This is a genomic window from Streptomyces sp. NPDC044984, assembly GCF_040646935.1.
GTDB lineage: Bacteria > Actinomycetota > Actinomycetes > Streptomycetales > Streptomycetaceae > Streptomyces.
The window spans coordinates 1-55688 of the sequence record NZ_JBEZBE010000038.1; the positions used below are offsets into that span (position 1 = coordinate 1).

General features: G+C 70.3%; 54 protein-coding genes and 8 pseudogenes (1 of these 62 running past the window's edge). 31 read left to right on the forward strand and 31 right to left on the reverse strand.

Annotation, left to right across the window (positions count from 1 at the left end):
* Positions 1–144, forward strand: a pseudogene (locus AB0A94_RS31645) (IS6 family transposase); the annotation flags it as partial.
* On the opposite strand, the gene AB0A94_RS31650 reads toward AB0A94_RS31645, so the two are convergent.
* Positions 110–586, reverse strand: coding sequence for a hypothetical protein (locus tag AB0A94_RS31650; RefSeq protein WP_361749431.1), 477 nt, complete (start codon positions 584–586; stop codon positions 110–112). The pseudogene AB0A94_RS31645 and the gene AB0A94_RS31650 sit on opposite strands and share 35 nt — an antisense overlap.
* Before the next feature lie 688 nt (positions 587–1274).
* Here AB0A94_RS31650 and AB0A94_RS31655 point away from each other — a divergent pair.
* Together AB0A94_RS31655 and AB0A94_RS31660 are read left to right on the forward strand one after the other, a co-directional pair.
* A complete protein-coding gene (locus AB0A94_RS31655; RefSeq protein WP_361749432.1) occupies positions 1275–2804 on the forward strand; it encodes a carboxylesterase family protein in 1530 nt (509 codons plus the stop codon).
* A 49-nt stretch (positions 2805–2853) separates the two neighbouring features.
* Positions 2854–3453: a GNAT family N-acetyltransferase gene (locus AB0A94_RS31660; RefSeq protein ID WP_361749433.1), complete on the forward strand. Its 600-nt coding sequence runs from the start codon at positions 2854–2856 to the stop codon at positions 3451–3453.
* Positions 3454–3522: 69 nt separating this feature from the next.
* On the opposite strand, the gene AB0A94_RS31665 is transcribed toward AB0A94_RS31660, so the two are convergent.
* Complete coding sequence (locus AB0A94_RS31665; RefSeq protein ID WP_361749434.1) at positions 3523–3978, reverse strand: hypothetical protein; 456 nt, start codon at positions 3976–3978, stop codon at positions 3523–3525.
* Between the two features lie 55 nt (positions 3979–4033).
* Here AB0A94_RS31665 and AB0A94_RS31670 point away from each other — a divergent pair, with 55 nt between their 5' ends.
* Entirely contained in the window at positions 4034–4789 is a 756-nt protein-coding gene (locus tag AB0A94_RS31670; RefSeq protein WP_361749435.1) for an IS6 family transposase, read from the forward strand.
* Positions 4790–4995: 206 nt separating this feature from the next.
* Here AB0A94_RS31670 and AB0A94_RS31675 read toward each other — a convergent pair.
* From AB0A94_RS31675 to AB0A94_RS31685, 3 genes and pseudogenes are all read right to left on the reverse strand, one after another.
* A pseudogene (locus AB0A94_RS31675) lies at positions 4996–5127 on the reverse strand (IS5/IS1182 family transposase); the annotation flags it as partial.
* A 138-nt stretch (positions 5128–5265) separates the two neighbouring features.
* Entirely contained in the window at positions 5266–7113 is a 1848-nt protein-coding gene (locus AB0A94_RS31680) for an AMP-binding protein (RefSeq protein WP_361749437.1), read from the reverse strand.
* Between the two features lie 177 nt (positions 7114–7290).
* Positions 7291–7824, reverse strand: a complete 534-nt coding sequence (locus tag AB0A94_RS31685; protein ID WP_361749438.1) for a hypothetical protein — start codon at positions 7822–7824, stop codon at positions 7291–7293.
* Positions 7825–8198: 374 nt separating this feature from the next.
* Between AB0A94_RS31685 and AB0A94_RS31690 the strand changes: the two genes are divergently transcribed.
* Genes AB0A94_RS31690 through AB0A94_RS31700 form a run of 3 tightly spaced genes read left to right on the forward strand, consistent with a single transcriptional unit; the run spans position 8199 to position 11147 of the window.
* Complete coding sequence (locus tag AB0A94_RS31690; protein ID WP_361749439.1) at positions 8199–8957, forward strand: alpha/beta hydrolase; 759 nt, start codon at positions 8199–8201, stop codon at positions 8955–8957.
* Position 8958: 1 nt separating this feature from the next.
* Entirely contained in the window at positions 8959–10218 is a 1260-nt protein-coding gene (locus AB0A94_RS31695; protein WP_361749441.1) for a hypothetical protein, read from the forward strand.
* A gap of 53 nt (positions 10219–10271) precedes the next feature.
* Positions 10272–11147, forward strand: a complete 876-nt coding sequence (locus AB0A94_RS31700; RefSeq protein ID WP_361749443.1) for a hypothetical protein — start codon at positions 10272–10274, stop codon at positions 11145–11147.
* Positions 11148–11377: 230 nt separating this feature from the next.
* On the opposite strand, the gene AB0A94_RS31705 is transcribed toward AB0A94_RS31700, so the two are convergent.
* Entirely contained in the window at positions 11378–13798 is a 2421-nt protein-coding gene (locus tag AB0A94_RS31705) for an FtsX-like permease family protein (protein WP_361749445.1), read from the reverse strand.
* Positions 13795–14487 carry an ABC transporter ATP-binding protein gene (locus AB0A94_RS31710; RefSeq protein ID WP_361749447.1) on the reverse strand — a complete coding sequence of 231 codons (693 nt, stop codon included), beginning with the start codon at positions 14485–14487 and terminating at the stop codon, positions 13795–13797. Before AB0A94_RS31710 ends, AB0A94_RS31705 begins: the two co-directional genes overlap by 4 nt.
* Positions 14488–14707: 220 nt before the next feature.
* Here AB0A94_RS31710 and AB0A94_RS31715 point away from each other — a divergent pair, with 220 nt between their 5' ends.
* The 3 genes from AB0A94_RS31715 to AB0A94_RS31725 are packed head-to-tail and all read left to right on the forward strand — an operon-like array spanning position 14708 to position 17441.
* Positions 14708–16006 (forward strand): histidine kinase, encoded by a 1299-nt coding sequence (locus AB0A94_RS31715; protein ID WP_361749449.1) that lies wholly within the window; start codon positions 14708–14710, stop codon positions 16004–16006.
* The gene (locus AB0A94_RS31720; RefSeq protein WP_361749451.1) at positions 16003–16698 is read left to right on the forward strand and encodes a response regulator transcription factor; all 696 of its coding nucleotides are present in this window, start codon (positions 16003–16005) and stop codon (positions 16696–16698) included. Before AB0A94_RS31715 ends, AB0A94_RS31720 begins: the two co-directional genes overlap by 4 nt.
* A gap of 44 nt (positions 16699–16742) precedes the next feature.
* Positions 16743–17441 carry a transposase gene (locus AB0A94_RS31725; RefSeq protein WP_361749453.1) on the forward strand — a complete coding sequence of 233 codons (699 nt, stop codon included), beginning with the start codon at positions 16743–16745 and terminating at the stop codon, positions 17439–17441.
* A gap of 638 nt (positions 17442–18079) precedes the next feature.
* Here AB0A94_RS31725 and AB0A94_RS31730 read toward each other — a convergent pair.
* The 4 genes from AB0A94_RS31730 to AB0A94_RS31745 all read right to left on the reverse strand — a co-directional run bounded on the left by AB0A94_RS31730 (position 18080) and on the right by AB0A94_RS31745 (position 21866).
* Positions 18080–18985 carry an NAD-dependent epimerase/dehydratase family protein gene (locus AB0A94_RS31730; protein WP_361749455.1) on the reverse strand — a complete coding sequence of 302 codons (906 nt, stop codon included), beginning with the start codon at positions 18983–18985 and terminating at the stop codon, positions 18080–18082.
* Between the two features lie 43 nt (positions 18986–19028).
* Positions 19029–19412, reverse strand: coding sequence for a hypothetical protein (locus tag AB0A94_RS31735; RefSeq protein WP_361749457.1), 384 nt, complete (start codon positions 19410–19412; stop codon positions 19029–19031).
* Positions 19339–20907, reverse strand: a complete 1569-nt coding sequence (locus tag AB0A94_RS31740) for an FAD-dependent monooxygenase (protein WP_361749459.1) — start codon at positions 20905–20907, stop codon at positions 19339–19341. Before AB0A94_RS31740 ends, AB0A94_RS31735 begins: the two co-directional genes overlap by 74 nt.
* An 80-nt stretch (positions 20908–20987) precedes the next feature.
* Positions 20988–21866, reverse strand: coding sequence for an SDR family oxidoreductase (locus AB0A94_RS31745; protein WP_361749461.1), 879 nt, complete (start codon positions 21864–21866; stop codon positions 20988–20990).
* An 86-nt stretch (positions 21867–21952) separates the two neighbouring features.
* On the opposite strand from AB0A94_RS31745, the gene AB0A94_RS31750 reads away from it, so the two are divergent.
* Both AB0A94_RS31750 and AB0A94_RS31755 read left to right on the forward strand, forming a co-directional pair.
* Positions 21953–22525 carry a helix-turn-helix domain-containing protein gene (locus AB0A94_RS31750; RefSeq protein ID WP_361749463.1) on the forward strand — a complete coding sequence of 191 codons (573 nt, stop codon included), beginning with the start codon at positions 21953–21955 and terminating at the stop codon, positions 22523–22525.
* A gap of 298 nt (positions 22526–22823) precedes the next feature.
* Entirely contained in the window at positions 22824–23111 is a 288-nt protein-coding gene (locus tag AB0A94_RS31755; RefSeq protein WP_361749465.1) for a hypothetical protein, read from the forward strand.
* 128 nt (positions 23112–23239) lie between these two features.
* On the opposite strand, the gene AB0A94_RS31760 is transcribed toward AB0A94_RS31755, so the two are convergent.
* Entirely contained in the window at positions 23240–23380 is a 141-nt protein-coding gene (locus AB0A94_RS31760) for a hypothetical protein (protein ID WP_361749467.1), read from the reverse strand.
* Positions 23381–23663: 283 nt separating this feature from the next.
* Here AB0A94_RS31760 and AB0A94_RS31765 point away from each other — a divergent pair, with 283 nt between their 5' ends.
* The 5 genes and pseudogenes from AB0A94_RS31765 to AB0A94_RS31785 form a co-directional block, all read left to right on the forward strand.
* Entirely contained in the window at positions 23664–24338 is a 675-nt protein-coding gene (locus AB0A94_RS31765; RefSeq protein WP_361749469.1) for a response regulator transcription factor, read from the forward strand.
* A complete protein-coding gene (locus AB0A94_RS31770; RefSeq protein WP_361749471.1) occupies positions 24335–25690 on the forward strand; it encodes a HAMP domain-containing sensor histidine kinase in 1356 nt (451 codons plus the stop codon). The genes AB0A94_RS31765 and AB0A94_RS31770 overlap by 4 nt, the downstream gene beginning before the upstream one ends.
* A gap of 61 nt (positions 25691–25751) precedes the next feature.
* Positions 25752–26612, forward strand: a complete 861-nt coding sequence (locus tag AB0A94_RS31775; protein WP_361749472.1) for an endo alpha-1,4 polygalactosaminidase — start codon at positions 25752–25754, stop codon at positions 26610–26612.
* 396 nt (positions 26613–27008) lie between these two features.
* Positions 27009–27152: a hypothetical protein gene (locus AB0A94_RS31780; RefSeq protein WP_361749473.1), complete on the forward strand. Its 144-nt coding sequence runs from the start codon at positions 27009–27011 to the stop codon at positions 27150–27152.
* 75 nt (positions 27153–27227) lie between these two features.
* Positions 27228–27428: pseudogene (locus tag AB0A94_RS31785) on the forward strand (DUF6531 domain-containing protein); the annotation flags it as partial.
* A gap of 143 nt (positions 27429–27571) precedes the next feature.
* On the opposite strand, the gene AB0A94_RS31790 reads toward AB0A94_RS31785, so the two are convergent.
* Positions 27572–28912 (reverse strand): endonuclease domain-containing protein, encoded by a 1341-nt coding sequence (locus tag AB0A94_RS31790; protein ID WP_361749474.1) that lies wholly within the window; start codon positions 28910–28912, stop codon positions 27572–27574.
* A 288-nt stretch (positions 28913–29200) separates the two neighbouring features.
* Entirely contained in the window at positions 29201–29662 is a 462-nt protein-coding gene (locus tag AB0A94_RS31795) for a GNAT family N-acetyltransferase (RefSeq protein ID WP_361749475.1), read from the reverse strand.
* Between the two features lie 435 nt (positions 29663–30097).
* On the opposite strand from AB0A94_RS31795, the pseudogene AB0A94_RS31800 reads away from it, so the two are divergent.
* A pseudogene (locus AB0A94_RS31800) lies at positions 30098–30875 on the forward strand (IS5 family transposase); the annotation flags it as partial.
* Positions 30876–30984: 109 nt separating this feature from the next.
* On the opposite strand, the gene AB0A94_RS31805 reads toward AB0A94_RS31800, so the two are convergent.
* Positions 30985–31182, reverse strand: a complete 198-nt coding sequence (locus tag AB0A94_RS31805) for a hypothetical protein (protein ID WP_361749476.1) — start codon at positions 31180–31182, stop codon at positions 30985–30987.
* Positions 31183–31611: 429 nt separating this feature from the next.
* Complete coding sequence (locus AB0A94_RS31810; protein WP_361749477.1) at positions 31612–32787, reverse strand: NAD(P)/FAD-dependent oxidoreductase; 1176 nt, start codon at positions 32785–32787, stop codon at positions 31612–31614.
* An 80-nt stretch (positions 32788–32867) separates the two neighbouring features.
* Between AB0A94_RS31810 and AB0A94_RS31815 the strand changes: the two genes are divergently transcribed.
* On the forward strand, positions 32868–33518 hold the full coding sequence (locus AB0A94_RS31815) for a TetR/AcrR family transcriptional regulator (RefSeq protein ID WP_361749478.1): 651 nt from the start codon (positions 32868–32870) through the stop codon (positions 33516–33518).
* A 194-nt stretch (positions 33519–33712) separates the two neighbouring features.
* Here the strand turns inward: AB0A94_RS31815 and AB0A94_RS31820 are convergent, their stop codons facing one another.
* The 3 genes and pseudogenes from AB0A94_RS31820 to AB0A94_RS31830 form a co-directional block, all read right to left on the reverse strand.
* Complete coding sequence (locus tag AB0A94_RS31820) at positions 33713–34084, reverse strand: VOC family protein (protein WP_361749530.1); 372 nt, start codon at positions 34082–34084, stop codon at positions 33713–33715.
* A gap of 1011 nt (positions 34085–35095) precedes the next feature.
* Positions 35096–35320 (reverse strand): annotated as a pseudogene (locus AB0A94_RS31825) (DDE-type integrase/transposase/recombinase); the annotation flags it as partial.
* Positions 35321–35442: 122 nt separating this feature from the next.
* Positions 35443–36927: an alpha/beta hydrolase gene (locus AB0A94_RS31830; RefSeq protein ID WP_361749479.1), complete on the reverse strand. Its 1485-nt coding sequence runs from the start codon at positions 36925–36927 to the stop codon at positions 35443–35445.
* 342 nt (positions 36928–37269) lie between these two features.
* Here AB0A94_RS31830 and AB0A94_RS31835 point away from each other — a divergent pair, with 342 nt between their 5' ends.
* Positions 37270–37500, forward strand: coding sequence for a hypothetical protein (locus AB0A94_RS31835; protein ID WP_361749480.1), 231 nt, complete (start codon positions 37270–37272; stop codon positions 37498–37500).
* 95 nt (positions 37501–37595) lie between these two features.
* On the opposite strand, the gene AB0A94_RS31840 is transcribed toward AB0A94_RS31835, so the two are convergent.
* Together AB0A94_RS31840 and AB0A94_RS31845 are read right to left on the reverse strand one after the other, a co-directional pair.
* Positions 37596–37934 carry a thioredoxin domain-containing protein gene (locus AB0A94_RS31840; RefSeq protein ID WP_361749481.1) on the reverse strand — a complete coding sequence of 113 codons (339 nt, stop codon included), beginning with the start codon at positions 37932–37934 and terminating at the stop codon, positions 37596–37598.
* A 387-nt stretch (positions 37935–38321) separates the two neighbouring features.
* A complete protein-coding gene (locus AB0A94_RS31845) occupies positions 38322–39461 on the reverse strand; it encodes a helix-turn-helix domain-containing protein (protein WP_361749482.1) in 1140 nt (379 codons plus the stop codon).
* A 132-nt stretch (positions 39462–39593) separates the two neighbouring features.
* Here AB0A94_RS31845 and AB0A94_RS31850 point away from each other — a divergent pair, with 132 nt between their 5' ends.
* The 3 genes from AB0A94_RS31850 (at position 39594) to AB0A94_RS31860 (ending at position 42109) form a co-directional block, all read left to right on the forward strand.
* Positions 39594–40604 (forward strand): ferredoxin reductase, encoded by a 1011-nt coding sequence (locus AB0A94_RS31850; RefSeq protein WP_361749532.1) that lies wholly within the window; start codon positions 39594–39596, stop codon positions 40602–40604.
* A gap of 7 nt (positions 40605–40611) precedes the next feature.
* A complete protein-coding gene (locus tag AB0A94_RS31855; protein ID WP_361749483.1) occupies positions 40612–41730 on the forward strand; it encodes an acyl-CoA desaturase in 1119 nt (372 codons plus the stop codon).
* 145 nt (positions 41731–41875) lie between these two features.
* Entirely contained in the window at positions 41876–42109 is a 234-nt protein-coding gene (locus AB0A94_RS31860) for a hypothetical protein (protein WP_361749484.1), read from the forward strand.
* A gap of 8 nt (positions 42110–42117) precedes the next feature.
* Here the strand turns inward: AB0A94_RS31860 and AB0A94_RS31865 are convergent, their stop codons facing one another.
* From AB0A94_RS31865 to AB0A94_RS31880, 4 genes are all read right to left on the reverse strand, one after another.
* Positions 42118–42450: a hypothetical protein gene (locus tag AB0A94_RS31865; RefSeq protein ID WP_361749485.1), complete on the reverse strand. Its 333-nt coding sequence runs from the start codon at positions 42448–42450 to the stop codon at positions 42118–42120.
* A gap of 114 nt (positions 42451–42564) precedes the next feature.
* The gene (locus AB0A94_RS31870; protein WP_361749486.1) at positions 42565–43512 is read right to left on the reverse strand and encodes a BBE domain-containing protein; all 948 of its coding nucleotides are present in this window, start codon (positions 43510–43512) and stop codon (positions 42565–42567) included.
* A 299-nt stretch (positions 43513–43811) separates the two neighbouring features.
* On the reverse strand, positions 43812–43997 hold the full coding sequence (locus AB0A94_RS31875; RefSeq protein WP_361749487.1) for a hypothetical protein: 186 nt from the start codon (positions 43995–43997) through the stop codon (positions 43812–43814).
* Positions 43998–44205: 208 nt separating this feature from the next.
* The gene (locus AB0A94_RS31880) at positions 44206–44397 is read right to left on the reverse strand and encodes a hypothetical protein (protein WP_361749488.1); all 192 of its coding nucleotides are present in this window, start codon (positions 44395–44397) and stop codon (positions 44206–44208) included.
* On the opposite strand from AB0A94_RS31880, the pseudogene AB0A94_RS31885 reads away from it, so the two are divergent.
* Positions 44315–44902, forward strand: a pseudogene (locus AB0A94_RS31885) (IS630 family transposase); the annotation flags it as partial. The gene AB0A94_RS31880 and the pseudogene AB0A94_RS31885 overlap by 83 nt on opposite strands.
* Here AB0A94_RS31885 and AB0A94_RS31890 read toward each other — a convergent pair.
* Entirely contained in the window at positions 44886–45302 is a 417-nt protein-coding gene (locus AB0A94_RS31890; protein ID WP_361749489.1) for a hypothetical protein, read from the reverse strand. The pseudogene AB0A94_RS31885 and the gene AB0A94_RS31890 overlap by 17 nt on opposite strands.
* A gap of 135 nt (positions 45303–45437) precedes the next feature.
* Between AB0A94_RS31890 and AB0A94_RS31895 the strand changes: the two are divergent.
* Positions 45438–45920, forward strand: a pseudogene (locus AB0A94_RS31895) (alcohol dehydrogenase catalytic domain-containing protein); the annotation flags it as partial.
* Positions 45921–46390: 470 nt separating this feature from the next.
* On the opposite strand, the gene AB0A94_RS31900 reads toward AB0A94_RS31895, so the two are convergent.
* The gene (locus tag AB0A94_RS31900) at positions 46391–47419 is read right to left on the reverse strand and encodes a helix-turn-helix domain-containing protein (protein ID WP_361749490.1); all 1029 of its coding nucleotides are present in this window, start codon (positions 47417–47419) and stop codon (positions 46391–46393) included.
* Positions 47420–47537: 118 nt separating this feature from the next.
* On the opposite strand from AB0A94_RS31900, the gene AB0A94_RS31905 reads away from it, so the two are divergent.
* The 5 genes from AB0A94_RS31905 to AB0A94_RS31925 all read left to right on the forward strand — a co-directional run bounded on the left by AB0A94_RS31905 (position 47538) and on the right by AB0A94_RS31925 (position 52007).
* The gene (locus tag AB0A94_RS31905) at positions 47538–48167 is read left to right on the forward strand and encodes an isochorismatase family protein (protein WP_361749491.1); all 630 of its coding nucleotides are present in this window, start codon (positions 47538–47540) and stop codon (positions 48165–48167) included.
* Between the two features lie 578 nt (positions 48168–48745).
* Complete coding sequence (locus AB0A94_RS31910) at positions 48746–50110, forward strand: MBL fold metallo-hydrolase (RefSeq protein ID WP_361749493.1); 1365 nt, start codon at positions 48746–48748, stop codon at positions 50108–50110.
* A gap of 36 nt (positions 50111–50146) precedes the next feature.
* Positions 50147–50512 (forward strand): rhodanese-like domain-containing protein, encoded by a 366-nt coding sequence (locus AB0A94_RS31915; protein WP_361749495.1) that lies wholly within the window; start codon positions 50147–50149, stop codon positions 50510–50512.
* Positions 50509–51252 (forward strand): sulfite exporter TauE/SafE family protein, encoded by a 744-nt coding sequence (locus AB0A94_RS31920; RefSeq protein WP_361749497.1) that lies wholly within the window; start codon positions 50509–50511, stop codon positions 51250–51252. Before AB0A94_RS31915 ends, AB0A94_RS31920 begins: the two co-directional genes overlap by 4 nt.
* A 179-nt stretch (positions 51253–51431) precedes the next feature.
* Entirely contained in the window at positions 51432–52007 is a 576-nt protein-coding gene (locus tag AB0A94_RS31925; protein ID WP_361749499.1) for a rhodanese-like domain-containing protein, read from the forward strand.
* Between the two features lie 770 nt (positions 52008–52777).
* Here AB0A94_RS31925 and AB0A94_RS31930 read toward each other — a convergent pair.
* The gene (locus AB0A94_RS31930; RefSeq protein ID WP_098750301.1) at positions 52778–53059 is read right to left on the reverse strand and encodes a metal-sensitive transcriptional regulator; all 282 of its coding nucleotides are present in this window, start codon (positions 53057–53059) and stop codon (positions 52778–52780) included.
* Between the two features lie 34 nt (positions 53060–53093).
* Between AB0A94_RS31930 and AB0A94_RS31935 the strand changes: the two are divergent.
* Positions 53094–53453 (forward strand): annotated as a pseudogene (locus AB0A94_RS31935) (transposase); the annotation flags it as partial.
* A 24-nt stretch (positions 53454–53477) separates the two neighbouring features.
* On the opposite strand, the gene AB0A94_RS31940 reads toward AB0A94_RS31935, so the two are convergent.
* The 3 genes from AB0A94_RS31940 to AB0A94_RS31950 form a co-directional block, all read right to left on the reverse strand.
* Positions 53478–54074: a GNAT family protein gene (locus AB0A94_RS31940; protein WP_361749500.1), complete on the reverse strand. Its 597-nt coding sequence runs from the start codon at positions 54072–54074 to the stop codon at positions 53478–53480.
* 206 nt (positions 54075–54280) lie between these two features.
* On the reverse strand, positions 54281–54433 hold the full coding sequence (locus AB0A94_RS31945; RefSeq protein ID WP_361749501.1) for a hypothetical protein: 153 nt from the start codon (positions 54431–54433) through the stop codon (positions 54281–54283).
* Between the two features lie 154 nt (positions 54434–54587).
* Positions 54588–55688 carry the 3' portion of an FAD-dependent oxidoreductase gene (locus AB0A94_RS31950; protein WP_361749502.1) on the reverse strand. It continues 894 nt past the right edge of the window, so 1101 of the gene's 1995 nt are visible here — the last part of the coding sequence; its start codon lies beyond the right edge, outside the window; its stop codon occupies positions 54588–54590.

The following is a 55688-nucleotide window of genomic DNA, read 5'->3' on the forward strand; positions in this document are numbered from 1 at the left end:
CTCTCCGTGTTCAGCGGCATCTCACCCCACTTCCGGCCCCGCCGTCATCTGATGACCGCTGCTGCCCACCGAGCCGAGATGACCGTCCGCTTCGCGATCTGGGAGCGGATCACCGGCGTCGCCGGCCTCGCCACCGCGGCCTGAGCACAGCCCGGAACCAGGCCCCACCAGGCCGTGACACACCATCAGAGGCCGCCCGCCCAACAACGTGACAGTGCCCTTCGAGGGGATCAATACGCTTCTTTGTCACCGTGCACAGATGGGCCCAGTCGTCGCCCATGTCGACGACATAGGCGAACTGCTCGCCGGCCTGCAGTCTGCTCAGCTTGGTGGCATGGCCGTCCACGGTGCCGTCCGGGGCCTCACCGTCCCACCACGCCAGAGGGCTGACCCGGGTGCCGTCGGACAACGTGAACAGGTGCAGGTGTGCCAGGTCCCAGCGGCCGAAGGCGGAATCGATGGCCGTGGCGAACTGAGCGAAGGAGTGCGAGCGCGCGGCGGCGAAGACGCGGCCGGGGCGAGGCCACAGGTCCGCACCTCGTCCGGAAACCAACTCGACCCGGATGGACAGCCAGGTACGCGCCACGATCACAACCCCTTCATGCACCAGGTCTCCGAGCCAGCACCGAGGCTACTGAGTACGCCTGCCGGTTGGGAATCGAACCGGCCGTGCGTGGGGAATCTCTACTGGCCACCACGCCGCCGTCATGAGGTATCCCCCGCAGACACAGGAAACCGAACCTGGTCCATTGATCGGTCTCCATCGTCGGGACCATCCCCGCGGGTACCTGGGGCAACGGATCCATGAGCCGGGGCCTTCCCCCGTGGTCGTCACAGCTGCATACCGGCTGATCTATCCGGCCTCTCGGGGCGGCTGGTTCGAGGCATTCTCGCTTTACGGCAACGGTGCTGGTGAGGGGGATGCGGGTGCGCGGGACAAGGCCAGGCGGGTGGGCGGGCGTACTGCGCGGCGCATTATGTGCGGCGGACACGCAGCATCGCGCAGGCCGAAGCCAGCTATTGAGCCGCGCTCGGCGCGGTGAGGGCGGGCGACACCCCCACGCGTCCTCGTCACACTGCGTCCGACCATCCGCTCGCCCTAATGACGCGGTCCCGGACGGGATCGGCAAGGACGGCACCGGGCCACCTGCCGCCTGGGGCACAACAGACCGGGCCAATCCGGTGCGACCTGTCCGACCGGTCCGAAAACGACTTGTCCGTCCCCAGGGCGACCGGAAAGGATGACCGGGCAAGATCATAGATTGCGAGGCTCCATGCACGTCACCGTTCCCACCCTGGCAGGCACGATCCGCGGACAGTGGAAGGGCCAGGTGGCGGCGTTCCTGGGGATCCCCTACGCGGCCCCGCCGTTCGGCCCACGGCGCTTTGTGCCACCCGAGCCGCCGCAGCCGTGGGTCGGGGTGCGTGACGCGCTCGTCCCTGGGCCCGCCGCGCCGCAGCCCGGCTACCACCCGGCGATGGCCGCCCTGCTGGAAGAAGCCGTGAGCACCGGTGAGGACTGTCTGAACCTCAACGTGTGGACGCCGGCCCCGGGCCTCACCGGAGGTCGGCTTCCGGTCATGGTGTGGATCCACGGTGGCGCCTTCCGTAACGGCTCCGCCTCACTGCCCTCCTACGACGGCACGCGGCTCGCCGCGGACGGCGCCGTCTGCGTCACCCTCAACTACCGGCTTGGTGCGGAGGGTTTCCTGCTCTTCCCCGACGGCACCGCGAACCTCGGTCTGCTGGACCAGATCGCCGCGCTGAAATGGGTTCGCGACAACATCGCCCAGTTCGGCGGCGACCCGGACAACGTCACCGTCTTCGGCCAGTCCGCCGGGGCCATCGGCATCACCACGCTCATGGCCATGCCGCAGGCCCGGGGCCTGTTCCGGCGGGCGATCACGCAGAGCGGAGCCGGCCACCACAGCCACCCCGAGGACATCGCCCGCCGCATCACCGAGCGGCTGGCCGCCCTCGCCGGGACGGAGCCGACGCGCGAGGGCCTGGCCGTCGTACCGCCCGAGCGGCTCGTCGCCGCCAACGCCGCCCTGGGCCAGGAGATCGCCCGGGCCACCGATCCCGCCCAGTGGGGCGAGTCGGCGGGCGGCGGCACCACCGTGCTGCCCGTCGTGGACGGAACCACCCTGCCGCAGCGCCCGGTCGACGCGATCGCCGGCGGAGCCGGTCGCGACATCGACCTGCTCACCGGCACCACCAGCGACGAGTTCCGGCTCTTCCTGGTCCCGTTGGGGATGGGACCGAGGATCACGGACGAGGTGCTGACCGGGTTCCTCGCCGGGTTCGGGCTCGCCCCCGAGCGGGCCCGCGCGGTCTACTCCGCAAAGCACCCCGGCGCGACCCCGGGCGACCTGCTGTCCGCGGCCATGAGCGACCACGCCTACCGCGTCCCCGCGCTCCGGGTGGCCGAGTCCCGCGCCGCGCACGGGGCGGACACCTACGTGTACGAGTTCGCCCGCCCCTCCCCCGCGCTCGACGGTGCCCTCGGCGCCTGCCACATGGCCGAGGTCGGATACGTCTTCGGCAACCTGGACTCCCCGCTCACCGGCCCCGGCGCCCCTCCGGAACTGTCCGACCTGATGCGCCGGGCCTGGCTCTCCTTCGCCCGTACGGGAAAGCCCGCGGACACACCCGCTGGAGCCCTGCCGCACTGGCCCGCGTACGGCGGACGCCGTTTCGTCATGCGTCTGGGCGACGGCGCGCCCGCCGTGCTCGACGACCCCGCGCCGGACGAACGCCGGCTCTGGACCGGCCTGCGCGACGCCGTCCCCGCGCCCGCCTGACCGGCCGACGCCCTCCCCGCCCTGGACGATCCCCGAGCTGGAGCAGACTATGTCCGTCACCACCCCGCCCACGCGGCCCATCACGCACGACGACGTGCCCGCGTGCGTGGAGGTACTGACCCGCGCGTTCGCGGACTATCCGTTCACCCGGCACGTCGTCGCCGCCGATGACCACGAGCGGCGCGTCCGCCGTCTTCAGGAGCTGTTCCTGGCGCGCGTCGCGCTGCGCCACGGCCGTTCCTGGGTCACCGACGATCGTCTGGCGGTGGCCGCCTGGACGACTCCCGAGCAGGACCCCTCTCCGGCCTTCGCCGAGATCGGCTCCCTGCTCCCGGAGCTGGCGGGCGACCGCACCGCGGCGTACGAGGCCGCCGAGGAGGCGCTTGCACCCCACCGCCCCACGCACCCGGTGTGGTTCCTCGCCACCGTCGGGGTGGCCCCGGAGGCCCAGGGTCGGGGCCGCGGCGCGGCGGTGCTGCGGCCGGGTCTGGAGGCCGCCGAGGCAGCGGGTTTCCCGGCCTTCCTGGAAACCTCCGACGCGCGCAACGTGCGGTTCTACGAACGTCTCGGCTTCACCGTGACCTCCGAGGTTCCGCTCCCTGACGGCGGCCCGCTCACCTGGGGCATGACCCGGTCGCCGGGGCGCTGAGCGGGCGGGGCCCTGCCGCTCCCCGGCGGGCGCGAACGTCGCCGCCCTGATGCCGGCGGCCGCGCGGGGTCACAGCGCGGTGCCGGTTTCCTCGGCCAGCGCCCTCAGCAGGCGGTCCTGGAACGCCTCGTCGTGGACCGCGCGGTGCGGCTGCTGACGCTGTCGGTGGTACCAGTAGCCGCCGGTGGTCAGGGCCTCCGGTTCGTCGCTCGTCGCGAGCCATTCCTGTGTCCGGTGGCCAAGCTCCAAGTCGTCTGGCGCACTCGGCCCGCCCATCCTGGTCGGCACCCAGCCCGGGTCCACCGCGTTGCTCGGCACCCCGGGGCGCAGCCGGGCCACCGCACAGGCGAGGGCCGTGACGAACAGCTTGCTGTCGGCGTACGAACCCGCGGTGGTGCCCCGCCAGTCGACGCCGGACAAGGACGGATGTCCGCTGAAGTGCGAGCCGCTGCTGAGGTACACGTGCCTGCGCGGGCCGTGCAGAAGTGCCGTGAGCAGGTACGGCGCCACGACGTTAACCGGCATTACGGGACGCCCGCTCCACACGCCAGGGCGCTGTCACGTTGGCTGAGCGGGTGGGATGATCTTCGGGGTGATCGTGGTGGAGGGGGCGTCCGTGAAGGTCACGTCGCCGTCGCACAAGGGGCACCGGTACCCGGTCGAGGTGATCTCCCACTGCGTGTGGCTGCACGTCCGCTTCCCGTTGTCCTACCGCGCGGTCGAGGAACTGATGCTCGAGCGCGGCGTGATCGTCTCGTACGAGACCGTGCGACGGTGGTGTCGGAAGTTCGGGCAGGCCTACGCGAACGGGCTTGGCCGCAGGCGTCCCCGGCCCGGCGGCACATGGCATCTCGACGAGGTCTTCATCAAGGTCAACGGCGAGCAGAAGTATCTGTGGCGGGCTGTGGGCCGGGACGGCGACGTCCTCGACATCCTCGTGCACAACCGCCGCGACAAGGCCGCGGCCGGACGGTTCCTCCGCGGGCCGATGACGAAGACCCGGGCAGTGCCGAGGGTGATCGTCACCGACAAGCTCCGCTCCTACAGCGCCGCCCACCGCGAGGTCATGCCCTCCGTCGAGCACCGCTCGCACAAGGGACTGAACAACCGGGCCGAGAACAGTCACCAGCCGACGAGGCAACGCGAAGGGGTGATGAAGGGCTTCCGCTCCGGGGGCGGGGCGCAGAGGTTCCCGTCCGTGTTCAGTGGCGTCTCACCCCACTTCCGGCCTCGTCGCCACCTGATGCCCGCACCTCACTACCGAGCCGAAATGACCGTCCGCTTCACCGTCTGGGAGCAGATCACCGGCGTCACGGACCGACCTGCCACGGCCTGAGCACCGCCCGGAACCCGGTCCCACCACACCTCGACACACCGTCAGACGCCCACACACCCAACCACGTGACAACGCCGCCGGGACCGACAGCAGCTTCCTCGTCGCCCGGTACACCAGCGAGACGATCACCCACGGCATCGTCCCAGGCGACCCCGAGCGCCACCGGACCTCCACGACCCGCAGCGACACATCTCTGAACGGCGCATGAGCAGAGCCTGCCGGCCGGGGCTCAGACGCCGCCACCGGGTGCGGAGCTCCCGGCGGTGCCGGCGGAGCTTGGCGGACAAGAAGCGCAGGGCAGAGCCGGACGCGTCGTTGCCGGACGGGCAGACAAGCACACGAAGCCTGTGGTGGAGACGGATTTCCTGGTCGAAGACCCACCTACCAGGGCTTCATCTGCCTGCCAGCCCAACTGACGTGCTCATCCGCCAGGTTGGAAAGGGTCCACTCGCGGCACAACGATCACGTGTCCGAGATCACGGGGAAACTTCACGCTCGGCTTCCACCCGGTTCGCGATGTCCTCGCGCAACCGCGTCTTGTCGATCTTGCCCGTTCCGGTCAGCGGCAGTGCCGGCACCCTGACGACGCGCTCGGGCAGTTTGAACAGGGCCAGTCCGCAGTCCTCGAGGAAGCGGCGGATCTCCCGCAGCGTCGCAGATCCCTCCTCGCCGTCGACGACGTACAGACACACCGTTTCGCCCAGGACTCGGTGGGGCATCGGGACGGCTGCGGCGGCGCGCACGCCGGGATGCCTCTGGACCAGAGCTTCCAGTTCGCCCGCCGGGATCTTCTCGCCGCCACGGTTGATCACGTCCTTGACGCGTCCGACGACCACGAAGTTGCCCGAGGGATGGCGGTGGACCAGGTCACCGGTGCGGTAGAAGCCGTCGGAGGTGAACGAAGCGGTGTCCGTGTCGCCGTGGTAGGCCGTGATGACGCCAGGCCCCCGGGCCAGAAGCTCGCCCGTTTCCCCGTCGGCGACGGGGCGGTCCCGGCCGTCCACCACGAGAGTCTCGTCCCCCGGTGAGACGGGTCGCCCTTGGGTGGAGAACACCACCTCCGGGGGGTCGTCGAGCCGGGAGAGGTTCAGCAGTCCCTCGCTCATTCCGTACACCTGCTGGATCCGGCAGCCGAAGGCGTCGCCGAGCTCCCTGGCTGTCTGTTCGTCCAGGCGGGCTCCGCCGACCTGCAGTACCTCCAGGCTCGACAGGTCGGGCCCGTGAGAGGCGGCATGTACGGTGAGCCGCTGGCGGGCGACCGCAGGGGTCAGCGCGCAGTGCGTGACGCGTTCCCGCTCGATCAGCGCCATCGCGCCGACGGGATCGCCGGGTGCGCCGAGCACGGCCTTCCCTCCGTGGACAAGTGCGCCGAGGATTCCGGGGTGGCCGAAGGCGAAGCTGTGCGTCACGGGCAGGACCGCGAGGTAGACCGAGTCCGGTGTCAGCGCCGACGCAGTCGCCGAGGCACGGATGACATGGCCGAACGCCTCGTGCGTACGGGGGATGGGCTTGGGCGCGCCGGTGGTGCCGCTCGACAGCAGGAACAGGGCGATGTCCGAGGGGCGCCGGTGCCCGCCCGCCACGGGAGCCGCCTCCTCGGCCACGGCGAACTCGTCGAGGTCCAGATGGCCGCACGCCGGGTCGACGCCGCCGGAGACCAGCAGGTTCCGCACGAAAGGATGGCGTTCGCGGAGTTCTTCGGCGAATCGGAGGTGGTCGAAACGGGCTTGCCGAACGGGCACGGCCATCGCTGCCGGACGTACCGAGGACAGCACGGGAGCGAGTTCGTGTTCGCGCAGCGTCGGCGGCGCGAGGACCGGACGGGCGCCGAGTCGTATCAGGGCGAGCACGAGGATGACGAGCTGGGGCTGGTTGGGGAGTTGTACGAGTATGTTCTCGCCGGGGCGCGTTCCGCAGCGCGCCAAACGAGCGGCGCAGCCTGACACCGCGGCGTCCAGTTCGGACCAGGTGAGAACCCGGCCGTCGCCGACGAGTGCCTCACCGCGGCCCCGATGCCCGCGGGTGTCCAGGACCAGTTCGTCCAGCAGGTCCGGGGACCACCAGCCGCGGCTCCGGTAGTCCGCCGACAGCCGAGGGTCCGGCCCGTTCCCGCCCAAGGCGTCGGCGAGCTGCCGCAGCGTACAGTCATGCTCGCTCCAGAGGTCGACGCGGGTGCCGAGTCGTTCGGAGAACTCGATCTCCAATTGCGTGATGTCGACCGAGTCGAGCCCGAGATCGGCGCGCAAGAGCGCGTCCTCGCGCAGGAGTTCCTGTTCGATGCCCAGCTCGGAGAGGACTCTTCGCACGTCGTCGATGTCCGGCAACCGGCTCTCCTCAGGGGTCGAGAAAACCTTCTGGTGGGGGGCGGCTCGGACAGAGGGTGGCACCGGCGGCGGGACCGCTCCCGTCCCGAACCCGTGCGGCGGGCGCCACGGCCGGAACCGGGGAGTCGCCCTGCCCCTCCTCCATCGGTCCGCGTCCGGTGACCGGCCGCGGCGGCCTCAGACGATGGTGAGCGTCGTCGTTCCGGTCGCGCCCGTGACACCGGTGGACAGACACTGCAGCAGTCCCGGCTGCGGAAGGACGATGACCTGGGTCGCCGAGCGGCCCTGGAAGCGGCCCTGGACGACGGTCCCGGTGAGCGTGGTGACCACCTGCCCGGCGACCGCGGTACTGCTGCCTTCGGCCTCGATGACGCTGGTGTCGCCGGTGCTCCACGTGAAGGTCCGAGGACCTTGGAATCCGCCGAGGAGGTCGTTGCACCCCGCGTGGAGGGTGAACCGCTCCCCGTACGCACCGCTCGTCACCTCACCCGCACCGTCGACGCACGACCCGAGACGCCCGTCGGTGGTGACGTCGACGTCCCGCGGTTGGAAGGTGATCCCCGGTCTGTAGGCGACGGACTCGGTTCCCTGGCACTGCAGCACCGCGAGTGGTTCCGCGCGGGCGGGCCCGGCGGCCAGTGCGCCGGTACAGAGTACGGTGACGACGGTTGCCAGGACTGCCGAGCGTGCTCGTGATCTTATGACGGACATGAGACGACCTCCTTCGGGGTGAACGGCGTGATAGGGGTGATGCCCGGCACGCCCGTTCGTGAGACGAGCGCGCAGGAGCAGTGAGGGGGTACGCGAAGCCCCGCGCGCTGCCCCGTGAAGACCGCGCGCCGGGTGACGCCCCCGCGCGGTCGGTTCGCCCCTTGCCGCCCGGGACGCGGGCATGAGTCAGTGGACCGTGCGCGCGGCGAGCGGGACGCGGGTTTCCGCGCGTTTCTCCCCGCGGGCGGTCTTCGCGACTCCCTGGAGCGCCGCGTCGGCTCCGGATCTGGAGGATGATGCATCCACAGGAGAGCGGCACACTTGCGGTACCGGGTGCCAGGCTTCATTTCGAAGTGCGCGGGGAGGGATCGCCGGTGCTGCTCATCGCGGGCGGCAACTCCGACGCGGCCGTCTTCAAACGCCTGGCCGACGTCCTGGCCGTGGACCACCGCGTCATCACGTACGACCCGCGCGGCAATTCGCGCAGCCTCCTCGACGGTCCGCCGACGGACCAGCGGGTCGAGGAGCACACCGACGACGCGTACCGCCTGCTCGACCACCTCACCGGACCCGGTGAACCCGCGTACGTTTTCGGAAGTTGCTCGGGCGGGCTCGTCGCACTCGAACTCGCCGTCCGCAGCCAGGACCGGGTCCGTTTGACGATCGCCCACGAACCGCCCGCGATGGGACTGCTGCCGGATGCCGAGGAGCATCTGGCGTTCTTCGACGACGTCCATGAGACGTTCCGCCGCGAAGGCGTGGCGGCGGCCCTACGCAAGCTCCAGCTCGTGTTCGGCGACGGGCCGGCGCCGACGCTGCCCGAGGCCCACGACAACACCGCGTTCTTCCTGGCTCATACCGTCAGGCCGGTCACGCGCTTCGTGCCCGACCTCGGCAAACTGGTGACGATGGCGGACCGTATCGTCGTCGCAGGCGGTCGCGACTCGCGCACCCACGCCGTCCACCGGCCCGCGGTCGTCCTGGCGGAGCGGCTCGGCTGTGAACGGAAGCTGTTCCCCGGCGGCCACGTCGGCTACGCGAGATACCCGGCCGAGTTCGCCAGGCGACTCGTCGGGCTGTTCACCGCGCCGTCCGGCGCGGCGACTCCGTTCCGCACCGGTGCGGGAGGCTGACGTGCGCATCGTGATGGGGGCGCAGAACTGTGGCTTCGGCCCAGCCTCCGAACTCGTCGCGGTCTCCCGGCTGCTCTCCCACCACGAGCGGGTGTTCGTCGGCAGCGGTGTGGCGGCGACGTTCACGCGTCGCAACCCGGACGCCTTCGACGCCATCCTCGAGATCGACGCGACGCGCGGGAGGGCCGGGGCGGAGTTGATCGACGACCTGCTGGAGACCGGCGACCAGGTGGTCTCGGCCATGGACGCCGACCTCGCCCTGCGGTCCGTCGTCGCGCGGCGTCCGGTGGTCATGGTGGACAGCCTGTTCGGATTCTGGCGACTCGGACGGCCGTTGGCCCAGATCCGCGACCTGTGCGCGACCCTGCCACGTTCCTCCTACGTCGCGGCAGAGCGGCACCTGGCCGCGCTCTCCCCGCATGAGCGCGTCGTCGCGGCCCATCTGCTCGCCACCCACAGCGTGGTGCAGAACTTCCCGGGCGTCCCCGAGCGCGTGGCCGAGTTCACCGCCCTCGGTGCCGGGTCCGCGATCCACCTGACCGGCCCGATCATCGACGTCGAAGGGCTGAGGAACACCCCGCTCGACGCCGAACCGGAGTACGACTTGCTGGTCAACGTCGGCGGGTTCAAGAACTTCCTCCTGGACTTCGACGTCAACAACGACTACCTGCGGCTGCTTCACCACTGGATCCCCGACCTGCTGCGGGACTGGCCCCGGTTTTCGCACGTCCTGGTCTGCGGCGGCCCTTTCGGCGGGCACCGCGAGCGGAGTGTCTCGGTGGCCGGCCGGCGGGCCGACTGCCGTCTCCTGCCGCAGCGCGACCTGCTGCGGGCGGTGGCGAGCACGCCCGGCTACCTGCTCGCCCCCGGGCTCACGGCACTCCACGAGGCGATGGTCCTCGGCCGGTTGCCGCTGGGGATCCACGAGCAGCACTACGCGCACGTCTACACCCTGCGCAGTCTCGACGGCACGCTCTTCGGCCGGAACGCCGGCCGGTTCGCGGACGTCCTGCCGCACCACCGGTTGCCCGAGGACGACTTCACCGGGACGGCGGCTCTCGTGGAGATCGCCGGCCGCGTGCAGGAGGACGAGGAGCTCTACACCGTATTTCGCAGAACGTTCAACGAGCGGATCGAGCACTATGTCTCGCTCACCCCGGCGCAGCGGCGGCACGGCGTCGAGGAACTACGCCGACTGCTCGGCGGTGAGCCGGTCCACGAGGTACTGGCCAAGATCCTTCCCCCTCGGGGCAGCGAGTGACCGGCCGACGGCGCCCAGCCCGGCAATTGGCCTTCCCGACACCTGGAGACGGATTGCTTGCCTCTGAAGAACCCGCCCACGCCGACTACTTCGCTCTCAGGAACCGACTGCTCGGCCCCCTGCGCAACCGGTTCCTGACCGCGGACCAGTTGTGCGAGGCGGGCCGCCTCATGTGCGGCCGCCCCGAGTCCCTGTCCCTCTACGGCATCCCCGCCCCCGAGATGGCCGCCCGGGAGATTCACATCCTGGGCCGCACCGCCGTCGAGTGCACCAAGGACCCTCACCCCGTAGCCATCGCCGGCGTCATCGCCGACATCGAGGCCATCACCCCCGGGGCCGACGGCGAGGCGATGGTCGTCGATCTGTTCTGCGGTTCCGGAAACATCGGTCACCACCTCGGCCGCTGCCTGGGCCGCCCCGTATACGCCTCCGAACTCGACCCGGTCGTCTACGAGGCCGGCCGGCACAATCTGGACCGTATCGGCTCCACGGTCCGTCTCCGTCATGCGGACTATCGTGACCTGCTCGGCGCGCTTCCCGCCCGCAGCGAGCGTGACGTCTACATCGTGGAGCCCTCCTGGGGCCGGGCCTTCACCTCGGAAGGTCTCGACCTGACACGTACCTCTCCCCCGGTCCCCGAGGTCATCGGGCACATCCAGCAGTCCCGCGACCACGTGCCGTGCCTGGTGGTGGTCGAGACCAGTGACCGTGTTGTCCGCGGCTCCCTCGACACCTGGTGTGGGAACGCGGTCCGCCTGCGCACACTCGTCCCCAAGCCGTTTCCACCCCATCGCACCGGCTCGCGTTTCCACTTCTACCGCCTCAGTGAGAACCGGCCCCGAGCCGTGCGGGTCATGGAGGACAACGGTCCGAACGCCCGGCAGCCGCGGGCACAGGCCGCTGAGGCGGGCGACAGCGAGCATCGCTGAGTACTCCAGCAGCGGATCGTGTCCTGAGCTGGTGGTTGTCATCGTCCGGGTAGGGAGGAACTCGTCCGAGGAGTCCTTCAACGCCATCGGCGGTCTCCCGCCTCCTCCGGATCAAGCAGATCCAGTATCAGCGTGTCCACCACTCAGCGGGAGGCTCCAAGAGCCTGTGCAGGCGGCCCGGCCCCGCGCATCCGGCGGATCCGCTCCCGCAGCCTGCGCTCCGCCTGACGCTACTCGGTGCGCAGCGCAGTGGCCGTACGCGTCCTGGCGGCCCAGCCTGCCGGGAGCAGCGCGCCCAGCATCGCGATCACGACTCCGCCGAGCCCCAGCAGGAGCAACTGGAAGGGCCCGTACACATCGAGGACAAGCGACGGCAGGCCGGTGCCCACGGCACGCCCCATCACCGGCATGACGACGTGGTGCAGCGCGTACCCCGCAGGGACGCCGAGCAGCCCGCCGGTCACGCCGATCACGGCCACCGAGGCGAGCACGAGGCTCAGGACCTGCCGCGGCGACATGCCGATCGCCTTGCAGACGCCCAGGTCGTGGATGCGTTCCCGGGTGTCGAGGACCACGGAGTTGAGTACGCCGAGACCGGCCACGATGATCAGCATGAGGGTGAGCAGCACCGCCGTCGCGGCCATGATGAGGATGACGCCGTCCTGCCCCGACTCGGAGCCGGTCGTGGCGTCGCCCCCCAGCGGCTGTACGACCGCGGCGACTCTCTGGACGTACTCGTCGGCGGAGACGCCGGGCCTCGTTTCGACGAGGAAGGTGCTGGGCTCGGCCGACGTGAAGTCGGCCATGTCCGCGTGGATCTCCAGCCGGCTGCCCGACGTGTCGAAGGACTCGCCCACGATCCGCAGGTTCGAGGTCGTCTTCTCGTAGGTCACCCGCACCGTGTCACCGAGCTCGGTGCTGGTCCTCTCCAGGAAACGTGAGGGCACCACGACCTGTCCCTTGCCGGTGATCCAGTGCCCGGAGAGCAGCTCGTAGCTGCCGGAGCGCGAATCGCCCTCGTAGAGGCTGGCCTGGATCGATCCTGAGACCCCGGCCACGGAGACCTCGGTCCGGGCCTTGCCGTAGTAGGACTCCGTGCCCGGCTGCGATGTGATGGCGGACCGCACCTTCGCCGGGTCGGCGGCCTTGGGCCCCTTGGGCGTGCTCGCAGCGCTGTTCCCCACGGGAGGCGGATCTCCCGCGTCGCCCCCCGCAGGAGGCGGCGGCGGGAGAGCGACTTCGATCGCCCTGGTCGTCGTGACCGTGACCGCGGCACGGTTCTCGGGGTCCTGCGAGGTGCCGATCGCGTTCAGGGACGAGGTCAGCCCCACCGCGAACGTCGCCGCGACGGTGCCGAACGCCACCGCGAGCAGCATTGCGAGGGTACGTACCGGGTGTGTGAAGGGGGTGGCGAGACCGTAGGTCACCGGCCGCGGCAGCGGCAGCCTCCCCATCGCTCGGTGTGCCCACCGGCCGCGCCCCGTGCGCGGCGCCCGGCCGACCGCGATGGCCTCGACCGTGCGCAGCCTGCTGGCCCGCAACGCGGGAATCAGCGCCGCGAGCCCCACGAGGACCAGGGCGACGGCCGGTGCGGCGACGTCCACCCACCAGGCCACCGAGAGCGAGACGCCGCCGTACATCGACTCGGTGTCGGACAACAGCGGCGCTGCCAGGAGGTTGCCCAGGACGGCACCCAGGGCGATGCCGACGACGGCCGGGATCATCGCCTGGGTCATGTAGGCACGTACGATCTCGCGCGGAGTGAAGCCGATGGCCTTGAGAATGCCGATCCTGCGCAGGCTGGTGCCGACCGCGCCACTGATCACGCTACTGACGATGATCACCGACATCACGATGCCGAGCGCGCCGAAAGCCATCACGAACGGGACGGTCGCCGCCGCACCCTGATCAGCGGCGCGCTTGGTGTCCAGCCAGGACTGAGTCCCGAGGAGCGCTCCGGGCCCCACGGAGGCGGCGAGCTTCTGACGGTCGGCGAGGATCTGCTGCTTCGTGCTCGCGGAGTCGAAGCGGTAGAGCATCTGACTGGAGACCGGGTTGTCCTTCGATCCCAGCGTGTCGACCTGCGCGGGAGTCGCCCAGGCATCGGCGGTCTCGCTGGCCGACACGGCGAAGCCGACGATCGAAAGGGTCGGGGCGTCCTTGGCGTCCGACGTCTTCAGGGGGGTGCCGATCCCGATGGCGGGCCCCTCGAACGACGCGTCGAGCACGATCTCCCCGGGCTTCTGCGCCCACCGGCCTGTCTTCAGGTCCACCCGGTCCACGGCGCCGTCAGGGCTGGACCGTCCTACCAGGGCCAGCGTCGGCAGCTGGAAGCCCGACCGGTCCACCGGGCGGACCGCCGTGGACGGGTACGGTCCCGCGCTCGCGGCGACGCCGGGCAGCTTCCCGGTCTTCGCCAGCTGCGCCGCACTCGCCCTGGCCGGATCGAACTGCGCGGTGATGTGCGAGCCCTGCTGCTTCTTGAAGGCCTTGTCGAAGGGCGCGGCCGCGGCGACCATCAGTGACCCGGCGACCACGGCCGAGGCCACGGCCATCATCGTAGCCATGGCGATCACCACGGTCTGCACCCGCCGTCGGCCGACGCCGGAACGTACGACCCGGCCCAGCGCGCCGGTACCGAACAGGCTCATCGGACGGCCTGCGCGTGGGAGTCGAGGGAGACGTGTCCGTCGACCAGGTGAACAGTGCGGCTCGCGCACGCCTCTGCCAGCGTCAGGTCATGTGTCACCAGCACGATGGTCTGTCCGGCGTGGTGCAGATCCATCAGCAGATCGAGGACGTCGTGGCCCGAGGCGGTGTCGAGCGCGCCGGTGGGCTCGTCGGCGAGCAGCAGCGCGGGCCGGTTGACCAACGCCCGGGCGACTGCGACCCGTTGGCGTTCACCTCCGGACAATCGGCCCGGGTAGGCGCGGGCGTGCTCCAGGATGCCCAGCATCTCCATGAGCTCACCCGCGCGGGCCGCGGCCTTGCGCCGACTGGTCCCGGTCAGCTGGGCCGGGAGCTGAATGTTGTCGGTGACGGTGAGGTCGTCGAGAAGATTGAAGAACTGAAAGGCCATGCCGATGTGCTCGCGGCGGAACTTGGCGAGGGCATGCTCGCTCAACTGGTCGATCCGTCGCCCGGCCACGATCACAGCACCGTCGGTCGGCTTGTCCAGGCCGGCGACAAGGTTCAGCAGCGTGGACTTGCCGCTGCCGGAAGGGCCCGTGACGGCAAGGGCCTCACCCTTGGCGACACTGAGCGTGAGCGGTCCGAGCGCCGGCGCGCCGGCGTTGTCGTAGCGCTTCGCCACACCCTCCAATTCGATCACTTGATGCATGTCAGTTGTCCGTCCTTGCGGTCGCGAGAGGCACATGTCGTTGCCGGTCCTGCGAACCTAGAAGTGCCGCGTACGGGGCGCGTCGGCCGCGGAACCGACATCAGGTCCTTCCTGCGGAGGATTCGGCCGCGGAGTCATCCCTGAGAAGTAGGCCTCCAGGGCAGTGCCCTGGCCGGACAGGTGGACGCGGGCCGGGCGGACAGCACAGCACAATGCACGGATGGAGACGAAAGACCGGCGTAGCCGGCATCAGCACCTCATCGATGTGCTGCGCCCGGAGGCGAAGGCTGCTCCGCTGTCCCGGCGAGCGGTGCGCGCCGATGTGGTGCTGGCGTTCGTACTGACCGTCCTTGCCCTGTTCGTGGCGGTGCGCTGTCCCGGCGACGGGCCGGTGAACATCAACCCCCCTGCGGTGGACGTCGGGACTGGGGTCCCGGCCCCACCCCCGCCGCCCGACCCTGATCAGGTGCCCGTGGAGGAAGAACCCTCCTCCGTGCCCTGGGCCCTGGTCGTCCTGTCGACGCTGCCGCTGGCAGCCCGGCGCCGGTATCCACTGACCTTGTTCGTGGTGGTGCTGGGCGCAGCACTGGCCATCGGCAGCTCCGCCTCCTGGATCACCGTCCTGGCATGTGTCATAGGCGCCTACAGTGCCGTCGTGTACAGCCGTTACCGGATAACGGCGATCACCGTCCTGGTGATCGCCGCCGCGCTGTCCGGTTTCGCTTTCCGCAACGCGGAACCCCTGCTCCCGGGATGGTCCAGCCCGGGATTCGTGCTCCTGGTGGCAGGGATGCTGGCCAGCCTCGTCCGCTTTCTGCAACTGCGGCTGGCGTCCAGCCGGGACCGGGTGACAGAGCTGCAGACCGCTCAGGAGGAGGCCACGCGCCGCGCCGTCGAGGAGGAGCGTGCCCGTATCGCCGCCGAACTGCACGACGTCGTGACCCACAATGTGAGCGTGATGGTGATCCAGGCCGGCGCGGCCCGCAAAGTGATGGACATGGCGCCCGAGCAGTCAAAGGAGGCACTGCTGGCCGTCGAGGCGGGCGGTCGGGCCGCCATGACCGAACTCCGCCACGTGATGGGCCTGCTGGCCGCCCCGGACCACGAGAAGCCCGACGGCCTGGAGCCCCAGCCAGGGCTCGCACAGCTCGACGCGCTCGTCGCACGAGTACGCGCCGCCGGTACGCCCGTGAGCGTCGGGGTGTCGTTGCCGCCGGATCCGCTGCCACCGGGGGTGGACCTCGCGGCGTATCGCGTCGTACAGGAGGCACTGACCAACACGATCAAACATGCGCGCGGCGCGCAGGCGTCCGTCGCCATCGGCTACACCGACGCCTGCCTGGAGATCGAGATCACGGACACCGGCGGCACCGAGGATTCCCCGCCGGTGCAGAGCAATGGCCGTGGCCACATGGGGCTGCGCGAGCGGTTGGCCGTCTACAAGGGCGAGCTGACGGCCGAGCCGACGCCGACCGGCGGCTACCGGGTGACGGCCCGCATCCCACGGAGCACCGAATGAATACGGACCAGCCGCCGCTGCGCGCCGTCATCGCCGACGACCAAGCTCTCGTACGCACCGGTTTCAAGATGATCCTGGCGGCGGACGGCATCGAAGTGACGGCCGAGGCCGCCGACGGGGCCGAGGCCGTCGCAGCGGTTCGCCGTACGCGGCCCGACGTCGTCCTCATGGACATCCGGATGCCGGAGATGGACGGCATCAAAGCCACCAGGCGCATCGTCGGCGATGCCGACTCGGCCGGAACACGGGTCATCATCCTCACCACATACGACCTCGACCACTACGTCTACGCCGCGCTCACGGCCGGCGCCAGCGGCTTCCTGCTCAAGGACGTCAGCCCGGAACACCTGGTCTCCGCCTTGCACCTGGTGCAGACCGGCGACGCTCTTCTCGCGCCCACGATCACTCGTCGGTTGATCGAGCACTTCGCCCCTCACGACAAACCGCAGACCATCGCCCCGCACCGCGATCTGTCCGGCCTGACCCCGCGCGAACTCGAGGTGCTCCGCCTACTCGCGACAGGCCTCAGTAACGCCGAACTCGCCTCCCGGCTGTTCCTCAGCCCGACCACGGTCAAGAGCCATGTCGGCCGCATCCTGTCGAAGCTGGATCTGCGCGACCGCGTCCAGGCCGTCGTCTTCGCCTACGAGACGGGACTGATCGCCCCAGGCGGGCATCCAGAGGGACTGTAAACCGTTCGGCTCTTCCAAGATTTCCGTAGGCGTTGATCGTTCCAGTGATCTGCCACGAGGAGGAGGCTGCTGCTGCCAGGCTGCTGACGTGTGATGTCGCTGTTGAGGAACTGCTGCCCCAGCTCGTGGGGTTACCGATCGAGCGTATGGATGCCAGTCCGGTGATGTCGAGAACCACCGCGCTCACCAGGAATGACGTGTCCCAGCCCTGCCCGGGGTGCGGGCAGGTGTCGGGCTGGACGCACCCGCGGTACGTGCGGCATGTCGCGGACGAGGCGGTCGGCGGACGGCCGGTGGTGATCGATCCGTCGGTACAGCGACTGTACTGCGAGAACCCCGCCTGCCCAAGGGCGACGTTCGTCGAGCAGGTCGACGGACTGACGGAGCGCCATCAGCGCCGGACCCCGGCTCCGCGGCGGCTCGTCGAGGCGGTCGCGGGGGCGCTGGCGGGTTCGGCCGGGGCCCGGCTGCCGGCGGTGCTGCACCAGACGCTGTCCTGGGCGACGGTGCTGAACTGTCCGATGCGTATCGCGCTGCCGGACCGGCCGCCGCCCGTGGTGGCCGGGATCGACGAATTCGCCCTGCTCAAGCGGCACCGCTACGCAACGATCATCATCGACGCCGACAGCGGGCAGCGCGTCGACGTGCTGCCCGACCGGAGGGCGGCCACCGTGACCGCCTGGCTGCGCGAGCATCCCGGCGTCCGCGTGGTGTGCCGCGACGGCTCGGGGGCCTTCGCGTAAGGCCACCACCGACGCCGACCCGACGATCGTGCAGGTCGGCGACCACCGGCACCTCTGGCACGGCCTGGCCGAGACAGCCCTGACAGAGACCGGCGCGCACGCCTCGTGCTGGAGCACGTTCGGCCCGCCGCTGCGCGAGGGCAAACGCGCCGCCACCACCCGGGAACGCTGGCAGCAGGTCCATGACCTCCTCGATCAGGGCGTCAGCCTGCTCGCACGCGCCCGGCGTCTGGGCGTCTCCCTCACCACGCTCAAGCGCTACGCCCGCCACAGCGAGCCGGACCGTACGGTCCGCGCCCCCGTCTACCGGGCCTGCCTCGTCGATCCCTACCGCGACCACCTGCGCGAACGACGAGACGAAGCCCCGACTGTCCCCGTCACCCACCTGCCGGCGGAGATCCGCGAGCAGGGTTATACCGGCAGCGCCGACCTCCTGGTCCGCTACATCGACCAGGGCCGCGTCGAGGCCGACCACGCTGCCCTTTCACCCCCGCAAGGTCACCGGCCTGCTCACCCGCCACCCCGACCGCCTCGACGAGGACCAGCGCACTCCGCGCGACCAGCTCGCCCACGCCTGCCCCGAGATGGCCGTACTGGTCGGCCAGATCCATCGTTTGACGACAGGCAGCCGATACGAGTCAGGTTGCGGGCTGGGCGGACTTCCAGGCCCGGTAGTGCAGTTCGGGGTTGTCGGTGAAGGCGATGCGGCGCGGGCGCCAGCCGAGCAGGCGGTGGGCCTTGGCGCTGGTGACGAGTTCGTCCTGGTCGGTTGCCATCTGCATCATGCCGCCCGCCTCCGCGGTCTCCAGCGCGATGTCGCCGGTGTATCCGGCGGCCCGTACGGCCGCGTGTTGCATGTCGAGGGCGGTGATGCGCTGGTCGTCGGCGATGACGAACGTCTCTCCGTCGACGGCCCGGGGGTTGTCGAGGATGCGCACGTAGGCGTCGGCCAGATCGTCGACATGGACCCAGCTCCACCGCTTGGCGGTGTCGCCGAAGAACACGGGGTTCTTCGCTTCGGCGGCGGCGAACCACTGTCCGGTCATGGACGTGGTGGCCGGTCCCCCGTACATGAAGCCGGGCCGCACGATGGTGTGGGCGAGACCGGAGGCGGCCAGTTCCCGTTCCAGCGCGAAGCGGAAGCCGATGGGGCTGTCGGGGTTGCCGGGCGTGTTCTCGTCCATCAGCGCAAGGCCGGTGCGGCCGTAGGAGGAGATGCCGGTGGTGAACACCAGGTGGCGGCGGCGTCCGTCGCGTTCCTGGGCGGCGAGGAGTTCGGCGAACAGGCGCTGGTCGCCACCGATGGGGTCGCTCATGTCCATCAGGAGATGGACGACGGCATCGGTTCCCTCCAGGTGGCCGCGCCAGGTCTCGGCCTTGGAGAAGTCGCCCATGACGGGGGTGACTTCGTCGGTGACGAGTGCGCGGGCGGCGGGGGCGTCGGTGTCGCGGGTGAGGCCGAGGACGGTGTGTCCGGCGCGGGCCAGGGCGGTGGAGACGCGGCGACCGGCGTAACCGGTGGCACCGATGACGAGGATCTGCACGGTGGTGCTCCGTTTCGGGGCGGTACTCGGGGGTCTTCGCGTGTCAGGCGGCGGGTGTGAGGGAGAAGAACCGGGTGAGCCGGTCGGCCGTCCAGGCGGGGTTGTCGGCAGCGAATGTGTGGGCCGCGTCCGGGACGATGTCGGCGCGCACGTCGTCAGCGATGTCGCGGGCGCCGTCCAGCAGGATGCTCTGAGGCAGTCCATGCTCGCCGTTCAGGACGAGAACGGGCATGGCCAGGCGGTCCCCGGCGCGGGCCCGCTGCCCGTCTTCGACGAGGGTGGCGTAGTGCTCGAACCCTCCGCGCATCGCGTCGGGCCGCGTGTAGACGCGCAGCAGGTCCGCGCGGTCGGCGTCAGTGATGCCGCCGCAGGTCATCACCGACCAGAACCCGGCCAGGTACTGCTCCTCCTTGCCGGCGGTGAGCATGGCTGCCAGCTCGCTCTGCGCGTGGAACCCGAAGTGCCATGAACCGCCGGTTGCGGGGTTCATGTGCTCCTCCAGACCGAAGCCGGGCAGGAACGCCTCGCTGAGCACGAGCCGCTCCACGTCCGCGGGGTGGTGCTGGGCCCAGGCGTGTGCGGTCATGGTGCTCCGGCTGGCACAGCAGCATCGGCCTGCCGTGGCGCGCCCGCTCCGCCAGCCGCACGGAGCCGCCGTCGGCGTTCACCCGGAGGTCGGCAATCCACCTGCCCGTCGACGGGTGCCCGCCTGGTGCGGCGGACGGGTAGACGACGTCGGAGCCCGACATCATCGCGGCGATCCGGCGGGTCGCCGCGGGGTCCGCCAGCAGGTCGCCGAGCACTTCGCGCAGTGCGGTGACGTCGGCCCCAGGGGCCAGCAGTGCCGACTGCGCCCTGCTGGAGCTCATCACCCTGCGTCCGGCCAGGTGGCGTTCGGCGTGGTAGGTGTCCAGCAGGCCGGGCGGCGCCCAGCCGCCCAGCTCGGCGGCCAGCTTCCAGCCGAGGTTGGCCGCGTCCTGCAGGCCGAGGTTGAGACCCGGTGCGCCGACCGATGAATGCGCGTGTGCCGCGTCGCCCGCCAGGAAGACCCGGCCCCGCCGGTAGTGCTCCGCCAGACGCGAACTGGTGCCCGTCCGGCGGCGCAGCAGGTGCGTGCCGCCATCGGTCGGCCGGCGCATCGACACCTCTCGGCCGGTCACGCGGGTCACCGCCGAGCGGACCTGGTCGAAGGTGACGGGCTCGTCTTCCTCCGGCCTGCCCCACTCCATCGTCACGACCCGGTGCGTGCCGGGACCGGCCGGGACGCAGGCGAACACGCCGTGCTCGGTCCGCCGGTAGGTGAGGCCGATGGGGGTGGAGTGGTCGCCGGTCAGCTCCGCCAGGTGCTCGTCGGAGAGCACGGCGTCCGCGGCGTAGGTGAGCGGATACGGACTGCTCGTTCCCGTGAAGACGATGCCCGCCTGCCTGCGGACCCTGCTGTGCGCGCCGTCGCACCCGATCAGGTACCGGGTGCGCACTGTGCCAGTGGTCAGCCGCACCGTCACCCCGTCCGTGTCCTGCTCGAAACCGACCAGCTCGCTGCCGCGGCGGATCTCGGCGCCCAGCTCCAGCGCCCGTTCCTCCAGCCGTGTCTCCAGGTCCCACTGGTGGACGGTGAAGCCGTACAACTGGTTCTCCGGCCAGTCGTGCAGGCGCAGTGTCATCCCGCCGTAGAGGTACGCCTCCAGCGGCCGGGGAGGCTCGGTGTCCCCGGTGATGCGCTGGTACAGGCCGCGGTGGTCGAGCAGTCTCACGACCTGTCCCACGATGCCGCCCGCCTTGGGCTCCCGGGCGCGCTCGTGCGCGCTGTCGACCACCAGGGGCCGCACGCCGGACAGGTGCAGTTCGGCGGCCAGCATCAGACCGACCGGGCCTGCTCCCACGATCACCACGTCGGAATGTTCGGTGACGAACTCATTCACCAGTGCTGCTCCATGTCTGTTGGCGCATGCGCCGGTTCCGGCCGTGCGCGTGAAAACGAAAGCGGTGCCATCGGCGGCGGTCAGCGGAAGTAGTGGCCGGCCTCCAGGTCGGCCAGGAGTCCGGGCTCGCGGGGGAACCAGCCCAGCAGGTCCTGCGTGAAGGCGCTCGAGGCCGGCTGGTCGACGGCGAGGAGGCCGCCGAGGAAGCCGAGGCTCTCGGCAGGCAGCGACGCGCTGGGCAGACCGAGGTGCCTGCCGATGGCCTGGGCGACGGCCAGGATGGGTACGCCTTCGTCGCCGACCGCGTGCAGGACCGATCCGGCGGGGGCGTCCTCCAGTCCGGCGCGGAACAGTCGGGCCGCGTCGAGCACGTGCACGGCAGGCCAGCGCTGCGATCCGTCGCCGACGTAACCGGAAACGCCGTCCCTGCGCGCGATGGCGACGAGCTGGGCGATGAAACCGGCGTCGCCCTCGCCGTGCACGGACCGGGGCAGCCGCACCACGCAGGACCGGACGCCGTGCCGGGCGAGGTCCAGCACGGCGCGGGCGTTCGCCACGCGCACCGCGGCGGGACCGTCCCCGGCGGAGTCACTGCGCTCGGTGGCGAGAACGCCGGGTTCCGCCGGGGTTCCCGACGCCACCACCAGGGGCTTTCCCGAACCGGCCAGCGCCGCCCCCAGTGCCCCGAGTACTTCCCCCTCCTCCTTCACCGACTGTTCGAACCGGGAGAAGTCGTGGTCGAAGGCCAGGTGGATGACGCCGTCGACGCCGCGGGCCAGTGCGGCCACGGCGTCGAGGTCCGCCACGTCGCCGAGGACCGGCTCGCCCCCGGCCGCCGCCACGGCACGCGCTGAGGAGTCCGACCGGACGAGGCCGACGACCTGGTGTCCGGCGGCGAGGAGTTCGCGCAGGACAGGGGAACCGATCCAGCCGGAGGCGCCGGTGACGAAAACGCGCATGAGTCGCTCTCTTCCACAGTGATGGGACTTGGTCCCGTCAACGTAGCACGGTGACGGGACCAAGTCCCATCGCTTATCCTGGGCGCATGAGCCGCTGGGAGCCGCAAGCGCGGGAACGACTTGTACGCGCCGCCGTGGAACTGTTCGACGAGCACGGTTACGACAACACCACCGTCGTGCAGATCGCCCAGCGGGCCGGCCTGACCAAGAGCACCTTCTTCAGGCACTTCCCGGACAAGAGGGAAGTGCTCTTCGCCGGCCAGGACGTGCTGTGCGAGCTGCTGGCCGGCGGGATCGACGCCGCGCCCGACGAGGCGACGCCGCTGAGCGCCGTCGCGGCCGGCCTGGAGGCGGCGGCGGGCAACTTCACCCCCGAGCTGCGCGCGATCGGCCCCGCCCTGCGCGCCGTCGTCGAGAGCAACAGCGACCTGCGGGAGCGGGAGGCACTCAAGCACCACTCCTTCGCCGACGCCATGACGCTGGCGCTGCGCCGGCGCGGCATCGCCGACCCGGCGGCCGGGCTCGCCGCCTGGCTGGGCGTCCTCGCCTTCACCGACGCCTACGCGCGCTGGGTCGATCCCGCGTGCGATCAGGAACTGGCCGCACTGCTCCACCTGAAACTCCGCGAATTGCACGCGGCCATTTCCTCCCTGGACTGAACCCGCCCCGGTATCCGGTATCCGCATCGGGCCGGGTTGCGTGGGGTTTTCCGGAGCCCCGGGGCCGTGCAGGGTAGAGCCACAAGCAGTTCTGAGCCTGGTTGCGCGATCAAATAGGTACTCGGCAGACCGTGATGGTCAAAAGATGGTGCGCCGCTCGGACAATCGTCACTGCTGGTGAAGCGACATGTCTGCACTTGTTGACGAGTCCGCCGAGGATGGGGGTGGCGAGGTCGTGTACTGCGGCAGGGCCCTGCTGGATCTCAGGTGATACCTGGTCGTCGGCTCGGTGTGATCGATGTCCAGCGCCCGAAGTTCCGCCGAACTGCTCACCTACGCGCGGCCGGACGGCACCCTGCACATCTCCGAGATGTTCGCCCGTACGGACAGGACCAGATCGAGACGACTGTTCATGTCCAGCTCGAACCGGCCGTACGGCGCTGGTGGGGGCACGGCACGTGATCCCTGTCGTGCCCCCACCAGCCGCAGGAAGTCGGCGCTCACTCCTCCCCTCGTCGAGGAGGAAGGCGACCCGGGACGGCCCGACCTCAGCTGCTCGTGCAGCTCGTCGACGGTGTCGACGTGACCGAACACCTCCGGGCCGCGGCTCTCATGGAGGCGGGTGAGCGATTGCGCGGCCTCGAGCGTGGGCGCGGGCGATGGAGTGCAGCATCCGCAGCCCTCCGGCGGTCTTGGACAGCACGTCCAGCAGGTTCACCGGCTCGTCCGGAAAGACGCACTGCCACTGCCGAGGTCGGTGCCCTCCTTCGATCCGCGGTCCCGGGTGATGTAGCCGTCGAGGATCGCGGTGGTCCCGCCGAGCACGGTCAGCTCCACCACCGCGCCCGCGCTCACCGCGCGGGCGCCACCCGAGCCGTTGTCCCACGACGTTCGCGAAGCCCGTGACCGCGGCGTTCAGGGTCGGGAAGACGGTGACGCGTGCGCCTCGCATCGTGTGAGTGAAGGGGTGCGGGACGGCCGGGACAGGAGCACTCGTGTTCGATGGGTCCCCTACCATGGCGCGGGGCAGCGGACGTGCAAGGAGGTGTCGATCCCGACCGGCTGCCTGCCCGGTCGACGGGACCGTCTGTGCATGCGGCATGCCCGGCCGAACTCTTCTCAAGGACGAATCAGAACCATGCGCGTGCTCCTGGTCGAGGACGAAGAAGATCTGCGGTATGTGATCGCGGCGGGGCTGAGGGACGCCGGGTACGCCGTCGACGCCGTACCCGACTGGCCCGACGCGGACGTCATGCTCGACCTCGTGCCCTACAGCTGCGTGGTGCTCGACCGCATGGTTCCGTCCGGAGACACGCTGTACCCGCTCCAGGAGCGCCGCCGCCGCGGGTGGAGCACGCCGGTGCTGTGCCTCACGGCCCTGAACGAGGTCCCGGACCGTGTAGACGGCTTCCGTTCCGGAGCCGACGATTATCTGGCGAAACCGTTCGCAATGGTGGAACTGGTACTGCGCGTCGGCAGTCTTGTCCGCCGCGCCCCGCAGCGGCTGCCCGTTCACCTGAGTCACGCCGACGTCGAGCTGGACGAGGCCCGACGCGAGGTGCGCCGCGCCGGAGTCCTGCTGTATCTGACTCCCAAGGAATACGCGGTCCTGCGCCAGTTCCTGCTGCACCGTGATGAGGTTCTCACCCGCACCACGCTGATCGAACGCTGCTGGGACGAGATGGCCGACCCGGTCTCGAACGTCGTCGACGCGGTCGTGGCGGGTCTGCGGCGCAAGCTCGGCCCTCCTCCCCTGATCCGTACCGTGCGCGGTCACGGGTTCCGGCTCGCGGACGGCGCGGAGCGGTCATGACGGGCGGCGCCGAGGACGGCGGCCGGCGCCCGCGGCCCGCAACGGCCCGCAGGCGTCTGGTCCGTCTGCAACGGCGGCTGACCCTGGCCTACACGCTGATCACGCTGGCCGGGGTGGGAGCGCTGTGCTGGCTGGTGATCCGCACCGACGGACGGTCCTGGCAGGCCGCCGAGTACGAGGAGATGCGCCGCCGGGCGGCGGTGACGGCATCGCTGCTCTACTACACCGACGCCGGGCTCCAGCTCGACGGCCTGTACGACGACGAGGCGACCAGCGGCCGTCCCCAGGTGCTCGTACTCCAGGCGCGGGGCGACGAGATGCGGCGTGTGTTCGTCTCACGCGGTGCCGCAGCGGACGCCCGGCCCGACACGGTCACCCGGGTGGCGCGTACGGCGATGGCACGCGACGACACCGTACGCGCGAAGGGCCGTACGCGTGCGGGACATCCGGTGTACCTGCTGGCGCTGCCCTTCTACCACGACGTCACGCAGAAGACGTCGGGTGCCGTGGTCGTGGTCGGCGATCCCGCGAAGGGGCAGGCTGAACACCGCCGACTGGTGGTCGCGGTGCTGTCCGGCTCCGGTCTCCTGGTGCTGTTGGCGGCCGTGACCGGCCACCTGCTGTCCGGGCGGAGTCTGCGCCCCGCGGCGGAGGCACTCGACGCGCAGGAGCGGCTGCTCGCCGACGCGGCACACGAACTACGCACTCCGGTGGCCGTGATGCGCGCCTCGGTGGACCTGGCGGACGCCGACCCGGACGGGCTGCGCCTGCACCTGCCGCGCCTGCGACGGGCCACGGACCGCATGACGGGCGTCGTCGACAACATCCTCACCCGCGGCCGAGTCCAGGCGGGGAACGCCTTCCACCCCGTCCCGCTGCGTCTGGATCAGCTCGTGGAGCAGGTCTGCGAGGAATTGCCGCCCTCCCGGCACACGGTGACACCGCACCTCGAGCCGTCGGTGGTGACGGCCGATCCGGAACTGGTGCGGACCGCGGTGCACAACCTGCTCGTGAACGCGCTGCGGCACGGGCGCACCCCCGGCGACCCGCAGGCCAGGGCCGAGGTGGACGTCACGGTCGGTGGCGCAGTCGTGACGGTGGCCGACCGGGGCGTCGGGGTCGACCCGGACGCCCTGTCCGGCCTGCTCGTCCGCTTCCGCTCCCCCGGCGGCGGCACCGGCATCGGCCTGTCGCTGGTGCAGGAGGTCGCGGCTGCGCACGGCGGGAACATCACCGTACGGCGGCGACCCGGCGGCGGAGCTGCTTTCGTCCTCACGCTGGAGCCGGCGCAGCGATCGGCAAGACGCCGCTGGGCACCGCGACGGTCCCCGGACCGGAATCCCGCCTCATGAAATCCTCACGGTTCGCGGCTCAGAATGTGCACACCATTACGTACCTTGCACAGGAGACCGTGTGTCGAACCATGCCGCTGTACCTTTCTTCCGCCGCAGGAGTACCGCTGTCGCCGGGGCGGTCGGTGCCGCGGCCGCCCTGGGGATCGGTCTGACACTGTCCAACGTCTTCGCGGCGCCTTCCGCCGAGACGGCGGCGCCGAAGGTGGTGCTGCCCACGGCCAACGCGACGTTCGACTATCAGATCGGCGGCGCGTACACCCCTGCCAAGGGGGTGACCGCCCTGTCGCGTGACCGGTCGGCCAAGCCCGTAGAGGGCCTTTACAACGTCTGTTACATCAACGCGTTCCAGGCGCAGCCCGACGCCCTGGGCTGGTGGCAGAAGAACCATCCCGACCTCATCCTGCAGGATGAGGACAAGCGTCCGGTGATCGACGAGGACTGGGACGAAGCGCTCCTGGACACGTCGACCGCGGACAAGCGCGTCCGGCTCGCCGACGTGGTCGGTCAGTGGGTGGACGGCTGCGCCAAGAGCGGGTTCCAGGCCGTGGAGCCGGACAACCTCGACTCCTACGAGCGTTCGAACGGTCTTCTGACCAAGGCCCACAACGAGGCGTTCGCCGAGCTGCTGGCCAAGCGGGCACACGCCGCGGGGCTGGCCATCGGCCAGAAGAACACCGTCGACATGCTGGCGGACCGCGCGAAGATCGGCTTCGACTTCGCCGTCGCCGAGGAGTGCGGTGAGTACAACGAGTGCGGCGACTACGCCAAGGCGTACGCCGATCGTGTCTTCGTCATCGAGTACAAGAACGGCGGCTACAGCCGAGCCTGCGCGGAATTCGGCGCGAAGCTGAGCATTGTCCAGCGCGACCTGGACGTCTCCTCGCGCGGCTCCGCCGGTTACACCTTCCGCACCTGCTGACGTGAGGTGACGGCCCACGGCTCCCTCCGGGTGACAAGGCGGAGGGAGCCTCGTCACCCGCCGTCCCATCGTCTCCGGACGATGGGAACAACACAGCTCGCAGCGGCAGAGTGATGCCGAGTTCCCGCATGGCGGTCGACGGGGGGCCGCCTTCCGAGGTCACGTCCGCTTGCTCCTATGTCAAGCAGCTGCTGCGAGGTGGGTCTGTGGCTCCTCGGCAGGGCGAGCGTCGCGGCGCAAGGCCTGGTAGACGACGTCGGAAAGCCTGCGTTTGAGGGCGCGGATTGATTCGGTGCCGGTGTCGCCGGCCTGGCGGCGGCGAAGCTGGAGTCACCGCAGCCGGAGAGTCCGTGGACGAAGCCGACCAAGGTCGAGGCCCCGGCCACGCCGGCCGGGGTGACCAAGCCTGCGGAGTCGAGGGCGGAGGCCGAGCCGTCCGCCGAGATCGCCGCGTGGCGGGCGGCGCAGAAGGCCCGTACCACCGGCACGAGCGAAGCCGCGCGCAGGGTTGCCGGCGCCGAGGCCGCCGAGATGACGTAGGTGCCCGAGGGGCAGGGCGAGGTGCCCTGGCGCCGCATCCTGGACACCCGCCTGAGCGACGCCCTGGTGGCGCGGGTGAACCTCTTCAACGGCGACCTGATGCCCGCGGCCACCGACTTCGACATCGCCGGCGTGGGTCAGAAACTGCGGCTCACCCGCACGTACAACTCCCTCGAGGCGCCGTGGGGGAAGGTGTCGCAGCGCTGGTGGCAGGCTTATGAGCGCTACCTGCAGACCGGCGACGGTGAGGTGGTCGTCCTCGACGCCGCCGGCGACGCCGTGCGCTTCGAGCAGACCAGTACCGGCGGCTGCACCGCCCCGGCCGGCTACCCCAAGGATCTGAAGAAGAGCGTACCGAGGCCACCGGGTGATCTCTTCCTCATCCGGCCGGCGTTGGTGTCGGGCCTGCCGTTTCTGGCTCAGAAAAGCGCCAGGCCCTCGCCGCTGGTGTCCGCGATGACGGGCCGGAACTGGGTGGGGAGGTCGTCCAGGCGGTCGGGGCCGGCCTCGGCCGCCACGGCAGGGACGGTCTCGGCCAGCCAGGTGCGAAACCGCTCGACGGCTTCGCGGTAGGGGACGTGCGCCAGGACCCGGTGCTCGCCGGAGGGGCACAGGTCGACGGCGACGGTGAACTGGCAGGAGGTGGGCGCGTGGTGGCTGCCGGCCCAGGACACGCGCAGCGCGCCGCAGGGGTTACGCCCCCGGGAGCTGCCGGGGTCGCGGTGGGTCGGGCGCAGGGAGCGGCAGGCTATGTGGGCGGTCCATGCGGCGAGGTGGGGCAGGGGAAGGGTGGTGCGTGCGCGGCAGCCGGGACAACGGTGCCAGTGGCGGAGCCATTCGGCGGCGTCGGTGTGGAAAAGACGTGTGTAGCGGTTCGCCACGCGGATGCGGTTGCTGTAGAGGTGGTCGGGTCGTTCTTGGGTGTTGCAGGACTGGCAGACGGGGGCGCGGACGTAGCCGTGTTCGTGGCAGTGGTCGAGTACGGCGGCGGGTGCGGTGCGGCAGACGGCGCACGCCCACTGGGCCACCTTGCGGGAGATGCCGGGTTTCCTGCTGAGTACCGAGTACAGGTGGCCTTTCAGTTCCTCGTTGTACGGGCGCAGCGGGGCGGTCAGGCAGTCGGGACTCGGCGTCCGCGGGGCGTCGACGGTTCGGGGCGGCCGGTGGGAGGACGACTCCTCAGTGACGGTTGTGTCTGCCTGCCGGGTCCGCGCGGCTCGCAGCCACCGCGTCTCGGTGTGCTCGGCCACATCCAGCAGCCTGACCACAGCACGCGGCAGCCACCACGTACGCTGCACTCCGTCCCGGGTCTGCTCCACGAGCATCCGACGCCAGTCGATCCCCGCCAGATGGCACAGACGGCCATCAGCCCGCTCGGGTTCGTCCCGCTCCCGCAGCTCCCGGGCGACGCGCCGACGCCATCGCAGCAGTGTTCCCTCATGGTGCTCCTGCTTCGCCCCGTCACGGAACGGACCGATGCGGACCAGGTCCCGGCCGTCCATCTCCACCACGTTCAGTTCCGCCGCCGCCCGGCGCACCTCAGTCTCCACGACGCTCCACTGGCCGCCGCCGGCCTTCACCGTCGCCACCACACAGCCGCCGAGCAGGACGTAGCCCGCCTGGGCATGGGCAGGAGAGCGGGTGAACGCCGCAGGAGCCGTCGGCACGACGCTTCCTGCCGTCAAGTCGGCCCACAGAGCGTCCGCGGCGCTCAGAGTGATCAGACCGCCCATACGGCCCGCAGTGACACGCTCCGACATACCCACAGGCTAGCGGCCGACCTCCGCAGCACCACCACATCTACGGCCCCGACGACCACGCCCCCACAGAACCGCTCCGGCATGGGCAGCCGGGACCAGATCCGAAGGCCGCCTTCAGGCCGCAACCAGTACTCTCAGCCGGCCCGCTGCCTGGCACCCGTCGTGCACCTCAGAACAACCCGCCCACCCACCACACCACCCAGGCAGACAGGACCACCCCCATGGAGGCGGGGAGCAGGAAGACTCTCGGACAGGGGCTTCCCCATGATGTTGCCGAACGGCGCTGTTTCAGTGCTGGATGGTGACGACCATCTGCGGCAGCACTCTGCCGGCAATGGATTCCGAGGGCACGCTTCCTATGCGGACTGCCCCCATGGCGCGGTAGAAAGGCTCGGCATTCGGGTCCGCATCGATCGTGAGCCGGGTGAACCCCAGGTCTCGTCCAGCAGCGAGAGTACGTTCGAACAGCAAGCGGCCGATCCCTTGGCCAATGGCCTGCGGCTCGACGAACATCATGCCCAGAACCCCCGTGGGCGGCTCTCCTTCAAGAGTCGTGAAGCCCAGGACACGGCCGTCTCTGTCAGCCACCGTGACCCGTCGGCGCGCGACCTCGTGTGCGGCGACGGCGAGTTCGTCTCGACACGCCTCCAGAAAGTCGGCGTCATAGCCCCAATGCGCTTTGGACCGCAGCGCCAAGTCGGTAAGCACATCGGCTTCCGTCGCCCGTGCAGGCCTGATCAGCACGTCCATCCACATCCCCCGCTCAGGTACAGGTCTTTCGATCTTCGCACCCTGCAGCCGCGCAGGAACAGTACGCGATAGCCTCCGGCCAGTACTCCAGTGCCACCTCCTCATCGAGTTGCGGGCCCTGCATCCCCAATTGCGGTGGCCGAGACTGCTCAAAACAGCGCGATCTTCTCCATCTGCGGGCCGGGCTCCGGCTCGACGGCGTCGGACTCCAACGAGCTCGTGCACGGTAGGCGGTGAGGCGTCGAAGGCTTCGACATGGCTCCGTGTGACGTTGTCCCGTTGTCAGGTCCGAGGGTGTCTGAGGGTGTGCCGGAGCGTGGTGGAGTCGGGTTCCGGCTGTGGGCTCAGAGGTCCCAACAGAAGTTGTTGATCAAGTAACCATCCGCTTTTCTGCTCGCTGGTCGGGTCGTGGGAAAGCGTCAGTCGCGGCCGTGAATCGTGTCGGACGAACTGTGGTCGCTCATCGAGCCGTTGCTGCCCGAGCCGGGGCCGAAGCTGGTAACGGGCCGGCCACGGGTGCCGGACCGGCAGGCGTTGCGCGGGATCCTGTTCGTGCTCCATACGGGCATCCAGGGGGAGTACCTGCCGCAGGAGCTGGGCTTCGGCTCGGGCATGACCTGCTGGCGGCGCCTGGCCGCCTGGAACGAGGCCGACGTGCGGGAGAAGCTGCACCTGGTGCTGCTGAAGAAGCTGCGGTCGGCGAAGCAGCTGGACCGGTCGCGGGCGGTGATCGACTCTCCCCCTGGCTCCGCCGGGGGCACCCCCACCCACATCCGGGCGGCCCGCAGAGGCCCAAAAGCGGTCCCAGCCCGGTCGACCGCGCACGGCCGGGCAGCAAGCGCCACGTCCTCACCGACGGCCGGGGCATCCCCCTCGCGGTGTCGCTGACCGGCGGAAACCGCGGGCGACGTCACCCAGCTCCTGCCCCTGCTCGACAAGGTTCCCGCGGTGTCCGGCCGTCGTCGGCAGACCACGGCGACGGCCGGACATGCTCTTCGCGGACCACGGCTACGACCACGACAAGTACCGGCGGCTGCTGTGGCAGCGAGGTATCCGTCCGGTGATCGCAGAACGCGGCCAGCCGCACGGCTCCGGCCTGGGCATCTTCCGCTGGGTCGTCGAACGCACCATCTCCTGGCTGCACGGCTTCCGCCGACTGCGCATCCGCTGGGAGAGACGAGACGACATCCATGAAGCCTTCCTCGGCCTCGCCACCTGCCTCATCACCCACCGCCACGTCCAACGCCCTTGTCAGGACCTCTTGCTGACAAGGTGCTGCCGTTGCAGCGCCGGCGGCCACAGGGCCGGTGCTCGGACGCCGGTCACGGTGCCGAACGCCTCCGCTGCAGCAGCCAGGTACCCCCTGTCACTGTCCCCGTCACCAATAAGCCCACTATCAGCGACTTGCTGAACTCCTCCACCTTGCTGCCGTCGTCCGCGATAACCACCGACAGCGCCGTGATGACGACCGTGATCACTAGCCCAATGGCCAGGTTTTTCCTCACTCGCGATTTCAGCAACTGCTCCTCCTTCTCGATGGGTGCGGCGCCGCATCGTCCTCGATGCGGCGCCGCACCGGGTTGTCATCTGTTCGGGTCGATCAACGGCCGGTCGGTACGGTCCTGCGCCGTGGCCGTTACGGACGTTGCCATCCGACCCCCTCGGGCGGGGCGTCATGCTTCTCTGCTTCTCATGGCCAGCCCGCGAGCTGCGCATTCAGGGTCTGGACGACGCACGGTTACTTTCGGATGTGAGCCAGAGCCGTTCTCTGCACAGTCCCGCTCCACTCATCAATCGCACACGGCACCACCGAACGGGCGTGAACATCCAGCCCGACACTCGTACGCTCAATGCGCACCGGCGCCTCCCTGTGAATGAGGTCCTACCGACACCCGTCGTCGGCAACCCGCGTCCACCTTCACGAGCGAGGCGTCGGGCCTGCAGACCGCCTAGCGCGTGGCGGACCGTGATCCGCCTACGGCGGACAGGGAAGGCGGCTCATAGTCGTACAGGTATCCCTGCGCCCGTTCGAAGAACGGGAGGAGTACGCGCATCTTCGCCGCGTTGACCTGTCGCTTCACGGCACCGGGCCGCTTGCTCTCACGGGCGTTGTGCCCGTGCTTGAGCAGCTTGTCGATGCGCGGGCGACGTGTCGCGTCATAGGCCTTGAGCGCCGCCGGGACGGTCGGGGCGCTGCTCAGCGCCGCCGCGAGCTCCAGTGCGTCCTCGATGCACATCGAGGCGCCGTGTCCGACGCCGACGGGGTGGGCGGCGTCGCCAACCAGGACCATGCGCCCACTGTGCCACGTCCGGACCGGATCGCAGACGTTCAGGTAGCCGGACGCGACTATCGATGTCGCGGCTCCGACGATGGCCCTCGGCATTGCCTCCGGAAACAGCTCGGTGACGCGCCGCAGCCATTGCGCGTCGTCGATGCCCCGCAGGTCGGGCTTGACCGGATCCCCGATCTGAGCCGTCCACCACTGGGTCTTTTCGTCGATGCTGGTGTATACGAAGGCACCGTTGCGCGCGTAGGCGAGGTTCCAGACGCCGGGCTCGAGACCCGTCATGGTGGCGATTCCGGCGACCCCGTAGAGCCCGGCGTACTCCGCGCGCGGCGCGGACGAGTCGATCAGCCCGCGCACGGTTGACCAGACGCCGTCGGCGCCCACGAGCAGCTCCGCGGTGTCGCGCCGGCCGGAGGCGAATTCGGCCACCACGCTGTCCGCCGACTCCGTCGCGCCCACCAGGCGTTCGCCGGTGACGATCTGCGCGCCCGCGTCGAGCGCCGCGCGCCGCAGGATCGCCACGAGCCGTCCGCGCTGGAGCGAGATGCTGCGCATCGAGTCGGCTTCGCGCCGAAGGCGTGGCACGTCGCCCAAGAGGTGGCCGCCCGCCGTGTAGAACCGCATCCGTTCGACGGGGTATCCGGCCGCCTGCACATCGCGCAGGCAGCCCAGCTTCTCCAGTGCGCGCAGGCCGTTGACCGCCAGGCTGAAGTGGGCGCCGACCTCCTCGGGCGGAACCTCGTACGCCTCGTAGACCGTCACGTCGTGACCGATCTGCTGCAGTGCAAGGGCGATGGCGGGTCCGGCTATCCCGCCACCGATCACGATCGTCCGCACGGTGCCTCCCTGAATTCGGTTTCACTGAATGTTGATTCAGCGAAAGTCTGTTCCGATACGCTGGCATCTGTCAACAGTCGATGGAGGACGACATGCCGCAGGCGAGTACCGCCAGTCGAAAAGTGCGGGCGGCCCAGACCCGTGCCGCGCTGCTGGACGCGGCGCGGGGGCTGTTCAACGATCGCGGCTACCTCAATACGAAGATCACCGACATCACCGCCGCGGCCGGCCGCTCGACCGGCTCGTTCTACGAACACTTCGCCGGCAAGGACGAGCTGCTCCAGGCGCTCCTCGCCGAGATGGAGGATGCGATCGACGAGCGCATGATCGGCCTGGAGCACCCCCGCGACCACGACCTGACCGACCGCGACCAGCTGCGCGACCACGTCGGTGTCGCGTGGACGGTGATGAGGCAGAACCGCCCGGTCACGCTCGCACTGTTCCAGGCGATGGTGGCCGACGACCCCGGCACGGGCCGGGCCTGGCGCGACCTGCGCGAGCAGACAGGAACCATTCGCGAGCATCTGGAGTACCTGGTCGAGCGCGGACACCGGCTGCCCGGTGACCCCGAGTTCATCGCGGCGGCGATAGGCGCGATGCTCGTCACCCTCAACTACGCTGTGCTCACGCCCGCCGGCGGCGAAGACGACCAGCACGTCATCGACACCCTCACGGATCTGCTGTTGCACGGGCTGGCCGGACCGGCGTCACATTCGGCGGATGAAGCTTAAGGACCGCGTGCGCGTCGATCCCGCACCGGCCGAGGACGAGGCTTCGCTGACGCGGTCAGGCTCAACACTGCAGCCTCGTGCGTTCCGCGTCACATGATCGCGCTTCGCCGGTGCGTGAGCGAAGTGGCTCTCACCATGCGTTCCGTCGATCTCCCGCGCCCGCACGCGTTCCGCCATCCGGGCTCCCGTGTCCGTCAGCTGTGACTGGTGTCGATGACGCAGAAGCGGTTGCCCCCGGGATCGGCGAGCACGACGAAGTCGGCGTCGTCCGGACAAGAGTCCCAGTCGACGCGTTCGGCGCCCAGGGAGATCAGTCGCGCCACTTCGGCCTCCTGATCGGCGGCGTCGTCGGCATAGAGGTCGAGGTGGATTCTCGGGTGTTCCTGCACGGGCGCCGTACTGAGGTCGAGGGCCAGTGCGGCACCGGAGCCGTCGGCCGGCACCAGTACCGCCCAGCCGTCCTTGACCTCACCATCGCGAAGGACGTAACCCAGTGCCCGACTCCAGAACTCCGCCGCCCGCCGCACATCAGCGGCCCCCATCACGATCGTTCCAATGCTCAGCACCATGCGCCAGGCGGCCCAGCACCCGGTCATCAGGACGACGGCCGCCGCGCTGCTTCAGGCCCTGGTCCCCCACCTCACGGGCCGGCTCCCTGAGTGCCCGCCGGTCGTCCGCCAGAGCCCGCCTCCCGGCCTCGGTCGCTCTGTAGACGCGCCGGGTGCGAAGGCGGGAAGCAACGCTGCCAGCCGGGGTCCCACCCGTACGCGTTCAGCCTCCGGTGCCGACTGCGCGGCGTTCATCACGGCGGTGAAGGCATGCCCGGTGCGGTCGCCATCGCGAGCGGCGACTGCCTCTTCCAGCTCGGACACGGTGGTGGCGAGGCCCGTGGCCTCCCGCTTCCTCATCGATGAACATTCGCTGTCGGTGCTCGCTCGTGAACAGAGCCGGGGGCCGGACCCGGATGCCCGGCAGCAAGATTTTTCTCAACTGCCGCTCCACGCAGACCTTTTACGCTGTTTCCGCAGGTCACATGAGACAACGGCAGGAGACCGAGCGAGATGATGCGCATGCCGTCCCTGTAGGCCCGCCGGCGCCCAGGGGTGGCATGCGCATCTTCGGGAGTCGGCGTACGAACCGGGGACCCGCGGCGCGGGGCGAGGGCGGACTCGGCCGGTGACGCGTGGCGCCGGTTCGCACGACGTTCAGGATTCTGGTTCGGACCGCCGTTGCGAGAGCCGGGCCAGACCGGGAACCCCTCCCCGCAGGGGGCCGGGAGGGTTTCCCTTCGGGTCGGCCAGGCACTTGTCCAGCGCCTCCACCCAGAGGTGGTGGCGCTCCTCAGGGGCTTCGCATGCGAGGAGGAAGCCGAGGGGCGCCGTCACGTTGCTGGATGTGCGTGGGCCTGATGGCGTGCCGGGGTGTGGTCGGCTCGAGTGTCGGTCTGAGTCGGGCCGTTGCGGCCGTGCCGACGGCTCCGGTGACGTGGTCCCAGACGGCGAAGCGGACGGTCATTTCGGTTCGGTAGTCGGGGGCGGTGAGCACGTGGCGGTGGGTCGGTAGTGGGGTGAGATGCCGCTGAACGCGGACAGGAACCGCTGGGCTCCGCCCACGCTGCGGAAGCCCTTCATAGCCCGTTCGCGTTGCCTGGTGGGCTGGTGGCTGTCCTCCGCCCGGTTGTCGAGGTACTCCGACTGACGGTGCTCGACGCAGGGCATGACCTCGCGGTGGGCCGCGCCGAAGGAGCGGAGCTTGTCCGTGCTGACCACCCGCGGCACCGCGCGCGTCTTCTTCAACAGGCGGCGGCCTTGTCCCGTCGGCTCTGCACGAGGATTACGACGGCGGCGTGCCCTCCACGGACGACCCCTCTCAGCATGATCAACCCGAAGAGCACCCCACCCGGTCGACCAACGTGACAGTGCCGTCAGGACGGTACGGCGGGGCAGATGGTGCCCCGTGGTGGGACTGCCAGGTCGGTGAGGTAACTGTCCACGGCGTCCTGCATGCACGGGCCGCTGGTGACGCTGCCGTGACCGTGGCCTCCATAGGTGAGGAGCACGCCGCTACGGCCCAGCTGCCGGGCCACCGAGACCGCCCACGGATAGCCGGTGGCGGGGTCGTGCAGCGCGTTGGACACCAGGATCGGCGGGGCGCCGTGTGCGTCCAGGCGGTGCTGCGGGTTGGCGGTCGGTGCGCCCAGGCACGCCGCTGTTATGTGGAGCGGCAGCAGGTAGGGCAGGTCAGGAGCGGTTCGGTTCATCATGGCGACGAGTGAGGCGTACTCCCGGTAGTCGCGCACGGGCAGGTGCCAGTCCGAGCAGAAAACCGGAACGGCCGGAGGCAGCGGTGAGGTCGAGGTGGGCGACGCGGGCAGTGGCTCGCCGGCTTCCATCTCCACGATCGCCGTGGCCAGTCCGGCGTAGTCGGCCTTGTAGAACTTCCGGAATGCGACTGTGTTGACCAAGTCCGAGGACGACAGCGGCGTGCCCGGCTCCGCCGGGTCCTCCAGTTCGCCGCGCCCGGCCCGGGCCAGCAGGTCCTGCCAGACGGCGCGGACGTCGCGGCCGTGCAGCGCGCAGTCCGCGGCACCGTCGCACCACTTCACGAACTCCCGGAAGGAATCCTGTGCCGTGGCCGCCTCGGAGCGCAGGAAGTCGCGAGTGGTCAGGACGCTGTGGTCCATGACGCTCTCCAGCACGATCGCCCGCACACGGCGGGGGTAGGTCTCGGCGTACTGCGCGCCGAGCAGCGTGCCGTACGAGCTGCCGTGGAAGGTCAGCTTCCGCTCGCCGAGGGCGGCCCGGAGGGCATCCACGTCCCGCACCGTCTGGGCGGTGTCGAGGTGGTCGAACACGGGGCCGGTTCCGGCCCGGCAATCGGCACGGAGTCGCCTGTTGTACGCCATGGTGGCGTCGAAGTCCGCCTGGCTCTTCAGCTCCGGTGACGGCCGCTCGGCAAGGAGGTCGCCGGAGCAGGTCACCGGGTTGCTGTCGCCGACGCCGCGCGGGTCGAAGCTGACGATGTCGAACCTCCGGCGGACCTCGGGACTGAACCGGCCGATACCGCTCACCACCCTCTCCACCCCCGAGTCGCCCGGCCCGCCGGGACCGAACACCATGGAGCCGACGCGCGCGCCGGGATCGGTGGCCTTGCGGCGGGCCACCGCCAGGTCGAGTCTCGGCCCGTCCGGGTGGGCCCAGTCGACCGGCACCGAAAGAGCGGCGCACTCGGCTCCCGGATCGGCAGTGTCGTCACACGGTGCCCAGTTCAGGGTCCGGGTGGCAGACGGAGACGCGTGGACCGCGGGAGCGACGGTGAGACCGGTGGTGACGGCCATGACGGCTCCCACAGCCATGGCCGTGCCCCGCGCGGCGATGCACCGTGGTGTGAATCTGCCCCTTAACGGCATGAGCCCTCCTTGTGACGAGAGTGGTTGTGTCAGGCATGCGGACCCGGCCGGGGCACCGTCGTCACGTTAGGCGCGCTGTCGACCGTTCGGTGTCCCTGTCAGGGACACTTCCGGGTCGCATCGGGGACTACTCAGGGGCGGTCAGGACCCAAGAACGTCGTCCACGGTGTCATGCCGACCGGTGGAGGATGTGACCGACCGGGGCGGGACGGCGATCGGTGAGGCGCGCGAGCAGGCGCCTGATCTCGGCGAGGCTGAGCCGGCGACCACCTCGCCGATGTCGCCGGCGCAGCCGAACGCGGCATCCACCGAGTCAGCTCCGACGAACAACTCCCTTGGTCCTTGCTCACCCGCACCGGCCCGACGATCCACCCCGACCACCACAGAGGTGTCTCCGAGACACGTCGCGGTCCGGAGAAGGACGGTTACCGGGCTCAGCTCGCCGTGTACGCGGGCGGGCGGGTGCTGCCGCGCTCACGGCGCGGCACGGAGATGACGACCGCGTTCCCCGAGATCCGGGCGGCGGCACTGGCGCAACTGCCGGCGGACACCGGGATCGATGGCGTCATGTGACCTGTGGGGGTGTCTCAGCCCTCAGGTGTCTCAGGCGGCGCAGCTCCCATGAGCGAGACGTGACGGGCGTCGCGGCCACGTGCCGCAGCGGCCGCTCAGAGGTGGCCGTCCAGGAACTTCCGTACCTCGGCGATGGTCATAGGCCCCGTGCCGTGCGCCACCGCCTCTCCCTCCTTCAGCAGGACGCAGGACGGTGCTCCGGTGATCCCGTATCGCTCGGTTGCGGCCGGACAGCGCGTGATGTCGGCGCGGACGACCGTCAGGCGGCCCGTGCAGTCGTCGGCGATGCCACCCACGACGAGGTCCATCACCCGGCAGGGCTCGATCGCCTTGGGCCATGTCCCGGTGAAGTATGCGAGGACCGGAACTCCGCTCATCCCGAGGATGAAATCGAACTCCGCGTCCTCACGGGGTCGGTGAACCCGCTTCGTCATGCAAGCTCCTGACCTCACGTCCGTTGTTCCATCCCCATCATCCCTCGCGCGGTCTGCCAGGCCGACCCGGTCGGTCGTCCGGTTGACCTGTCGGAAGGGGGGCACCGGGCCGTCGCGGAACCACGGTGGTCCCCGGCGCGAGCGGCCCGGCCCCCGGCCCTGGTGACCCGACCTGGCCGCCCCGCCGGTCACCCAGATGCAGCCCGCCGTGCGCCCGTGGGCCGGCTCGTGCCAGAACAGCGCCCTCGAGTGCCAGGACAGCGCCCCCGACGGGCTTCCCGAGGCCTTGTCCGGTCCTCACGTCAACCCCCGGTCACAGCCGGCTCATACCGCTCCTCCCCGGGCCGCATGAGCCAGCTGATGGCACCGGGAACGAAGTAGTACTCGTCAGCTGCCCCGAAGACCGACCGCCAGCGTCAGTTCAAGGACCCGGTGGGGCGATGCGAGATCCGGAAACAGCTCCCGCAGCTGCGACATCCGGTACCGGACTGTCTGGGGATGGACGAACAACGCCGCCGCCACCTCCTCCCGCCTGCCCTGGTGCAGCAGCCACGCCCGCAACGTCTCCTCCAGCCGCCGTGCGGTCGCGACGGGCAAGGTCAGCAACGGTGCGAGGGCTCGGGCACGCAGGTCTGCGAACGCGTCCATGTCGGCGCTCAGCACCAGCTCGGGCAGGTGGTCCTCGGTGTCGCGAATATCAGAGGAGAGGGAGCGTGCGCGTACGGCTCGTGCGTACGAGGCGGACGCACGAGTCCATGGCCGGGCCGGGCCGACCACGGCGGTGCGGTCGGTCAGCTGCCGCAAGAGATGTGATCGGTCGGCATCGGGGACGAGCAGCACACCGGTGGCGTCCGGCAGATCGTCGAGGACGAGGGTGCTCGGGTCGAGCCTGCGGTAGGCAGGCCGGGCCTGGGCGGCGGGCAGCAGGACCGCGGTCAGCGAAACCGGAGGCTGCCACCCGGCCCGTTGAACAGAGGCCAGCAGCACGTCCGGGCTCGCGCCGGCGAGGAGGTCGCGGGCCAGGTGTTCCAGGTGGCGCTCGCGGGCTCTGCCCCGGGCGGCCAGTTCGTCGGCGTGGCCCGCGGCGCTCGCGGCGGAGAGCTCGTCGATGTAGGCGAAGGTCAGCTCGGCGAACTTGGCGACCTCGGCGGCGGGCAGGCCTGCGGGCACGGCACCCGCTGCCAGGCATCGCCAGGCCACGCGGGCGCCGACGCGGTAGGCACTGAGCAGGGCGTCCATCGAACGGCCGTCGCGCACCTCGCCGCGGCCCAGCTCGTAGGCTGCGTCACCGGCGTCACCGCCTGTGGCGTTCCCGCTCGCGCGGTCCAGGTAGTGCCCCAGGGCGGTGCGGACGGCTCGGCGGATGGTGCCGCCCATGTGGCCCGAAAGGGCGTTGGCGTAGGGAGGGACCTCGTCGATGATCGCCTGGACGACCTCGTCGGCGGTGGTCTTCAGCGCGGCCCGAAGCACGGTGACCGTCGTCTCATCCAGGGCCAGTTCGCCGGCCCTCCGGATTGCATGGCTCACGTTTTTGTTCCCTGCGAACAATTCAGCCGACCAGATTTACGTCCTGCGGTCAGGACTTTACCCCTCGAGGCACAGCAAGCTGGAGTCATGACGAGTACAGCCCTGCGCAGCAGGGCGTGGAAACTGCTGGAGATGGTCACGACGCCGCTGCTGCCGTCGGACTACCTGGACCTGGTCAGCCCGCTGCGTGCGGGCGCCGACCTGCGTGGGCGCATCGAGGCCGTGCACCCCGAGACGGGTGACGCCGCGACCATCGTGATCAGACCGGGACGGGGCTGGCGCGGCCACACAGCCGGTCAGTACGTGCGGATCGGGATCGACGTCGACGGGGTGCGCCTGTGGCGTGCCTACTCCATCACCTCGCCGACGAACCGCCAGGACGGCCGCGTCACGATCACCGTGAAGGCGATCCCGGACGGCAAGGTCAGCAACCACCTGGTCCGTAAGGCGAAACCGGGCACTCTGATCCAGCTCGACCAGGCGACCGGTGACTTCGTGCTGCCGCAGGCCAAGCCCGCCAAGGTGCTCTACCTGACGGCCGGCAGCGGCATCACGCCCGTGATGGGCATGCTGCGCGACACCGAGCTCGACGACGTCGTCATGGTCCACTGCGCGCCACAGCCGCAAGACGTGATCTTCCGCGACGAACTGCACGACCTGGTCGCGGACGGGAAGCTGCGGCTCACCGAGGTGCACACCGCCACGGACGGCATGCTCGACATCGCCCGTCTGGACGAACTCGTGCCCGACTGGGCCGAGCGCGAGACCTGGGCCTGCGGGCCCGCGGGCCTGCTCGACGCCGCCGAGGAGCACTGGAGCGAGCACGGCGTCCAGGAGCGCCTGCACATCGAACGCTTCCGCCCCAGCGTCGTCGTCGCCGGCGACGGCGGCGAGGTCACGTTCAGCGCCACCGGCAAGACCGTCGACGCGGACGGCGCCACGCCGTTGCTGGACATCGGCGAGGAGGCCGGCGTGCTCATGCCCTCCGGGTGCCGCATGGGCATCTGCTTCGGCTGCATCACTCCGCTCAAGGCGGGCGCCGTCCGCGACCTGCGCACCGGCGAGATCACCGAGGCCGAGCCGGGCGTCCTCATCCAGACCTGCGTGTCCGCCGCGGCGGGCCCCTGCGACATCGAACGGTAGGAACATCTTGACCGCAATCGACCCCACCGCCCACCTGACCGCGGAGCAGATCGAGGAGCTCGGCCGCGAGCTGGACGCGATCCGCGACGAGGTGATCGCCGGCCGCGGAGAGAAGGACGCCGCGTACATCCGCAAGGTCATCTCGGCGCAGCGCAAGCTAGAGCTGGCCAGCAGGGGCGTGCTGCTGTTCTCGTTCTTCCCGCCCGCGTGGCTGCTCGGCACCGCCGGGCTGTCCGTGGCGAAGATCATGGACAACATGGAGATCGGCCACAACGTCCTGCACGGCCAGTGGGACTGGATGCGGGACCCGAAGATCCACTCCACCACCTGGGAGTGGGACCACGTCTCGCCGTCCGATCAGTGGAGGCACTCGCACAACGAGCTGCACCACACGTACACCAACGTGATCGGCAAGGACAACGACCTCGGTTACGGCATCATGCGCGTCGACGAGGACCAGAAGTGGCACCCGTTCCACCTCGGCCAGCCGCTGTGGAACTTCATCAACGCCTGCTTCTTCGAGTACGGCATCGCAGCGTACGACCTGGAGCTCGGCAAGAACCTGCACAAGCGCCGCCGCAAGAACCCGGAGTTCCGCGCGCGGGCCAGGGCCGTGGGCCGCAAGATCCGCAAGCAGGTGCTCAAGGACTACGTGATCCACCCGCTGCTGTCGGGCCCGTCGTTCCTCACCACGCTCGCCGCCACGTTCACCGCGAACCTGGTCCGCAACCTCTGGTCCCACTCGGTGATCATGTGCGGGCACTTCCCCGAGGGCGTGCAGGTCTTCGAGCGCCGGTCGATCGAGGGCGAGACGCGCGGCCAGTGGTACCTGCGCCAGATGATGGGCTCGGCGAACATCAGCGGCAGCAAGGCCATGCACTTCATGACCGGCAACCTGTCGCACCAGATCGAACACCACCTGTTCCCGGACCTGCCGAGCAACCGGTACGCCGAGGTCGCGGTGAAGGTGCGCGCGCTGTTCGAGAAGTACGAGCTGGAGTACGTCACCGGGCCGCTGCCCAAGCAGGTGTTCTCCGCGTGGCGCAAGGTCTTCCGGCTCTCGCTGCCGAACAGGAAGCCCAAGGTCAGGACGCCGGACCGCGAGCAGGAGCTCGTCGCGGCCTGATTCCCGGTACGGGTTCAGCTCTTTCGGCCGTACCGGCGGCACCGCCGGGTTCGGTGAGATCCGTTGCGGACGGCAGGCGGCCGCGACGTCGGGCCGTACGACACGGGATCCGGAGCAGCTCGGTGTCCGGCTGCGCCGCCCGGGCGTGAGCAATGCGCTCGCGCTGCCGCGCCTGCTCCCGGTCAGGGACCGGGACAAGGACATCGAGATCCCGGCCCTGCGGCATCAGATCACGGTGCTGGAGCGGCAGCCGGGCGCACACAGGCCGCGGTTCACGCCGACCGACCAGGTGGACCTTGCGGTCGGAGTGCCCGACGAGCCGGACGGGGAAGCGGCACGTGACCTTCGCGTCGAAGGTCACGTGGAACCCCAGGAGTGAAGTGGGGGTCAGGCCCCGGCGCGCAGTGCGGCGAGTTGCAGGACGGTGAGCAGCGAGACGGGGACAGCCTGCAGGACGGTCCACACCGTGCCGGCGGTGGTGGTGTCGTCCCACCAGTCGAGGGCGAGGGAGGCGATGCTCGCCGCCACCCACGCGGTCCCGGTCACGGCGACCAGCAGCACCCACGCGAACGGCGGACGAGCGCAGACGGCCGGCGGAGCGACGCCCGCGCCGATCGTCGGCAACAGGCCGCCGACGGTGGTCACCAGCGTGCCGCCGACCCCCAGAAGGCGGGCGAGACGCCCAGGGGAAAGGAAGTGGACCGACCCGGACACGATCATCCCGGTTGTGTCCGGGGCGAGGATGTGACGGAGCCGGGCAGCCGCCGGCGGGCGGGACCGCGCCGCGGTGGCGGGCGTGCACGACGGTGTCATCGAGTTCTCCGGGAGTCGATGTCACCCACCGGTGACCGGCGGGATGTTGTAGTTGAAGCGGAAGGTGTTCCGTGGGTCGTACGTCGCCTTCAGCGCGGTCAGCCGCTGGTGATCGCCCGGGGTGTAGGCGGTGCGGGTCCGGTCCTGACCGGCGGCGGTGCCGTGGCCCATGAAGTTGAGGAACCGGCCGGCGGTCCAAGGCTTCAGATCCTCGAACAGGCACCCGAGGAATGCGTGTGCCTCGGCTGCCGAGCCGCCCGTCAGGGGCACGAGGACCGCCAGCACGAAGGACGCGTCGCGCCGTCCGACGGCGTTCGGGTGCGCGGGACGACGGGACAGCGCGCCGCCCAGGTGGCGCACTTCCACGATCGCGGGCGGCGCCGCCTCGTCGCTGATGTGCTTGAGGAGCGTACGGGCCGTTTCCCCGTCGGGATCGGCCAGGAAGGCGTTGTCGGCGACCCACGGCATCGGGACCGGAGGGTCGTCGTGGATGTCGGCGCTCTGCTCGTAGGGCGTCTCGCGCAGGTTCTCCAGCAGCCGGGGGCCGAACCGGCGGAGCGGTTCGGCCAGGCGGGTGCCGGCCTCGGCGGAGCCGGTGAAGGCGATCCGCACGTGCCAGACGCGGCGTCCGCGCATCGGCTCCGGCACCTGAGGGTCGTCCGGGAAGGGGATCAGCGCCACCGACGAGTTCATCTCGTCCGGCACCGTGGTGGTCCACCCCGTGTACGCCTCCAGGAGGCCGGGGGCCTGCTCGGCATCGTAGAAGAGGCCGGAGCCGTAGAGCCGGACCACCGGGACCAGGCCGAACTCCATGCCCGTGACGATGCCGAAGTTGTCCCGTCCGCCCAGCAGCGCCCCGTACAGGTCCGGCTCGGCTTCCGGGGACACGTGGCGCTGCTCGCCGTCCGCGGTCACCACGTCCATGGCCAGGACCCGGTCGGCCGCCCAGCCGTGGCTACGTGCGAGCAAGGGCAGTCCGCCACCCCCGCCGAGCAGCCCGTCCCGGGTGGCTGCGCAGGCGTGCCACGCCGCCCCCGGTAGGCACGGCCGCGTCCTCACCGGCCTCCGGAACCGCGCGGACGGTGGTCAACCGGACCAGCAGGTGCGGGTCGGTCGGCCACGGGCTCCTGCCCGATCTCGAGCAGCCCGACGGATTCGAGTCGTGACGATCTTCAGGCCGTGCTCGGTCTGCACCACGGTCGGGAGGGCTGCTGCCAGGTGGCGTGCCCGCCCGCTGCTCCCAGCGGGCGAGGGCGACGGCCGCAGGCCTACAGGGCCTTGGGAGGCTGCCTCGGCTCGAAGACGCTCTGCGGGGCGCTCGGCTGGGCGGTGGCCGCCCCGCGCAGTACCTGTGCCAGGTCTCGGTGTATCCGGTCGGCTTCGCCGCGGACCTGGACGGGGATGTCGCCGCGTTCGGCGACGAGGCGGTCGTAAACAGGAGTCTGCGAGAACACGGTGGGGCGGTTTCCCTTCGGTGAACGGTACGCCGGACCGGCGCAGCATACGGGCCCGGATACCGCCTTGCTGGAAGCGGGGTGTTCAGGCCAGGACGACGGGGACGGCGTCCTCGGTGGTCCAGTCGCCGTCGCAGGGGACGGCGACCAGGCGGGCGTGGTCGCCGGGGAGCTGGCCGGCGCGGTGTTTGGTGCGGGCTTCGGCGAGTCAGGCGCCGAGGTTGGCGGTGTCGCCGACGGATTGGAGCTGACCGTCTTCTGGAGCGGCATCGGCTCCAGCGACATCCTCCGCGAAGCTCACGCCGCAGCTTCCCGACGTCGAGCGCGTCATCGTCAAGACGCTGGAGGAGAAGCCGGAGAACGCCACCCGTTGGTCGACCAGGTCGATGGCGGCGGCCACCGGCATGTCCCAGCCCGCGATCCCGCGGAACTGGCGGGCGTTCGCCCTGGCCCCGCACCGGACGCAGACCTTCGAGCTGTCCACGGACCCGCTGTTCATCGACAAGGTCCGTGACGTCGTCGGCCTCTGCCTCGGCCCGCCGGAGAAGGCCCTGGTCCTCTGCGTGGACGAGAAGTCGCAGATCCAGGCCCTGGACCGGTCCCAGCCCGTGCCGTCGACGGTGTCCGGTGTTCCCGAGCGCCGCAGCCACGACTACGTCCGGGCCGGCACCACCACCCTGTTCGCCGCCCTGGAGGTCGCCACCGGCGAAGTGATCGGCTCCCTGCACCGACGCCACCGGACCGTGGAGTTCAAGAAGTTCCTGGCCAGGCTGGACAAGGGGCTGCCCGCCGACCTCGAGATGCACCTGATCCTGGACGACTGCGTCACCCACAAGACGCCCGCCGTCAAGAAGTTGCTGCCGGCTCACCCGCGTTCCCACCTGCACTTCACACCGACGAGTTCGTGAAGAGCATGAAGACCGTCGGCAGGAGGACCGGCGGGCAGTCGTTGACGTCGGCGGTACGCGCTCCGTCGAGGACGAGCAGCAGGATGCCGTACAGGCCGGAGAGACCCAGCCACTGGCCGCAGACGGCGGAGACGGGTGAGTTCGGCGGCCAGTCGGAGAGGCTGGTCTGCACGAAGACGATCGAGGACGTGCACGCGAGGACGTGGGCGAGGAGCGGACCGCGCCACGACTTGGGCGCGGCCCACTTCCGGCCCCTGGGCGCCATCGCGACCGCCGTACCGCAGAGGTTGAAGATCATCAGCATGGCGCCCGCCGTGTGGGCGAAGCTCTCCCAGAACCGGCCGGGGATCTCGCGCACGGACACGAGTCCAAGGACCAGCCAGACGACGACGGTCATAGCGAGCGGGATCTGGAGCGTGCGGCTGCAGGGCGGAGGGGGAGGCGGAACGCGCAGACGAACACGCCGGCGCAGATGGTGCAGGCAGCCGCTTCGGTCACGGTGAGGCACGATCAAGTCGTGGTGAAACGTGTGATGAGAGCCGCTGTCCTCTACGGCCACGGGGACCTGGAAGCATGGGGGCCGCGGACCGACTGGCCGCTGCCCGAGCCCGGCCCGGGCCAGGTGCTGGTCCGGGTGTCCGCGGCGGCGGTGAACAACACGGACGTGTGGACCCGTGAGGGGGCGTACGGGCTGCCCGGGCGTCCGGAGGCGAAGGCGGGGTGGCGCGGGCCGCTGGAGTTCCCGCTGGTCCAGGGTGGCGACATCGCGGGGACCGTCAGCGAGGTCGGTGCCGGTGTACCGGCGAAGTGGGTGGGCTGCCGGGTGCTGGTCGATCCCGCCTTCTACGCCGACGACCGTGAGGACGCCCCGCCCGTCGGTCTGCTGGGCAGTGAGAGGGACGGCGGCTTCGCCGAGTACGTCGTGGTGGATGCCGACCGCCTGCACGACATGAGCACCTCCCCGCTCTCCGACCAGGAGCTGGCCGCCCTGCCGGTCGCCTACGGCACGGCCATGGCTACGTAACGGCACGCCGGCCCTGGGAAAAAAGGGGAGGAACAGGTGGGACAGCCGGGACCATCGAGCTCACAGTGGCGGAGGTTCGGCGGCTCCTGGCAGCTTGTCGTGCCCGGCCCCGCACCTGAGCGGACACCGAGGACGACACCACGCGCTGAGCTGGTCGAACTGGCGCCGCCGACGCCAAGCAGTCGCCCGCCGCTGTCACTACCTGCGGCGTTGTCGCACGATCGAGGGGCGGTCTCCATGAGACCGCCCCCACCCGATCGAAGTCCCGCTACACTCCAGCCGCCCAGCGAAACCCGCAGGTCAGACGGCAAAATCCTGCTGGAGCACTAAGCGCTTTCATCGCTACGCGGCAATGCCATCGGCGTATGGCGATGGCACCAAGAGGCCGCACATTCGAGGTGCGGACGAGTGCGTGCGCCGTCGTGGGTGTTGTCGCACCCTCAGGGGAGCGGCTCTGCGCCTCATGCGTCCGCGACGGACGTGGCGCTGCCTGCACATCCGCCCGGGGTGGGCTCGGCGGCTCCCGGGACAGAGCCTTCCCCTCGGGTGTGGTCGGTGAAGCGGTGGCGGTAGGACGTCGGTGTGGTCGCGTAGTGCGCGGTGAAGTTCTGCCGGAAGGTCACGGCGCTGGCGAACCCGCATGCCGCGGAGATGCGGGTGATGCTCCAGGTGGTCGTCTCCAGCAGCCTGCGGGCTTCGTCGAGCCTTCGGGTGAGGATCCACTTGGCCGGGCTCATGCCGGTGGTCTCGTAGAAGCGGCGGGAGAAGTTGCGGGTGCTCATGTGTGCGTGGGCGGCGAGTTCGGTGACGGACAGGCGCTGGTCGAGGTTGGCCAGGGCCCAGGTGATCGTGTCACCGATGGGTCCCGCAGCGCTGTCGGGTACGGGGCGGTCGATGTACTGAGCCTGGTCACCCTCCCGGTGGGGCGCGATGACGAGATGGCGCGCGACGGTGGCGGCAGCCTCCGATCCCAGTCGGTTGCGGACGATGTGCAGGCAGGCGTCGAGCCCGGAGGCGGTGCCGGCCGAGGTGAGCACGTCACCGTGGTCCAGGTAGAGGGCATCCGCGTGCACGTCCACGGCGGGGTACCGTTCGGCCAGGTCCGCCGCCGAGGCCCAGTGGGTGGCAACGGCGCGCCCGTCGAGCACGCCACTGCCCACCACGGGGAACGCGCCGAGGCAGAGCCCGACGATCCCTGCTCCGCGCGCGTGCGTGTCCCGGATCAGGGCGACGAGCCCGCCGTCGGGTTCCGGGAAGTCGGCGGGCCAGGAGGGGAAGACGAGCAGATCAGCCGATTCCACCGCGGCGGGTCCGGCCAGGTCGTCGATCACGATCCCCTCCGAGGTGCGGACCGAGCGCGCGTCCGCACTCCACACCGTGGTGGTCCACCCCGGGGCCAGACCCTGCCGGGCCACCTCGCCGAACACGAGCAGGGGCGCGGCCAGGTGGAACGCGGTGATCCCGTCGAAGGCGTGAACGGCGATACGCACACTGTCCCAATCTCATCGATTATCTGCTTTTCTGCCACTCACTGTAGCGGCTGCGATCCGATGAGGATGGTGTTCACGGTGCCGTCCGCGCCGTATCCACTAGAAACAGGAGAGAACGTTGACCGCCCCACGCCGCGCCCTTGTCCTCATCGACGTGCAGCAGGAGTACTTCGACGGACCGCTGGACATCCAGTACCCGCCCCGCGACGCATCGCTGAAGAACATCCTGCGCGCCCTGGACATCGCCGCTCAGGCGGGCCTGCCCGTCGTCGCCGTCCAGCACGAGCACCCGGAAGGGGCCCCGGTCTTCACGGCCGGCTCGCCCGGCTGGGAGAACCATCCCGAGGTGGAGGGCCGCATCGGCTCCGCAACCAGGCGAGTGGTCAAGAACCACTCCGACATCTTCACCGCCACCGGCCTCGCCGAATGGTTCCGGGAGAACGGGATCGACACCCTGACCCTGGTCGGCTACATGACGAACAACTGCATCCTGTCCACCTCCGCCGCGGCCGAGCCCCTCGGTTTCACGATCGAGGTCCTCTCCGACGCGACCGGCGCCATCCACCTCGCCAACGAGGCCGGCACCGCCTCGGCACAGCAGGTGCACGAGACCCTGATGACGCTGCTGCACTCGAACTGGGCCGCGGTCACCACCACCGGCACCTGGGCAGCGGCCGTCACCGACGAGAACCGCCTCGCCAAGAGCGATCTCATCACCTCGGCCACGCAGGGCCGAGCCGCTCACTGACGGCACACCACCCCTCCGCAAAGTGAGAGCGCTTCGTACGACGACGGGTCCGTGGCGCTCTCACCCCGGCGGGCCCGCGCACAAGCAGCCGGCGGATGCCGAGGCGGAGAAGAGCCGCACACGGCCCGTGCGTGGTCGCCGCCCACGCGGCAGCGATCAGGCGGCCGCTGCCCTGGAGCGGGCCCACTGAACGGCAGGCCGTGAGCTGCCGCCCCGGAAGCCGCACTGAAGCGAACCCTTGCGCTTCACTGCGCCTCTTCCCTCCGCCCCGCACCGACAGCGACTGGACGCTCCCGGCCCAGGACGAGCAGGGGCAGCCGGCGGCCGGTCTCCTTCCGGGCCACGCCCAGCGCAGCCCGGATCGGCGCTTCCCTGGGCCGGAGGCCCTCCGCAGGTACTGCGCCGGCCGGTCCGGACGTTCAAGTCCGGCCCAGGCCTAGGCCCCGGCACGACGGCATCTGACGGTTCCCGAAGCCAGGCCCCTCCAACCGTGAAAAAATACCCCCCTGGGTATAGGTGTTAGTGTGGGCATCAGATACCCCCGGGGGTACATCTCTTCCTGAGAGGAGTCTTGGATCGTGTTCTTCGTCGACACCCTGGAAGTCGAGGGCCTGGGCAACCGCAGCTACCTGGCCGGTGGACCGAGGACTGCCGTGGTCATCGACCCGCCGCGTGACATCGACCAGGTCATCGCCGCTGCGGCCCGGCGCGGGGTGCGCATCGCTTTCGTGGCCGAAACCCATGTGCACAACGACTACGTCACCGGCGGCCTGGAGCTCGCCCGCACCACGGGTGCCCAGTACCTGGTGCCGGCCGGGGCCGACGTGTCCTTCGCCCGCACCCCGGTCGCCGACGGCGACACCATGACGGTGGACGAGGGCCTGACGCTGCGGGCGATCGCCACTCCCGGACACACGCCCCACCACACCTCCTACGCCCTTGCCGAGGACGGGCACGGTGTGGCGGCGTTCACCGGCGGATCGCTGCTGATCGGCACCGTGGGCCGCCCGGACCTGGTCGAACCGCGGCTGACCGAGCAGCTGGCCCGCGCCCAGCACGCCTCCGCGCACCGCCTGGCCGACGAACTGGACGACGAGGTGCCGGTGCTGCCCACTCACGGATTCGGCAGCTTCTGCTCCTCCTCCCAGGCCGAGGGAGATGCGACCACGATCGGCCAGGAGCGCAGGACCAACGACGCGCTGACCCTGGACGTCGACACCTTCGTCGCCAAGCTGCTCGTGGGCCTGGACGACGTGCCCGCGTACTACACGCACATGGCCCCGGCCAACGCCGCCGGTCCCGCCCCGGTCGACCTCACCCCGCCCCAGCGGGCGAACGCCGAAGAGATCGCCTCCCGGCTGGCCGCGGGCGAGTGGGTGGTGGACCTGCGCAGCCGGGTGGCCTTCGCCGAGGGGCACGTGGCCGGGTCGTTCAACTTCGAGGGCGAGGGCAAGCTCGCCACCTACCTGGCCTGGCTGATCCCATGGGGCAAGCCCGTCACCCTGCTCGCCGAGACCCCGGAGCGGATCGCCGACGCGCAGCGGGAACTGGCCCGGGTCGGCATCGACCGCCCGGCCGCCGCCGCCACCGGTGATCCGACCGGCTGGGTACGCGCCGGCCAACAGCTCGCCTCCTTCCCCCGCGCCCGTTTCGCCGACCTCGCCGCTGTCCGCGAGCGCGGCGAGGCCGTGGTCGTCCTGGACGTACGCCGGGACTCGGAGCGCGCAGGCGGCCACCTCGACGGCTCGGTGCACATCCCCGTCCACGAGCTGCACGGCCGCATCGGCGAGGTGCCGGAGGGAACGGTGTGGGTGCACTGCGCCGGCGGGATGCGCGCGGCAATCGCCGCCTCCCTGCTGGATGCCGCCGGCCGTGACGTGGTCGCCGTCGACGACAGCTTCGACGCCGCGGCGGATGCCGGGCTGTCCTCGACCTCCGGCTGATCGCCACCGTCGCACCTGTAAGGAAGGAAGCGTGTGATGTCCCTCTTCCCCCGAGCCGGGGCCCGCGTCACGGCCGACGAGGCACGCAGCCGCACCGGCGGCGATCAGCCCGAGGCTGTTCTGCTGGATGTCCGTGAGAAGCCCGAGGGGACCGCGGGTCACGCCCCGGGCGCCGTGCACGTACCGCTGACCGGACTGCTCGCCGGCGGCGCCCTGCCGACCGAGGCGCGGGGGCGTCGGCTGGTGGTGATCTGCCGCAGCGGTCACCGCTCCCGGCAGGCGGCCGAGCTCCTGGCCGGACGCGGGGCGCAGGCGGTGGACGTCGAGGGCGGCATGAACGCGTGGGCCGCCGCCGGGCACCCGGTCGTCGACGAACGCGGGAACAGCGGCAAGACAGCGTGACCGTACTCGTTCTCGCCCTCATCGCCGGGGCCGTCATCGGCCTGGCCCTAGGAGCCCTCGGCGGTGGCGGCAGCGTCCTTGCCGTGCCGGCGCTGATCTACCTGCTCGGATTCACCCCGGCGGCGGCCACCACCGCCAGCCTGGTCATCGTCACCGCCACCTCCGCCACCGCTCTGTACGCTCACACCCGCGACGGGAACGTGGCCTGGAAGACGGGAGTGCTGTTCGCCATGGCGGGCATGGTCCCCGCCTTCCTCACCGGGGCTGTCGCCGGACACCTGCCCGAGGCGGTGCTGACCGCGGCGTTCTCGGTCGTCGCCGCGCTGGCGGCCCTGCGCATGCTGCGCCCGTCCGCCTCCGAGCCGCCGCACCGGATCCGCCCCGGCAAGGCGGCCGGTGCCGGCGCCGGTCTGGGCGCCGTGACCGGGTTCCTCGGGGTCGGCGGAGGATTCCTGGCCGTGCCCGCCCTGGCAGGCGTTCTGGGTCTGCGGATGCGGCAGGCGGTGGGCACCAGCCTGCTCGTCATCACCGTGAACTCGCTCGCCGCGCTCGCCGCTCGCACCGGCACCGGTGGCGGGTTCCACTGGGAGGTCATCGGGCCTTTCACCGGGGCCGCGATCCTCGGTGCCTGGGACGGCAAGCGGCTCGCGGCGAAGATCTCCGGCACCACCCTTCAGAAGATCTTCGCGGGTGTCCTGCTGGCGGTGGCGGCGTTCATGCTCGTCGACGTGATCGTCTGAAGCACAGAATTCGCTGTCTGCGCTTCTCGCCCCGGCCCGCACGGCATTGGCGGCCCGCCCCGATGCCGGCCAGGCGCTGCCGCAGCCCGCCTCCCACCAGTTCAAGTTCCCCTCCGACTCCGCACGACAACACGGTCCTCCGCCGGGGGCACCGTCGACACACAAGGATGATCTCTGCCATGACCACGTCCACCGCCCTCACCACCGGCGAGGCACGCACCCGCCTGCACGAACTGACCGTCATCGATGTGCGCACCCCCGGCGAATACGCCGGCGGTCACCTCCCCGGCGCGCTCAACGTCCCCCTCGACCAGATCCAGCGCGCGCTGCCCGACCTCCGGTACGCCGCCGACCGGACTGATCTCCTGGTCGTGTGCGCATCGGGCGCCCGCTCCGAGAACGCCTGCAGGATCCTCGAGGAGAACGGCGTCGCCGCCGCCACCTTGTCGGGAGGCACCGGCGCCTGGGCGGCCGGCGGCCACGAACTGCACCACCCCCAAGGCACCTCGCGTGCCACCTGGGGCATGGAGCGACAGGTCAGGCTCACCGCTGGAGTGACCGTGCTGCTCGGCCTGCTGCTCGGCCTCACCGTCCACCCCGCCTTCCAGCTCGTCTCCGCCGGCATCGCAGGCGGCCTGGTCTTCTCCGCCCTCACCAACACCTGCGGCATGGCCGCCATGCTCGCCAAACTGCCCCACAACCGCCCCCGCACCGCCGACCTCGACAACACCCTGGCCGCACTGCGCAACCTCTGAGCCGCCCGTGGCGGGAGGGGTCCGAAGCCAGGCCCTTCCCTCCACGCATGTCAAGCGTGCGTCCGAAGGCGCCCCACTGATCGTTCAAGAACGACGTCGCGGGTCTTGTCTCGGCGGTCCCGGCCGGCAGGGTGTCGAGGTGCGTGCTGATCTTGTTCCCGGCACCCTGCGAGGGCGGGCGGCTCCGCTGCTGCCGTCCACCCCGAGCTTCGTCGGCCGGGTCGGTTGCGTGCTCCTGACCAGGTGCCGCCCGCAGTTCGAACCTCAGCGGAGATTCAGCACGAGCCCGGCCCGTGGTCGGCACCCGGTCAGTCCCCCACCCCGGTGTTCATTTCCACAGGCTCGGGCACGTCCTGTTCGGTGGCCGGGCAAGCGCTGAGGGTGGCAAGTGCGAGAACGCCGACGGCGAGGAGAACGCCTGCGGCGACGGTCAGTGCCGTGCCGCACCCGGCGACCAGCGCCTCGCCGGTGCCCGGCGCGGGCCCTCTCCGTCTGTGCGGTGACGGCGGCGACCCCGGCGAGCACGGCCAGGGCCGTCCGCTCATCCACCTCCAATGCCCCTGAAGACGTTCCGAAAGGATCAATTACTCGCGCGCGGCCTGTTCCGCTTCCGACGGTGCCTGCGCGTCCCGCCTGCCGGCCGGAGCAGCACCAGCAGGGCGGCCCGTGCCGCCGCGCCGGCCAGGACCAGCACGACCAGCCGGTCGGACACCGCCGACGAGAGAGGTGCTGTTGTCCGACGTGCCGAGCAATCCGGCGAGGCCGCGCACTCAGGCCAGGGACAGGAACAACTTCTCCAGACGGGCCCGCATCTGCTCCCGGTCACCGGACGCGGCCATGTCCTCATCCGTCAGGCAGTGCTGCAGACCGGTGGCGATGATCGCGAAGCCCGCCTTGTCCAGCGCCCGGGACGCCGCCGCGAGCTGCGTGACCACGTCCTCGCAGTCCCGCCCCTCCTCGATCATCTTGATCACACCGGCAATCTGGCCCTGCGCCCGCCGCAACCGGTTGACCACCGTCTTCAGTTCCTCAGCCGCCATCGCCAGTTCCACAGCCACACCCCTTCCAGATACCCCACAGGGTATCCTATCCGGAGGGGCAGTCCCGGGAATCCGTCTCCTCGACCAGGCGAAGGAGAGGTACCCCACCATCTCCGAGAGCCGGGGCGGCACCGGCTTCAAGAACGCCGTCGTCGAGCACGGTGCCCGCCTCGGAATCGACGTCGAAGTCGTCAACAGGAATCCGGAAACCCGCGGCTTTCAGGTCGCGAAAAGGCGCTGGGCGGTCGAGCGGAGTATCGGTTGGATCATGATGCACCGCCGCCTCGCCCGCGGCTACGAGACCCTCACCGCCAGCTCCGAGGCCATGATCCACGTCGCCTCGATCGACAACCTCACCAGGCGCATAACGGACGAGACGACACCCACCTGGCGAGGAACGCACTAGGACGCAAACGGCAAGTTGCCCACTTCAAGCGCCCTTTTGACGCCGCTCTTCGCGGGCTGGAACCGGCACGACCGACGGCCGCCACTCTCGCTTGAGCAACCCGAACACCCACGAGTCGGAAACCTCGCCGTTCACGACGCAGTCCTCCCGCAACGTCCCTTCACGCACGAATCCGATCTTCTCGAGGACCCGGGCGGATGCCACGTTGCGCGTATCGGTCTCGGCCTGCACGCGATTCAGGTCCAGTGTGTCGTACGCCCATCGCAGCAAGGCGTGCGCGGCCTCCGTCGCGTAGCCGTGGCCCCACATCGCATCGCCGAGGACGTAGCCCAACGACGCGCTGCGGTAGTCCGGGTTCCATCCGGTCAGACCGCACCAGCCGACGAAGGCCCCGTCAGAGGCCCGGTCGATGGCCACCCGCGCCCCGGTGCCTTCGTCCGCCATCTTCCGGCACGTCGCGATGAACCGCTCGGCGCGGGCCGGTTCGGTCCACGGCGGGGAGTCCCAGTAACGCAGCACGTAGGCGCTGCCGTGCAGCGCGAAGAGAGGGCCTGCGTCGGCGTCGGTGAAGGGGCGCAGTCGCAGGCGAGCGGTGTGCAGTACGGGGGTGGCCAAAGTCATGCGCACCATCTTGTGTCCTCATGGGCGGGCAGGACACCGGATATCCGGTCCCGGTCCGGCCCTCATGACCAAGGCACCGTCTGCCAACGGATCGTGCATGCCTTCAACCAGCCCCCCAGGCACTCAGGGTCTGCGAACGGCACGACTGCTCGGCCTGCCCACCGGTGGCCCGGACATGAACGTCACCCGCAGCCGCCACCAGCGGCTCACGCACTGGCCGGGCCCTCGCCACGCTGTCCGGGGCCAATGCCGATGCTCGCAACGACGGTGGCTCCGCCCTCCGCTCCCTCGTCGAGCGCGCCATCCACCACGTCGTGCTCCTGCACCTGCCCGAGGGCCGCGTCGCCGAACACCTCCACGACGCGCTCGTGGAAACCGTCCGCACTCCGCCCGCCCACCCGAAACGCTCGGCTGGGAAGCCCCAGCCGAGCGCCTCACGTGTTGCAGCGACCCCGGAGTCCACCCGGTGCGCCGGGGCGCGAGCCCGCGTCGTGGTTCATCGGGCCGCTCGGCTCATGTCGCGTGGATCTCCAGGGCGGCACGCACGGCGGACTCCACGGCTCCCTCGATCCAGGCCGGCTTGACGGACGTGTGGTCCCCGGCGAAGTGCAACGGCCCCTCGCGCGCGGGGATGGCGGGCAGCAGCTCCGTGTGCTGCCCGGGCAGGAGCACGGACGCCTCCCCGTAGGCGTAGGGGTCGCGCAGCCAGCTCTGCGTGCGGCCCGCTCCGGTGTAGAAGACCTCGATGCGCCGGCCGTAGACCTGCTGGAGGCCGCACAGGGCGTGCGGGTACCGTGCCTCGTCGTCCAGGGAGTCCCAGCGCAGCGCGTCGTCCGCCCAGCTGTAGGACGCCAGGACCACGCCCCCCGCGCTGCCGGGTACCGGATGGGAGGGGTGGAACATGAACCGGTTGGCGTTGTCCGACACCGATCCGCCCCCCACGACGTCGACCGCCTCCGGCTGGTCACGCACCAGCGCGCGGTTGGCGGCGTAGTGGGTGCGCTGGCCCGCTGAGATGTGCCCGGCGGGCACGGAGGGATGGGCGCCGAGCAGGCTGCCGTCCGCGGCGGTGCGGCCGGTGCGGTAGGCGTCGTACAGGCCCGGCTCGACGGCGTTCAGCTCGCGCTTCCAGTCGGCCTCGTCGAACTCCCACCAGCGACGGCTGAACTCCAGCAGCACCTTGGTCGCGCTGTCGTAGTGCAGCTCGCAGACGGCACGGCGCTTGCCGTACGACATGGGCGGTTCGATCTGCACGTGGCGCAGTCCGGAGAACGGCACCGTCACCACGGCGACGTCCGCGGTGAACTGCTCGCGCACGACCGGCCCGTCACGGCCCTCGGACACGGTGTCCACCCACACGTGCGGTCCCTTGCTCCGGACGTGCTCGGTGTCCGACGAAGGGCGGTCGGGGTGGTGGTACTCGATGCGCGTGACACGACGGTCGAACCGTACTTCCTTGCGCACCCTTTCCAGCAGGGCGTCCGGCAGTACGGCCGTGCCGCCCTCCAACTCGTAGAAGGGCGTGTCGGGGCTGATGAGGGAGGAGCCGATGAAGCTGTGGATGAAGGACAGCGGAAGGCGGGAGGTGAGGTTCTCCAAGGTGCCGATCAGGTC

What these genes read in the sequence shown, in the direction of transcription:
- AB0A94_RS31735 (WP_361749457.1), bottom strand. Translation starts at nt 19,412, where the DNA reads ATGCTCACCGCCGGCAAGGAGGAGCAGTACCTGGCCGGGTTCTGGTCG.
- AB0A94_RS31925 (WP_361749499.1), top strand. Translation starts at nt 51,432, where the DNA reads ATGACCACGTCCACCGCCCTCACCACCGGCGAGGCACGCACCCGCCTG.
- AB0A94_RS31865 (WP_361749485.1), bottom strand. Translation starts at nt 42,450, where the DNA reads ATGATCGTGTCCGGGTCGGTCCACTTCCTTTCCCCTGGGCGTCTCGCC.
- AB0A94_RS31710 (WP_361749447.1), bottom strand. Translation starts at nt 14,487, where the DNA reads ATGCATCAAGTGATCGAATTGGAGGGTGTGGCGAAGCGCTACGACAAC.
- AB0A94_RS31720 (WP_361749451.1), top strand. Translation starts at nt 16,003, where the DNA reads ATGAATACGGACCAGCCGCCGCTGCGCGCCGTCATCGCCGACGACCAA.
- AB0A94_RS31655 (WP_361749432.1), top strand. Translation starts at nt 1,275, where the DNA reads ATGCACGTCACCGTTCCCACCCTGGCAGGCACGATCCGCGGACAGTGG.
- AB0A94_RS31750 (WP_361749463.1), top strand. Translation starts at nt 21,953, where the DNA reads ATGAGCCGCTGGGAGCCGCAAGCGCGGGAACGACTTGTACGCGCCGCC.
- AB0A94_RS31890 (WP_361749489.1), bottom strand. Translation starts at nt 45,302, where the DNA reads ATGACCGTCGTCGTCTGGCTGGTCCTTGGACTCGTGTCCGTGCGCGAG.
- AB0A94_RS31815 (WP_361749478.1), top strand. Translation starts at nt 32,868, where the DNA reads ATGGAGGACGACATGCCGCAGGCGAGTACCGCCAGTCGAAAAGTGCGG.
- AB0A94_RS31705 (WP_361749445.1), bottom strand. Translation starts at nt 13,798, where the DNA reads ATGAGCCTGTTCGGTACCGGCGCGCTGGGCCGGGTCGTACGTTCCGGC.
- AB0A94_RS31940 (WP_361749500.1), bottom strand. Translation starts at nt 54,074, where the DNA reads ATGACTTTGGCCACCCCCGTACTGCACACCGCTCGCCTGCGACTGCGC.
- AB0A94_RS31915 (WP_361749495.1), top strand. Translation starts at nt 50,147, where the DNA reads ATGTCCCTCTTCCCCCGAGCCGGGGCCCGCGTCACGGCCGACGAGGCA.
- AB0A94_RS31840 (WP_361749481.1), bottom strand. Translation starts at nt 37,934, where the DNA reads ATGACGAAGCGGGTTCACCGACCCCGTGAGGACGCGGAGTTCGATTTC.
- AB0A94_RS31670 (WP_361749435.1), top strand. Translation starts at nt 4,034, where the DNA reads ATGATCTTCGGGGTGATCGTGGTGGAGGGGGCGTCCGTGAAGGTCACG.
- AB0A94_RS31685 (WP_361749438.1), bottom strand. Translation starts at nt 7,824, where the DNA reads ATGTCCGTCATAAGATCACGAGCACGCTCGGCAGTCCTGGCAACCGTC.
- AB0A94_RS31665 (WP_361749434.1), bottom strand. Translation starts at nt 3,978, where the DNA reads ATGCCGGTTAACGTCGTGGCGCCGTACCTGCTCACGGCACTTCTGCAC.
- AB0A94_RS31660 (WP_361749433.1), top strand. Translation starts at nt 2,854, where the DNA reads ATGTCCGTCACCACCCCGCCCACGCGGCCCATCACGCACGACGACGTG.
- AB0A94_RS31830 (WP_361749479.1), bottom strand. Translation starts at nt 36,927, where the DNA reads ATGCCGTTAAGGGGCAGATTCACACCACGGTGCATCGCCGCGCGGGGC.
- AB0A94_RS31765 (WP_361749469.1), top strand. Translation starts at nt 23,664, where the DNA reads ATGCGCGTGCTCCTGGTCGAGGACGAAGAAGATCTGCGGTATGTGATC.
- AB0A94_RS31745 (WP_361749461.1), bottom strand. Translation starts at nt 21,866, where the DNA reads ATGCGCGTTTTCGTCACCGGCGCCTCCGGCTGGATCGGTTCCCCTGTC.
- AB0A94_RS31795 (WP_361749475.1), bottom strand. Translation starts at nt 29,662, where the DNA reads ATGGACGTGCTGATCAGGCCTGCACGGGCGACGGAAGCCGATGTGCTT.
- AB0A94_RS31790 (WP_361749474.1), bottom strand. Translation starts at nt 28,912, where the DNA reads ATGTCGGAGCGTGTCACTGCGGGCCGTATGGGCGGTCTGATCACTCTG.
- AB0A94_RS31755 (WP_361749465.1), top strand. Translation starts at nt 22,824, where the DNA reads ATGTCCAGCGCCCGAAGTTCCGCCGAACTGCTCACCTACGCGCGGCCG.
- AB0A94_RS31770 (WP_361749471.1), top strand. Translation starts at nt 24,335, where the DNA reads ATGACGGGCGGCGCCGAGGACGGCGGCCGGCGCCCGCGGCCCGCAACG.
- AB0A94_RS31850 (WP_361749532.1), top strand. Translation starts at nt 39,594, where the DNA reads ATGGTCACGACGCCGCTGCTGCCGTCGGACTACCTGGACCTGGTCAGC.
- AB0A94_RS31715 (WP_361749449.1), top strand. Translation starts at nt 14,708, where the DNA reads ATGGAGACGAAAGACCGGCGTAGCCGGCATCAGCACCTCATCGATGTG.